Here is a 52017-nt window from a genome sequence, read left to right as displayed (position 1 = left end):
GTGTTAAGCATACCGCCAGCGTTCATCCTGAGCCAGGATCAAACTCTCCGTTTTGTTGTGTTTCGAGTTTGTGGCTCCGAAAAAAATATTTTCCGGAATCCCAGTTACAATTTTGATTATTATCTTTTTGGGAAATTCCAAAAGTAAAATCTTTTGACGAGGATTGGTTTTTTCTTAAGCTTTCAAAGTATTATATTTTTCAGGTTCAGCGGTGGTTGGCGTCTGTCGCCTTTTCACTTAACTAGAGTAACTACTCATCCCCTAGTTTGTCAAGGGGTAAATTTATTTTTTTTCTAAAAGGGCAAATTGCTTGACTGGCATTACTTTCAGGTGAACGGGTCAAGCAACAGGAGGGAGGCGAGAACGAAGTGCCTAAACCTGACTGTGTGAATAATGCACGTTGCTTGTCTCTAAATGGGATCAGAATCCAGGTTGAGCGATCAATTGATTATGGAAAAAGGCAGGAGGTAGTCTTACTGGAGGGATTTATCCTGAATCTTTATGCCTGAGCTAACTATATGAAAGAGCATCATTGTTGCGAAGCTTGTGATTTAAGACTCCCATTCGACAAGTGAAACTTGTATCTGCATTTACGCGCTCGCCACTGCTACCTTCGCGGAACGTTTGGAAGAGAAGATAGGCGTTACAGTGAGTCTAGCGCTATAAAGGGGCTTAAAAATTTATAATGAATTTTTGAGAAAAAGCTAAAAACTAGACTAGGCAATAAATACAGATGATCCGACCGCGTAAGGTCTTTGCTCAACATTGGCTTAAAAGTGAAAAGGCGCTCAACGCAATTATTCAAGCAGCAGAGTGTACAGAAAGCGATCGCTCCCCTAAAGGCGATCGCGTCCTGGAAATTGGCCCTGGAACTGGCATTCTGACTCGTCGTTTATTACCCTTAGTGCAATCTTTGGTTGCAGTAGAAATAGACCGTGATTTATGCCAGATGCTGTCAAAGCAGCTTGGTAAGACTGAAAATTTTTTACTCCTGCAAGGGGATTTTCTCACTCTAGATTTACCATCTTATCTGGCAGCCTTTCCCAATTTCCAAACGCCAAATAAGGTAGTAGCCAATATTCCCTACAATATTACAGGGCCAATCATTGAGAAACTACTGGGTACGATCGCTAACCCCAATCCCGAACCATTTGACTCAATAGTGTTGCTGGTACAAAAAGAAGTAGCAGAAAGGTTATATGCTAAATCAGGCTCAAAAGCTTTTGGGGCGTTGAGTGTGCGGGTACAGTATTTGGCTGAGTGTGAGTTAATCTGCACAGTCCCAGCGGCCGCATTCCATCCACCACCAAAAGTCGATTCAGCAGTGGTGCGATTACGCCCACGAAAAATAGAAATACCGGCGCTTAATCCTCGACAGTTAGAGAATTTCTTAAAGTTAGGGTTTGGTGCCAAGCGCAAAATGTTACGAAATAATTTGCAATCTGTTATAGAACGCGATCGCTTGAGCCACTTACTGGAACAATTAAAAATAAATCCCCAAGCTAGAGCCGAAGACCTCAGCGTTCAGCAATGGGTGATTCTAGCAAATGAATTGGGAGTAGGAAGTAGAGAATAGGGAACAAGGTAGATTTTTTCCATTCCCCTTTCTTCATTCCCCATTCCCCATTCCCCACTCCCCACTCCCAGAAAATGCGTTCTTACAGCCTAATTGCCCCTGCTAAAATCAACTTGTATCTGGAAATCATTGGCGATCGCCCTGATGGTTATCACGAGTTAGCCATGATACTTCAAAGTATCGGGCTTGCAGACCAGATTGATGTGCGTTCCATTAGCACTGATACCATTAGGGTTCATTGCAACCACCCACAAGTACCGACAGATAAAAGTAATCTGGCATACCGGGCAGCAGAATTAATGGTAAGGCAATTTCCCGAAGCCTTTGCTAAATATGGAGGTGTGGAGATTACCGTTAACAAGCAGATTCCTGTAGCTGCTGGGTTGGCTGGGGGTTCGACAAATGCAGCTGCTGTGTTGGTGGGGATAGATTTACTGTGGAAGTTGGGACTAACTCAGTCAGAATTAGAAGAGTTGGGAGGTACACTCGGTTCAGATGTACCGTTCTGTGTGGCGGGTGGAACTGCGATCGCTACAGGTAGAGGTGAGCAACTTTCTCCCCTGCCGAGTTTAGATAACATATATATAGTATTGGCGAAATACCGCAGTCTGGAAGTTTCCACCCCTTGGGCATATAAAACCTATCGACAGCAGTTTGGTCATTCTTATATTAGAGATAGCGACAACTTGGCAGCGTGTGCTAATGCAGTTCATTCAGGAAAAATAGTAAAAGCGATCCTCGATAAAAATACAAGAGAAATTGCCCAAAAACTGCACAATGATTTAGAGCGTGTCGTATTACCAGCCTATCCCCAAGTTTTACAGTTGCGAGAAGTATTTGCTAATCAGGAAGGCGTTTTAGGAACAATGATGTCTGGTTCTGGACCAACAGTTTTTGCTCTTGTTGAGTCTCAGCAGCAGGCAGAACAAGTTAAGCTGCAAGTCAGGGAAGCAATTCTTGATGAAGACTTAGAATTGTTTGTGACTCGGACAATTACACATGGTATTCAGGTGGCATCTTCAGTTTAAATAAATCTTTATTGTTAATGGAGTATGGGGAATAAGCTGATGAGCTTTTAAGTTGCATAGTTAAAATCGCCAAAAAAATGCAAAGATGCAATTTTAATAACGATTAGCTGAGAACAAGAATTGTTCTGAATGCTCCAATCTAAAATCTAAAATCGTTCAATTGAGCGCTCACAAATAAGTCTAAAGTCTAAAATATTATGAATGACCAAAATCTAACGCCGCAAACAGATTCTAAAGAATCGGTGACAGCTAGTCCGTTACGCTGTTTTACTGGGGCGGTGATTTCTGGAGGAATGGGATTTGCAGCGTATTCACTGATGATTGCGATCGCGACAAACTTTGCTAGTAAACCGATCCATTCAATCAATCCATTGGTGGTGAAGATTTCTTCTGCTGTCCGCACTCTGGTTGTTGGTGTAGTTGCTTTAGGTAGCGGGATTTTTGGTATAGTGGCAATTGGTTTATTGGCTTTGGGAGTACAATTATTAGTGCAGCAATTGACTAAGCAAAAAAGTAGTGAAAACTAGTAATTTGCTTTTAATCAGTAATCTAAAAGCACAAGTTTTTCTAAGGCAACACGACTTACCCTTACTGTGCAAGGAGTTGATTTTACTCTTGCCAAATTTATTTAGCATAAGCAGCAGGCGCAGATGCAGTACTACTGGTAGCAATTCTCTGGTTTATTGCATCCCTACTTGTTTTAGTCAAGCTTTTTGGGATTGACGTAGACACAAAGCGGCTTGTTGTCAGACATTGCTCCTTAAATAGCAGATGTTGTAATTTAGATACATAGTATAAAATTTGACTTTAACAGATTTTGGGTTGACACTTTATAAACTGGCTCAATATTCACGAATTTATGCGGAATTGATACCAGCGACACTGAAATCGATAACAACAACATAATTTATAAGCAAAATTTATGAACACAATCAAGAGATATTTTTTACCCCTTATTTTTGTGACAATGGTTGTGAGCCTCAGTAGTTGTAGTTCTAATCCCACCGCAGGTAATATTGACAGCGCAACGTCATACCCTACCACAGCACCAGCATCGACCAATAGCCTACCTTCTCAGTCTCCCAGCCAAATTCCTAGCGTAGCTCAGTTGAGAGAAAAATCTCCTAATCAAGAATCTTCTAAGGAAAATACGCCTTCCTCACCAACTTCTAAGGTTGCCACTGCCAAAACGACTAGTGTAACGCTCTACACAAGTGATACTCAGTGTCAAAAACTAATTCCAGAAAAGGTTTCAGTACCAGCTGAGGAACCAGTGACAAATGTAGTGAGTAAAATTTTAGAAAAACGAGATACAAGCGACTTTAGCTTGTCTGGGTATCGTGTCAACATTAAAAATGGCATTGCTACAGTTGATTTACGCATATCTCCTGAGTCAAAGCGGCAAATAACTTCTCTTTCTAGTTGTGAGCAGTTTGCTCTGTTTGGCAGTCTCCGCAAAACCTTAACGAGTAATGCTCAATGGAATATTAAAGAGGTTCGCTTCACGGAGCGAGGCGAGGACATTGTTCTTTAGTTAAATATGTTAGTAAGTGCCGTCATCAGCTAGCTAAAAAGATTTTCCAATCTGAAAAGCGGCATGACTCATGCATCAGTATTGACCAGAGTAGTGTATGTTCTAGGCAATTGAAAACAACTGCAAATAGTGGTATATTTGATTTGACTACTAAGTTTATGTTAGCAACTTGCGGGTGTAATTCAGTGGTAGAATGTCACCTTCCCATGGTGAACGTCGTGGGTTCGAGTCCCATCGCCCGCTTTAAAATCTGTAAATTTTAGCCAGTAGTGCGATCGCTATTTTCCTTAAATAGGAAAAACCCTGGCATAATCCTTACTATGTCAGGGTTTTAGATATTTGAAATACTGTGACAATATTTTGTTAAATTGACAAATAATTAGTTAATGTACAATTCATCCTTTATACTTCACTGGGGATTCTACTTACCCACCTAAAGTCCGCGTATAAATTATCTGACCTTGGGAATCATAAAGAAAAAGGGATAGATTGGCATTTTCACCAATTACGGCTAGGGCTTCGCGTAAGATTTGCAAGTGATTGGTAACATCAACAGCAGTATCCGAATTCTTAGAATAAGGATTAGCCAAGTTATTTTGCCTTATTTGGTCATACTCAGGGGTTAGTCGGACAATAATTTCTGCATTGTCTATGCTAAAGGTGCAAATCCGAATTCCATTAGTACAGGTCTTATCCAAGTCAGTGCGGGTTTGTTGCAAACTACTAACAACTTGTAGTTTTTCTTGTGCTTGTTTGAGCGCAGCTGAATAAGGTTCGATGAGAGACTTAGCCTGAGTGTAGTACAAGCTATCTTGGGGAACTTTTTTAGCCGTTTGCAAAGCCTGCTCCCAATATATCGCCGCTGCTTGCCATTGGTTTTGTTGTTCATAAACTTTGGCTTGCTTGGCAGTGCTAAGGGCCTGTTGGTAGGTTTTAACAGCTAATTGTTCTTTAGTAGCGCGATCGCGCACTAATACTAACTTAGGTTTATAATCTACCAACAGCTTTTGAGCTTCTTGGTATCCAACGCTATTTCGGGGAATGGTATTCAAGGCATTAATTACCACCAGCCAAGTAGACTGCGCCTTTTGCCAGTCATTCAAAGATTTAGCAGTAGCTTCCCGCTTCTCGGCTGCAACGGCTACACCTTTTGCCGCTGTTAGTTTTTTCAGCCATTTTTCCTCAGTAAATATCTGTTGATTTACAGCGTGCAAACGGACACGATAATTCAGTAATTTACCCTGCACCAGCCCATAGAGTTCACTACTGGAACTTATACTTTCTAGTGGCGCTATAGCCTGTCGCCATAAGTGTTGCCTAGTTTGTAATTCCTCTAGGCTAGATGCAGGAGTTTGAACTTTTTGTGTCGCCAAAGATGCTGTCTGCAAAGCTTTGACCACCTGATTGATTTTTTCTGCTCGCCCAGATAAACTTGCTTTTAGTTCCTCTGACAGCTGGTAACGAGGCGACCAACTAGGAATTACATTCAGAGCTGTACTGGCTGCTGCAAGTTGCTCTTGTACAGCAACTAATTCTTTTTCAGATTTGGCGCGGCGCATCAGTTGCGGAGATTTTGTTTTTAATTGCTTGGCGTTTTGTATTTCTTGACACTCAGACATCACACAAGGGCGAGTCAATAAGTAAGCACCACCGCCTAAAACTATAATTCCCACCAACGCCGCACCTAGTAGGATAGGTTTGACCTGGAATCCTGGCTTTGAAGCCGAGAAATTCGGCACATCTGCAAACGGGTCAAAGAGTTCTTCTTCTTCACTCTCATTGATTGATGGAGAATATGTCAGAGATGATGAGGGGGATATTACTTCCTTCTCTTCTTGTGCTTCCTTATCTTCCTCTGCGAGCCATCCCCCCGTCTGCTTCAGCGCCAAGAAACATTTGGTATAAGGGAGTTGTTCGCCAAAAACTCTGAGAAAACATTGCACCCGCTGCTCTTTCTGGGGTGCTAGAGACTGAAGTACCTCCTCAATAACTGCAAAAATTAGTTGAGCGTCAACTATTACATCTGACGCGTGTTGCGTTAAAATCATTAGCTCGCCTTTATTGACGACGCACTTCACCTCGAAGACTTCAGCCGTTGAGACTTCTACAAGTAATTGTTCTTGCAAAGTTTTGGCTAAAAGCTGTAAATCTTCCTGCTGGACTGCTACTTTCATAGAGCTTTCCCGCTGAATTTCTATATTGTTTTGATTATCTTTAAGGGGATGAAATGAACTTTTTAGGTTTGTTGAATGCAAATGCACAGTTTAACCAACCACAGCCTGAGAATCTGAACGACCAACTTTCTAACACAAATTCTGACTTTTCACCAAAAATAAAAAAAGTAATTATTGTTCGCGGCGCTACATTTTTACACTACTAGATACAAAATTAAATAATCTGTCTTCAGATATAAATTACAAATAAAAAATGGGAATAATAAAAAATTTGGGTATTTTCACTGCATTGCTTTGCGATAATTAAATTCACAAAAGCTACTGCTGTGCGAAATTCTAGTTGCCAATTGTTACCAAATTATCTAAAGGTTAAGAAAACGATGCTATGTCAGAGGGTTTTGACAAAAATGCTAGTTATCTTCTATGCTGGGAAACTTGCAGAGAAGATTAATTATGTGTTGTGGCTCTGCCACAAACAAGTTGACTATCGAAATTAATATGCTTCATTTGCTGAATTCGATAAAATTGATCCGTGAAAAATAAGTTTTTATAGGTGCAAAAAGGTTAATTCTGCAATAAAGGTGCTGCAAAATATTAAAACAGGACTAACCAAAATCTTGGAAAGTGTCAATACAAGGTGTATCAATGGATTTATTAGAGTACCAGGTTAAAGAATGGTTTGCGAAGATAGGCATTCCAGTATTGCCTTCCCAACGAATTGACCATCCTACAGATTTGAAACGGTTAAAAATTCGCTTTCCAATTGTACTGAAATCTCAAGTCCACGGAGCGGAACGGGCAAAAGCGGGTGGAGTTAGGTTTGCCCAAACGACTATCGATGCGATCGCAGCAGCTCAAAATATCTTTAGTTTACCAATATGGGGCGAATTGCCGGAAGTTGTACTGGCAGAATCTAAATACGACGCCAACCAAGAATTTTATCTAGCAGTGGTTTTAGATACTGCTGTCTGCCGACCGGTACTTTTAGGTTGCAAAGAAGCAGACATCGATTGGGAATCGGCTGGGGAAAGAATGCACTACGTTGTCGTGGAGCAGGAATTCTCGCCATTTTATGCGCGACGATTGGCTTTGAAAATGGGTTTGCAAGGAACGCTGATGCAGTCGGTAAGCAGCGTTGTGGAGAAGATGTACCACTTATTTGTCCAAAAAGACCTGGATTTAGTCGAAATTAATCCCTTGGCAGTCAGTACTACTAGTCAAGTTATGGCTCTTAATGGTAAAGTCAGGGTCAACGAACGGGCGATCAAGCGTCATCCCGATCTCGCTGAGATGGCAGCAAAAATTATCAGTCGTCATACCAGTACTGAAATCAACGGTATTTTGGGTGACTGGGATGGTGTGCAAATGCATGGAAAAATCGGTATTTTAGGTAATGGTACTGGTTCAGTGATGGCAACTTTAGATTTAGTTGCGAATGCTGGTGGCAATCCAGGTGTTTGTTTGAATCTACGTCATGCTTTCCTTACAGATACTACACCAACTACCTTCCGCGATCGCCTAGAAATAGGTTTGAAAATGCTGGAGGCTGATAAAAGCATTCAAGTAATACTAATTAACTTTCTGGGTAGCATTCCGCAAATTGAGGAAGTGGCTGAAGTTATAGCTAGGGTTGTGCAGCAAGACAACAGCGAACTTCAATCACAGGTTGTACGTTCTAATGGTAGTAAAGTTCGGCGAGAGCTTAATTTTCCATCCTTAGTTGTCCGTCTTGCTGGTTCTGAATTTAACACTGTGAGAAAATATTTGACAACACTAAAAACCCACACCGATGCGCTTGTCGTGGTAGAAAATTTAGATGAGGCAGTGGCAGCAGCAGTTCTCCTTGCTAAACCAACGGCTAATAAAAGATAGTGAATGTCATTTTGTTCCAATTCAAAAATCAAAAATTATTAGTTTTTACCGTCGGGTATAAATTATTGAATTTGATGCTCAAATCAAGTAAAGCTTTGCTTTCTGGAACTAAATTATATAGTGGATTCAAACTGGATATTCCTAGCTAGGGGCACGTTTTCTCACTTTTGGAACACTCAGCTTCCAGACTAATTTTTGGAATTTCAGTAAAAATTAAATCAATCCGACACTGTAAATGTGTTGTTTCTATGCCCAGTAGTTCAAAACGCTGGGTTATCAAACTTACGGTAATTTTTTATGAACCTAACGCCAGAAAGTAAAGTCTTAATTCAAGGCTTTTGTGAATTTATATCAAGCACTCATGTTGCTCAAATGAAAGCTTATGGCACGAATTTAGTAGCTGGTGTCAATCCTGGATGCGGCGGACAGGAACTGCATGGACTGCCAGTATTTGATTTAGTAGAGGAGGTAATAGAACAATTTGGGGCAATTGACACAACAATTATTTGTGTAGATCCTTACGACGTGTTAGATGCAGCTTTAGAAGCGATCGCATCTAAGATTTGCCAGATCATTATTATTACTGCTGGTGTGCCGCCTTTGGATATGGTGCAATTACTCCGCAAAGCCGAAGCTTGTGAAACTTTGGTAATCGGGCCAAATAGTCCGGGGATCATTGTACCGGGAAAAATTCTTTTAGGGACTCAACCCAGCGAATTTTATACCCCTGGAACAGTGGGGATCGTTAGTCGTAGCAGCACCCTCACCTACGAAATCGCCTACGAATTAACAAAAGCAGGTTTAGGGCAGTCGATTAGCGTCAGTATTGGTAGTGATGCGATCGTCGGTTCCTCATTTTTGCAATGGCTGCAAATTCTCGATGAGGATGAAACCACACAAGCGATCGTTTTAGTTGGTCAACCTGGTGGTGGTAGTGAAGAAGCAGCAGCGCGGTACATTGCTGAGGCAATTGATAAACCAGTAATTGCCTACATTGCAGGTAGACTTGCACCACCAGGAAAAACTTGGCGACAAACCGGGACTTTAGCAACGGTTATCGGACGCGATCCTAACTTTGGCACAGCCCAAAGTAAATTAGCCGCTTTAAAAGAAGCGGAAGTGACAGTAGCTGAACGCCCTTCTCAGATTCCAGAATTATTGAGAAAGGAAATTAACTAATTACTAATTCGTAATTCAATTCTTAACTACGAATTACGAATTACGAATTACGAATTATTTTAATTGGTCAGTCTTAAGAACGATTTTGAGGAAACAGATAGGCGATCGCAGCGTAACCCGAAAGACTGAGTAAACTAACCAAGAAAGCAGCCAGAACAAAAGTAGACATAATATTATACTCTATGCACTTCCAAAATCTGGGCATTCATCAACAAGCTAGAATTTTGGATACTTTCAAATTAGCAATTGGGTATGACACAGCCATGACTACCTTGTGTCAATCCCTCGGATTTCAAGGTAGTCATGACTCAACTCAAGCCAAAGGCAGAAAAAACCGAAACGTACTGCCAACTCCCAACTCGCTTTCTACCTGAATTTGACCGCCTTGTAATTCAATCAAACGGCGGGAAATAGTTAAACCAATACCAGTACCTCCCGAATGGCGATCGCGTGATTGGTCAGCTCGCCAGAAGCGCTCAAACACATGAGGCAAATTTTCTGGAGCGATACCAATGCCTGTATCACTAACCGCAATCCAGAGTTGAGATGCTTCAGTCCCAACAGTAATGGTAATTGAACCTTCGTTAGTGTAACGAACTGCATTACCTAGCAAATTAACTAGCACCTGTTCCGTGCGGTCAATATCTGCCAATACAGGAGGTAGCACAGATGGATATTGCAAGAGCAGAACTGGCCCATCTTCCAATAGTTGGTCGGTAAATTTTTCCACTAATGACTCTAACAACGGACGCAGATTTACCCGTTGGATATTAATTGGCAAATAACCAGCTTCTGCCTTAGATAATTCTTGTAAATCGTTCACTAACCGCTCTAAGCGTCGAGTTTCTTTCGCTAAACGTCGATAGATTTCAGGAGACGCTTCAATTTCCCCATCAGCCAGTTCTTCCAAGTAACCGCGCACTACAGTTAATGGTGTACGTAGTTCATGGGTCATATCTCCAATTACTTCTCGCCGCCGTGCTTCTACTCCTTCTAAACTGGCTGCCATTCGGTTGAAACTACTACTCAATCCACTAAGTTCTGGAATGTCAGATACAGGTAGTCGTGCATCCATCTGACCAGCAGCAAATTTTTGGGTGATTTGTTCCATCTCGGTCAATCGCTGCATAATCCGTCTCGACACCCAGTAACTCAATCCTCCGGCAGCAGTAGTGCCGACTAAGACTGACCAAAGAGTGCTTCGTTGCCAAGCAAGTTCAAATCCTGTAACCAATTCAGCACGGACATCAATTAAGTCGAACCCCTGATTTTCTAATCCTTCCAAATGCAAGACAAATAAGCGGGGGGAAGAGATTTTGCTGATGCTCACCAGACTAGCTACCCCCACGATCATTACTACTAAATGGGAGAAAAATAGGCGTCCTCTCAGCCCCATCTTCATAACATTTACGCTACCAGAGCATCTTCAAATTTATAGCCCACCCCAACAACAGTTTTTATAAAAGTAGGATTTGCCGGATCGGGTTCAATCTTTTTTCGCAACCGAGCTACATGAGTATCTACCACTCGTTCATCGCCAAAAAAATTATCTCCCCAAAGTTTATCAATTAGTTGAGTGCGGTTCCAAACTCGACCCGGATTGCTGACAAAGGTGGTTAGCAAGTTAAATTCTAAGGTAGTTAAGTCCAAAATTTCAACTTCTTGAGAATTTATCTGGCGACTGGCAGTGCGCTGGTCTACATCGACAATAAAGTGTTGGGTACGATTGACTTGATGTTGTCCCCCTTGGCGGAGGCTACGCCGTAATAGTGCCCGCACCCTAGCTACCAACTCTCTGGGGCTAAAGGGTTTGACCATATAATCATCAGCACCAGTAGATAGACCAATGACGCGATCGATTTCCTCACCCTTAGCCGTGAGCATTAGAATGTAAGGATCTTTTGCACCTGGTTTCTGGCGAATTCGGGCACAAACTTCCAACCCATCCAAACCAGGAATCATTAAATCTAAAATGATTAAATCCGGTGGTTGCTCTTGAAACATCCGCAAAGCATTCATGCCATCGCGGCTAGTGCGACAAAAAAATCCTTCTTTTTCTAAAGAGAGTTCAATTAAATGAGCAATTTCTGGTTCATCTTCAACTATTAAAATATCCATCTGAAATATAAAGTCGAGCAAAATGGGCAAAGCAGGTCACGAAGTCACGGGGAAAAGGAGACACAAAGATATCTTTCACTGCGTCCCTGTGTCTCCCACTCTCCACCTCTTGTTAATTAGAGGTTTGAATTTGACGACGTGCGATAACTATAGCCAAGATTAGAATCTTTTTGAATGTGTGTTTTAATACTATCGAGGTCAATGAAGCAGTCAGCAACATCAATCAAACTTTCACTAGTCGTTGTTTGTAGACTGACTACTTCTACCCGAACGCCCATTCTGCTGACAGCGTTCACCGCATAAGCTAAATCTCCATCGCCACTGACTAAAACCGCTGTGTCATAGTAAGGAGCTAAAGTTATCATGTCTACAGCAATTTCTACATTCAGATTTGATTTTTTGAAATTCTCTGCTGGCGCAACAAGATCCTTTGCCACTACGCGATAGCCATTACGACGCATCCACAATAGAAAACCCTGTTGCTTTTCATTACTTATATCAACTCCAGTATAAAAGAAAGCACGTAAAAGTCTGGAACCGCTGGTTAAATGACAAAGCAATTTAACGTAGTCAATTTCTATGCCGAGTTGTAAGGCTGTATGGAACAGGCTTAAGCCATCAATAAAAATAGCAACTCGACCACGATTTAAGTTATTCAAAATCAAACTATCAGGTGCAGGATCTCGCATCTTGGTATCTTTACCTTTTACAGCAGCATCGCTCAAATTTTGCCCTTGCCAATGTGGTTTAGCTTTGAGTACTTTAGATTCCTTAAATTCATTTCTTTGTTTGCTAAAATTAGTTATAATCATTGATACCTCTGATTTTAAAGCTGTAAAGAATTTTGACTAAATTTTCTATAGTATAGTCTGTACTGATTTATAACCTAGCAGGTAATGGTCTTAAGTCACTATATGCAGATAAGGTTAACTGGTGCTAAACAAGATTTAAAATAGACAGCGCAAGGTTTTCACTATTGTTGTGGTTGATTTAACGAGATATTGCTTCTGCCCACAGATATGTTAATCTTTACCCACGGAGACAGCAAGAGTTTCGATAAAATAAATCTTTTTGTCAGGGTAAGGGCTGTTTTTGTTAGGTCTGTGTTGCACTCAATCCAGAAGCACTATATCTATAAATGGGTAGGCATGAACTGTAAGACCTGTAATCGGGGCAACGCGACATAAGCAAATTCCGCACAAGAATCCCACTGTTTTTAGGGGGAATGAGCGTAGCAATATTTACTCAACTGTGTGAGCGCCAAAGAGTTAGAAGCACTAATAACGTAATATGGGATGCGATCGCACCTCAAAAGGTAACTCAAAAAGTAAGTTGTATTAATTTATATAAGAGCCAAATGAGAAGGACAGAGATGATTCGTTGCTCTCTTGTCCCCCTATTTGCTTAACGCACGCCAGCAGTTTCTAAAGACAAATCTTGAAACATGGGTGTGCTGAGATAACGTTCGCCAAAGGAAGGCTGAATCATCACAATTAAACGTCCGGCATTTTCTGGACGTTTACCGACTTGAATTGCGGCACACAAAGCTGCACCAGATGATATCCCAGATAATAAGCCTTCTTCTTTTGCCAAACGTCGCCCATAAGCGATCGCTTGTTCATCGCTGACTCTAATTACTTCATCAACCAATTCCAGACGGAGAACATCTGGGATAAATCCGGCCCCAATACCTTGAATTTTATGTGGCCCGGCTTCACCACCAGAGAGTACTGGGCTGTTGCTGGGTTCAACTGCGATCGCTTTAAAAGTCTTCTTGCGCTGTTTGAGTACTTCTGCAATCCCAGTAATCGTTCCACCAGTACCTACCCCAGCAATGACGATATCTACTTCCCCGTCTGTATCTGCCCAAATTTCTTCGGCGGTAGTTTCTTGGTGAACTTTGGGATTAGCAGGGTTGCGGAACTGTTGCAGCATAAAAGCATTAGGAGTATTAGCCACAATTTCTTCGGCTTTGCGAATTGCTCCCCGCATTCCCTCAGCGCCTGGTGTCAACTCTAAAGAAGCACCATAAGCCCTGAGCATAGCCCGTCGTTCTTGACTCATTGTTTCTGGCATAGTCAAAATCAAACGGTAGCCACGTGCTGCTGCTACCATTGCTAGAGCAATTCCGGTATTACCGGAAGTAGGCTCCACTAAAATGGTCTTTCCCGGATAAATTGAGCCAGCGGCTTCTGCTGAGAGTACCATACTTAACCCAATGCGGTCTTTCACCGAAGCCGCTGGGTTCATGCCTTCTAATTTAACAACTATTCTTGCAACTACTCCCTCAGCTTGAGGAATCTTGTTCAATTGAACTAAAGGAGTTCGTCCAATGAGTTCTGTTACGTCTTGAGCAATCCGCATTATTTTACCCCTAAAATCCTAAATCTTAAGTACAGAGTATTTACTGATAACAATAAGCTTTGATGTATTTATTTTGCAGTTCAATGCCAATGAATGCATATACTATGTATTCTAACTGAACCACAAAAGATGAAAGTTTAGAAAGAACCTTTATTAGATGTTCCCAATGATTGCCACTTCACCAGAGGGCTAGCTTACCATTCTTCTATTTTACCATTTGGAATTGCTGACTATTGCCTCTTCGGTGAAAATTCAACTTTTTTAATTCTGTATATATGAATAGCTTTTGCCATGATTTTCTATTTGTTATGAAAATAGAATTTACTTTTAAAACATTTAATTGCTTTTCCTAATTTGTTAGTCTATCTTTATCAAGAGACATTGATATTTTCTGTTGAGTGCAGATTTTACCAGTCTAAATTTGCATCTAAAACAGCCTTTAACCATTGCCTACATTGCTTTGAGATTGAGTGCAAAAACGCCAGAACCCCACCTCGAAAATACTAGAACCCCATCCGAAAAACACTAGCACCCATACCCCAATAATTTTTTAAAATTATTATCAGGTAAGGATTACAGACTTTGAGTACTATTTTAATGAATTTAATAATCTTAACAGGGCTGGGGTAAACTGTTTTGTGGAGAGTGGCTGATATAAATCGTATAGGATTTACGCAGAGATTCCCCTCTACCCCCCAACATTCCTGAGCGCAAGCTGAGTGAACTAGGGGGGACTTCTTAATCTCCCTTTTGAGAGTAGGATGAAAGCAGATTCCCGAATCAAGTGCGTTCTTTCTGACTGAATAATCCTATGTTTTGTGAAAAGGGTGGTAACTTTTTATTAGTCAGTAGTCAGTAGTGACGAGAAAAATAACTGGCAACTAATGATTGTAAAAATTACCGATTACACATATTTTAATATCAAAACTGTTTGAGAGGTAGAAATTATATAACTACTTTAGATAAACAGCAAAAGATATTTTCTTACTGGGTGCATACTACCTAGCAAGGGAGAGCCAAGATGAAAGCCAAACTTTTAAATGTTATTACAGTTTGCGTCGTTACTTTAGTAATGCTTTCACCAGGACTAGTAGTATTTGGCATAATTTGGGAGCGACATCTGGAGTTAGTAAAATCTCAGAATTTAGCTTACGAAGTTAACAACACAACTACAGATGCTCCCGCCTTGGCTCCCCAGACAGAGGGTACACATTCCCCTCAGACTAGCATTCAATCCTCCGATCGTAATGTGGTTCATCAAATGCTTGCTGTTGCTGAACAATATAAATTTGCCACTATCCTGCAATGGTTCTTCTTGTTAACCCCGATTTGTGTTGGGTTAGGGATTCTTTTTTACGACAGATATCTGGTTCATCGTGCTGCTGTTTTAAAAGAACAAGTTGAAATGTTGGAAAGACTGTGGCACCAAAGTATCGAACAGTAACTTATTCACAATTTACTAAAATCAAGAAAATTACCATGACAGACCAAGAACAACGCCAAAGCTTGTATTTTAATCTGATTGATGAGTTACTTAGATGTCCTAATGGTCAAGAACCAGAAATTTTGGAATCTAAACCCGAATTGATTGATTCCGGTTTAGTAGAAACAATGTTACAAGTAGCTACTATGTTTGCCCATGAAGGCAATCAGGATGGTGCCCAATTTTTATTTTTTGTGGCACGTGAGCTAGCTAAAGAATTAGGTTTATACCCGGAAGTTCCCAATACTGAAGTTGCAAATCCTGAAGTTGCAAATAAGGAGTAAAAATGTTGTTGACTTCAACAGATGCGGGACAAATAGCTTTAGAACTGCTCATGGCAGACTGGAATATTTCAGAAGAGAACAGAGAGTGGTTCACAATTTTTAACTCTCGTCTAATTGGCGAGAGTTGGTACACTGTGGAACTAGGTATAGAAGGATTTCCCGATAGGTGGTTTATTCAAGTATATGACAATGGAGTGTGCGATCCAAACTATACATTTATTTCACCAATCCGTGGTTATGAAGGATTTACAGACTTTGTAAATTTGCCGGATATCATCGCAGAGGTTTTAGTTTGTGAACGCAATGCTCGCTAATAATAATTAAAAATTCAAAAGTTAGAATTCAAGAATAATTTGTAATTCGTAATTAAATCAAGACCTAGAGTCAACGACTTCTACAAGTTGTAGTATTTATTATGGGTGGGGTTTAAACCCAATCTATATATAACATAATTACGTTGGCGAGCTTGCGAATATTATTACGAATTACGAATTTTGGATTTTGGATTTTGAATATAAAGATGCTTTACGCAAATCTGAGGTGATACCGAATAAGGTACGCCTATTTTTTTATGTAATATTTAATATTTTATTCAAACTTAATACACTATTTTGCCATACTTAATTGATAAAAATATGTTATATTAAATAGCGTGATGGACGCTACAGAAATATCAGTTCCAATGATTGCTGAAGATATCTTAGCCAAAGAATTCACAAGAGTCGTCAACCATTACTACCCGCAAGTTGGAGAATTGCTGGATGGGTGTTATGTGAAAGTCATCACCTGTTTTTGGGGACGACCTGCTAGACGTTTGCAATATATAGGAATTTATTGCTCTGACGAAATGATTTCCTGCGTGCAAGCTCAAAAAGAAATACTCAGAGAAGTAGCAGACAATATGGGTCTAATCCAGGTTGTTTGCATGAATGCCAAGCGATTGTTGCGCGATCCGATGTCGAAGGTCAAAGAGAACAACCCACGCCTATGGTTGGAGTTGCAGTGGGTTGCGACTTAGTGATTCATCGCATTAATTGAGAGGGGTAAATGCTTTTGTAGAGAGGACTTTATTCCTCAAATATTTAAGCACTAAAGTGCTTACTACAAACCTATCGACCACTAGAATAATCAGCACCTACGGTGAATACAAAGTATCAACGCAAGTAATGAAAACTGGAATTTTCTGCAATTACGATAATTTTCACCAAGATGCTCGTCGTGCCATCTTTGAGCAAGTTGCACTGGTAAAACAGGCAGAAAGCTTAGGTTTTGAGGAAGCGTGGGTGAGTGAACACCATTTTAGTGAATCTAATCTCAGCCCTTCCATGTTGGTGTTAATGGCACATTTGGCGGGATTAACTTCAACTATCCAATTAGGCACGGCGGCGGTGTTGCTGCCATTCCATAACCCGATTCGGGTGGCGGAAGATATTGCCACTTTGGATAACTTGTGCAATGGACGATTATTATTTGGAGTTGCTAAAGGCGGCCCCTTTCCCCAACAAAACAAGCATTTTGCGACCCTACCAAGTGAATCCCGTCCCAAGATGCTAGAGGCGATCGCACTGATTCAAAAGCTCTTATATGAAACTGATGTATCATTTAATGGGCGATATTATCAATGCGATCGCTTAACAATTTATCCAAAACCATTGCAGAGTCAAATACCAGTGTATGTTGCCACTGGCGGTGATGATGGTATCGAGTTGGCTGCTAAACATTCCTTTAGCTTGATGGGTGGACCGCCATTTTCCCTACACAGATTGAAGGATACTGTTACCAAATATCGAGCCTTAAATTCTAGTGGTGCGGAAAATTTAGTGCTGGCACGCTTCTTTTTTGTTGGCAAAACATACGATGAGGCGGTGAGTGAAGCGTTACCTTTCGTTCGCAAATTTAGCCAGAAAATGAAAGCTAATTCGGCTGAAGTATTGCAAAACAGTGCGAATTCCAACCAAAAACCATTCGATCGCACAAATATTTGTTTCGATGAAGATTATTTGATTGAGAATTCAATTATCGGTGATGTGGAGACTTGTCGAGACAAAATCAAGAAATTTCAGGACGAATTAAATTTAGGTACGCTAGCACTCAAACCCTCGTCTGCGGATTTGCAAAAAAACCTGGACAGTTTGACGCGCTACAACCAAGAGGTGCGAAATTATGTCTTCTAAACTATACTTGCTTCCTCCCGATGATTTACCTCCCACTGAGGTAACAAAAGAGGATGGAATGCTGCAAATGGAGCTAGAGCAGTCTACAGGCAGATGCTTTTATCTAGCTTGCGATCGCATTACGCGAGTCCTATTATCTAATTGTCAGTGGTATCTCACAACAAATACTAGCATTCTCACATTAATTATTGATTGCCCTGACTTAGTATCTTACTGGCATATTGTCAGCAATATTCCCCAGTTGGGTAATAGGTTAGAGCGGTTTGCTAGCAATGGCAAAATCCGCGTTTATCCGCCATTTGGCAAAGGGACGCCGTTTGAAATCAGCGTAAATGAAATATCTGCTTATCGAGATTGGCTTTGAGGTAAATAGAAACAGGGAATCATCCTTATCGCTGTCTAACACCCTGTACTTTAAAAGTGCAGGGTGTTGCAATTTTTATCAAAATCAGCTTTTATTTGAAACGCATAGGCACTTTGCCTTCCCGCAGGGTAGGTACGCAAAGGAAAGCACAGAGGGGCGCAGAGGTTTTGCTATAAGGTGGGGTTGTGTTTTTGTTAAATGGAGATAAAGTTATATAAGAGTGGGCTGGTTGATATTCTGTTTAATTAGGTTCTTGAGAAATCATTTTATAGAGATTATCTAACTGAGTTACTAGTGTTGGATATGCAAACAATAGTCGAAATGGGATAATTAATTGCTCCGTTTTGCTTCTCCTGACAATTCAGATCATCTCGAAAAGCCTAAGAATAACCTAACCCAATACTTCTCGGTTTTTGCATTTTTAACTCTGAATCGGGTTTGGGGAAAAGGTTAAAGGGTAAGGGTTAAAGTTTTTTTCTTTCCCCTTTTCCCCCGCTTTAGCATTTAGACAGTAAACTTTCAGTTACCCATTTATACCAATTATCTAATCCTACACCAGTAGTTGCAGAAACTTGAAAAATCTGAATTTGGGGATTCACCTGCACAGCATATTCTATGCACTTTTGCACATCAAAATCTACATAAGGTAGCAAATCAATTTTAGTGATAATCATTACATCACTAGCACGGAACATGTGCGGATATTTTAGCGGCTTATCTTCTCCTTCTGTAACAGAAAGAATCACGACTTTTGCCTGTTCTCCTAAATCAAATAAGGCTGGACAAACCAAATTTCCGACATTTTCAATCATCACAACTGAATTTAGTGGCGGATTCAGTTGTTGTAAACCTCTGTCTATCATCGAAGCATCTAAATGACAGCCTGTTCCGGTGTTGATTTGAATGACTTTAGAACCTGTTTCTTTAATTTTTTTGGCATCATTAGCAGTTTCTTGGTCGCCTTCAATGACACTGATAGATAATTGATGCTTTAAATCATTGATGGTTCGCGTTAAAAGAGTTGTTTTCCCAGCACCAGGAGAACTCATTAAATTTAAGGCGAGAATATTTCGACCTTTAAACCATCCCCGATTTTGGGCAGCTAGCAGGTTATTTTTTGCTAATATATCCTGTTCTAAAGATATTGTTGTGTTGTGTATTTTTGCATGAATTTGAGGCGCTTCTATATGAGTGTTATGACTGTGGGAGTGAGTGATGACAGTTCCATCTGGTAAAGTGTGAGTATGGTTATGTTCAGCTTCATCTGTTTCCAGATTTGTAATGTTTATTTCGCTATCATCAGAACAACCGCAGGTTACACACATAATTCCTCTATTTCTATTTCTTTGATTTTAAGTTCTTCACCAGTAATTAAATCTAATTGCACGCTACCGCAGTTACAGATTCCATAAGGTTTATCTAAATAAATTTCTGCACCACATTGGCGACATCGCCCTAAGCCTGGGATTTCCAAAATTTCTAACGTCGCCCCTTCTAAAACTGTTCCTTGAGTGCAAATATCAAAACAAAATCGGATAGCATCGGGCATAATGGCTGAAAGTTTGCCAATTTCTAATAAAACTCGCTGCACTTTTGCGCCTTTGGCATTTTCAGTCACAATTGCCACAATATTTTGGGTAATTCCAAATTCGTGCATACTATAAAATCTATTAAAGATTAACAAATTCGTGGCAATTGATCGCCTACTAACATATCAACAATTCTTTCAGCACCAAAAAGTGTTTTTAACAATACGATACCTGGGGGTGAAGAAAGAACCTCGCCAATAATACAAGCATCTTTCCCTGCTGGGTGGGATTTCATAGCTGATAAAACGTTGTTAGCATTTTCTTTGGGAACCACTACAACTAACTTACCTTCATTAGCTAAATACAATGGGTCTAAACCGAGAATTTCGCAAACTCCGTTGACTTCTTCCCGCACTGGAATAGATTCTTCGTACAGACGGATTCCTACATTAGAACTGAGGGCAAATTCATTTAGTACTGTGGCTAAACCACCGCGTGTTGCATCTCGCATAGCATGAACTTGTGGACATACATGGAGAATAGTTTCTACTAAACTATGCAAGGGCTGACAATCACTTTCAATATTAGTCTCTAAAGCTAATTCCCCACGGGCAATTAAAATTGCTGTCCCATGATTGCCTATTTCACCATTAATTATTACAGCATCTCCAGGTTTAATATTGTGGGCGGAAATGTTAACTCCTCGTGGGATGATACCAATACCAGCAGTATTAATAAAGAGTTTATCGGCTGCACCACGATGTACAACTTTTGTGTCACCAGTGACAATTTGAATACCCGCTTTTTCTGCGGCTATTTTCATGCTGGCTGCGACACGACGTAAGATTTCTACAGGAAATCCTTCTTCTAAAATTACGCTACAAGTTAGGTATAAAGGTTTAGCACCACTGACAGCTAAATCATTAACTGTACCGTTTACGGCTAATTCTCCTATATCACTACCGGGGAAAAATAACGGGTCTACAACATAAGAATCTGTTGTAAATGCGAGTCTGTCTCCTTGTTGGAGGAGAGGGGTTAGGTTGAAGCTGGCTTGGTCTTCTAGTTGTGAGAGAATTGGGTTATCAAAATTGCTGACAAAGATATCATCTATTAAATCGCGCATGGCTTTACCACCGCTACCATGTGCGAGAGTTATGTGAGTATCTTGTACTTTACTTTGGCGACGGCGGACTTTTTCTATTTTTTGGAATAGGGGATTTTGGATTGGGTTTGTGGGGGAAATATTCATATTAAATTTTTTTTAAACGCAAAGGGACGCAGTAGACGCTTTTGCGGCTTGCCGCAGGCTGGGAAGCGCAGAGGTACGCGGAGTATTTAGTCTGAGGAGAAGCCGCAGGCGGGGAGGGGTTCTTGAGTTATTTTTGGTTTTTGGGTGATTGTTCTTTTGGCAATTGTGGAGAGTCGTCCGTATTTGTAATAGGCTGCACAAGCGCCTTCGGAAGATACCATGCAAGTACCGATTGGTGTTTCTGGGGTGCAGGCTGTACCGAATACTTTACACTCCCAAGGTTTTAAGACTCCTTTGAGAATTTCTCCACATTTACAAGCTTTATGGTCGGCTACTTTGAGGTTAGGAATGGTAAATTTAAGTTCGGCATCAAATTGAGCATATTCAGGTTTAATTTTTAATCCTGAATACGGGATGTCACCTAAGCCGCGCCAATCAAAGCTATCTCGCACGGCGAAAACTTTGTTTATGGCTTGTAGGGCTACTGTATTTCCAGATTTTTGGACAATTCGGTTATATTGATTTTCAACTTCACAACGATTTTCTACTAGCTGTTGCAATAGCATCCAAATCGATTGGAGAATATCTAAGGGTTCAAATCCGGAAACGACTATTGGCTTATTATATTGTTGGGAAATAAATTGATATGGGTCACTGCCAATTACCATACTCACATGACCAGGGCCAACAAATCCATCTAGTTGTAAATCGGGATTATCTAATAGTGCTTTGAGGGCGGGAATCACGAGGACGTGATTGGAAAACATACTAAAGTTATGAATTTCTTCGGCTGCTGCTTGCAGAATAGTGAAGGCGGTGCTAGGGGCTGTGGTTTCAAAGCCTAATGCGAAGAAGACTACTTCTTTGTCGGGGTTATCTCTGGCAATTTGTAAGCTGTCTAGGGGAGAGTACACCATACGGATGTCTGCACCTTGTGCCCTGGCTTGCAGTAAAGTCGTTTTGGAACCGGGAACTCGCATTGCGTCGCCAAAGGTGGCAAAAATGACGTTATGATTTTGAGAGATTGCGATCGCATCATCTAATCTCCCTTTTGGCATAACGCATACTGGACAACCAGGCCCATGAATTAGTTCGATGGTTTGGGGTAATATTTCTTCGATACCGTATTTAAATATGGAATGGGTATGTCCGCCGCATACTTCCATGATTTTAATGGGTTTTTCTAGCTGGTGGCTTAATTTGGTGATTTCGCGGAGTATGGCTTCTGCTTTTTCCGGTTCGCGGAATTCGTCAACATATTTCATAAGGATTTGGGAATAGTAAGCTTTATGTCAATACGGCTGAGTTAAGTATTTCTTTTTACTCTCTGTGCCCTCCGCGCCTCTGCGGTTCGTTAAGATAAGTACTAATTTTTACTTGTGCTGCTGCTAATTCTTGAAGGAGTTGTAATGTTTCTGCTGCTTCTTGTTCGTTAATTCGATTCATGGCAAAGCCAACATGAACTAACACCCAATCGCCAATACAAGCTTCGGGGGGATGTTGTTCATCTACGATGCAGGCAATATTTACTTCACGCTTCACACCACCAATGTTAACTAGGGCTAGTTTATGGTTAACGTTGGTAATTTCTATAATTTGTCCGGGGATTCCTAAGCACATTTTTTTATTTTTTAAGATAAACTAACCGCAGAGACGCGGAGAACACAGAGAGAATTATTTGTCAGAAAAGGTTTGTCAAATATCAATACTTATGTATTAATTTTGCGGCTGCAATTACTGCTTGTCCTAGAGATAATCCGCCGTCATTAGCTGGAACTAAGCTATGAGTTAGTACTTTTATCCCCAATGTTTCTAATGGTTTGCTAACTTGCTGTAACAATATACAATTTTGAAAGACTCCTCCTGTTAAAGCTACCTGATGAATCAGATTTTCTTCACAAAGATGCTTAACCATTTCCACAATCGCATTAGCTAAACCTTTGTGAAATTTGGCAGCTATAACTGGTTGGGGAATTTGCTGTTGCAAGTCATAGAGTAAGGCTTGCCACATTGGGCGTGAGTCTATACAGTAAATACTATCTGAAAAGCTAAAACTAAAAGGGTATATTAGCGTTTCTTTATCATTATTTAAGCTACTAACATCTACTATAGCTTCCATTGCGATCGCAGCTTGTCCTTCATAGCTACATTCTTCAGGGCAAATACCGATAGCCGCCGCCACTGCATCGAACAACCGCCCCACTGAAGAAGCTGGAGGAGAGTTAATTTTTTTCTCTATAAGTTGATTTAGTAGCTTTAGTGGTTTTTTATTCAGCAATTTTACTATTTCTAAATCAGCATACTGTTGTTGGCAATCATCCCAAAGGTTAGCAGCTATTAATTGAGCGTAGGTATTACGCCAAGGCTGATAAGTTGCTTGTTCAGCACCAATCATTGCTACTGGTTTAAATGTTGCTAGTCGCTGAAATTTCCGATAATCTGCTAAAAGAAATTCTCCGCCCCAGAGTGTACTATCATCACCGTAACCTAAACCATCTAAAGCAATACCTAATACTGGAGGTGAGTTTAAAGGAATCCCATTTTCTGCCATACAAGCAGCAATATGGGCGTGATGATGTTGGATTTGATGAATTGAAATTTGATTTGTATCTGCTAGTTCTTTACCAAGTTTGCTGGAAAGATATTCAGGATGTTTATCAATAGCGATTACTTCTGGTGTATGTTCAAATAAATTTAAGTATAAGTTTAAAGTCTCTTGGTAAGCATTCAAAGCCGCAGCATTTTCTAAATCTCCCAGATGTTGAGATAGAATCGCTTCTCCTTCACGCAATAAGCAAAAAGTATTTTTTAACTCACTACCCATTGCTAAAATTTGCCGCACATTGTCAAATCCCGGCGGTAAGCTAATCGATGCTGGTGCATATCCTCTAGCACGGCGAATTATTTGGACTTTATCGCCGATAACACGCACAACCGAATCATCTACCCGATTAATAATCTCTCGATTGTGAAAGAGAAAATAATCAGCGATTGTCCCTAATTTTTCTTTTGCTTCGTCATTATCAATACATTGTGGTTCATCGGCAAGATTACCACTTGTTAAAATAATTGGGCGATTCATCCGCCGCAGAATTAAATGATGTAAGGGTGTATAAGGTAGCATGAAACCAAGGGTATTTTGCCCCGATGCAACCGATGGTGCTACAAGTTTTTTACCTGTCGCTTGTAGTAAAACAATTGGTGCGGCAGAACTTGTCAATAATTCTTTTTCTTTAGCGTTGACAGTACAATATTGTTCAATTATTTCAATATCTCGCGCCATTAAAGCAAATGGTTTGTGATAGCGCCTTTTGCGCTGACGCAGTTTTTGGACAACGGTTTCCTGAGTTGCATCGCAAGCTAAATGAATACCACTTAAGCCTTTAATTGCGACAATCTCACCCTTTTGCAACAAGGTACAAACAGCATCCACATCATCCAGCATAGAAAACATGGAAGCAGTAACCGATTTCCCATCAGCACGTTCTAACCAAGCTGTGGGGCCACAAACATGACAAGCTACAGGTTGGGCGTGAAAACGGCGGTTTTCAACATCGTCGTATTCCTTTGCACATTCGGGACATATAACAAACGCAGACATACTGGTATTGCATCTGTCATAAGGAATCGCACGAATAATACTCAGGCGAGGACCGCAATGAGTGCAATTGGTAAAGGGGTAACGAAAAAAGCGGCTAAAGGGGTCAAATATTTCTTGTTGACACTGTGGACAAGTAGCTGCATCAGGGACAATTTCTGTTTTAATGGCATTATTGACGCTACTAGAAATCACAAAATTGTTAAAGTTAAATTTACCTTCATAAGGAATTCTAGTTAGCTGATTAATTTTTGCTAATGGTGGACATTCTGTTTGCAATCTGGCAACAAACTCTGTTAATGCTTCCTCACTACCAGATACCCGAATTAATACACCTTGCCCATCATTACAAACATCTCCATACAAACCACAGGCTTTAGCAAGACGATATACAGTAGGGCGAAATCCTACTCCCTGAACAGTACCGCGAACTCTAATTTCTTCAGTCGGCATAGGGACTTCCAAATAAAAAAATACTTAAAAAACTCTCTTCTCCTCATTCCTCTGTGTTCTCTGTGTCTCTGTGGTAGCCTGCGGCAAGCCGCTTCTCTACGAGACGCTCCGCGAATGCGTCTACGTTTATTTAAATAATTTCTTTCTTAGAAGTCCCATAATTAAACTGCCACAGCAATATTCGGTTATTTCCAGAATCAGCTATTACCGCCGTATTACCACAAATTTTTATCCCATAACACCAATTTAAACTATCTCGTTTAGGCAATCCGAAATTACGATTTTCACCTTTACTTTGAAAATTTATTTGTCCTGCCAACCCATCTGCCATTACACCTTGCAGTGATAAAATTGATTCTGGCTTTCTCCATCCTAACAAACGAGAATTAGCCGTATCTGCAACTACTAACCAATCGCCAGCCACCGCCACACCATAAGGCATACTCAAACTACTAGCGCTAGGCAAATAAACTCCTTGATTCATTTCCACAAAATCAAAGCTTTTTTGCCCTAAAACCACAGCACAAGGAGTATTATTTTCTGTTGGCATTCCCTGCCAAATCATCACTCGGTGATTACCTGCATCGCTGACAACCAAATTTTCTCCCCAAAAAGCGATGTCGTGACACCAACGCATACTCGCTGCGGTTGGAGAATCACCACCGTTTTCATTGCGAGATATCATATCCGGTTGTCCCAAAACTAAATCAGCAGGTTGACCATTTTCTGTTGGTAACTGATGCCAAATTAATAGTCTTCGATTACCAGTGTCAGCAATAAATAGCCGTCCTTGATGATAGTAAACACCATAAGGCCAGTGCATTGTACTAGCAGATGCTTGCTGATTGCCTCGATTTGGTTCATTATCAGTAAAATTAACTTGCCCTAACACCAAATCTGCTGGAACATTATTATCTTCTGGTAAGTTTTTCCAAATTAAAACTCGATGATTCCAAGCATCTGCGACAGCTAACCCTTCGCCGCAAGCACAAATCCCTGTTGGTACACTTAAGGTTGCACTTCCCGGTGTAGTTTTAGCATTTTGTCCTTCATGATAAAAGTCAGGTTGTCCAATTACCCAATCAGCCGATTGACTATCTCTCGTGGGTAAATTTTGCCATCCTAATAATCGATGATGTCCTGTATCTGATACCCATAATGGGCCGGTTTCTGATAACAAACAAGCACTACGAGGCCCAAACATTGTTGTGGCATTGGGTGCTACAGGTATAACTAATTGTTCGGGTTCAATAATGTTGCCTAAAATTACCTCCGCACCTTGAGGTGATAGAGGTAAATCTTGAGGATTGTCTATTGCTTTTAGCGGTAATTGTGATATGGGATTAATTATGATTGGGATATCCATGAACCGCAAATAGACGCTGATAATTATTTAAAAACATTAATCTTGATTAGCATGTAACAACAGTAACGGTTTTGCATTATGCTTTTTTCAAATTCAGTTAAAACCTTTAATCAACTTCAATATTAATCAATTTTATGACTTACGCATGAGTTAGGGAATAACGTAGACGCTTCGGCTTGCCGCAGGCTACCACAGAGGCGCAGGAGACACAGAGAAATGAGAGTTTGAGAGATATTTTGCGTAAGCCCTAAATTTTAAAAAATCTATCTAACCTTTAGTAATTTTTACTACATAGCGAATCTTTGGTATGAGTGCGCGATTTACTGAAATGAGAAAGCAAACTGGGGTTTGAGAAAGTAAAAGCTTATTTTACTTGCGGAAAACACTAAAATGAGTAAGTCAAATGACCTTTTGCTTGCGGAAAACACCAAAATGAGTAAGCAAACTGGAGTTTGAATAAGTCAGAGCTACTTTTGCTTGCGGAAAACACTAAAATGAATAAGCAAACTGGGGTTTGAATAAGTCAAATGACCTTTTGAGAAAGTAATATGCCTTTTTACTTTCTCAAAACACTAAAATCAATACCTGAATTACACAAATGAGAATGAATTTAGGGATATTGAGAAAGCACTCAGGCATTTTGCTTGTACAAAACACTAGAATAAATGCGCGAACTACTGAAATGAAAAAGCAAATTAGCTGTGATTTGACTAATCGCCAAGTAGATTTGCTGAAATCTTACCTTCGCGTTATCATTTTTGTAGTTTCACAAAAACCTTATCTTCTTTAACCTTGACTGGATACGACTGAAGCGAAACATCAGGCACGGTTAAGCATTTACCTGTCTCTAATTTGTACTGGAATCCGTGGGCAGGACAGGTAATAATACCATTTTCAACTTTACCCTTTTCTAAGGGAGATCCTAGATGGGTACAAGCATTACGGTAACATTTAACTGTAACGCCTTGGCGATGTAAAATTAGTGAAGTACCAGCAAGTTGTACTGCGACTACACTAAATTCAGGAACTTCATCAAGGGTAGCTACTTTCATCCAAGTACAAGTTATTTTTGAAGAGAATGGACTGATTAAATTAGAATTAGCGTTGTTAACAGCAGGGCTATTATTGACTGCAACAACTTTAGTAATTTCAGGACAATGGTTTTTTATTGCCTGTTCTACTCCCTGAGATAAAGTTAAAGTAGAAGCCGGACAACTGCTGCAAGTTCCGATTAATCTAACTTCTACTGTATCTGGTGACTTAATTGCCACTAATTCTACATCCCCATTATGGCTTTTTAAACCTGGGCGAACTTCTTCAAGGGCTGTTTCAATTCGCTGTGCTAATGGTGGTTTTGGTGGTTTGACTAACTCGTGATACAGTAGCACTGCATATACTAATTCATCCGCAACAGCATGACGCAAAGCTGGCATTGATTCTTGTTTGAGGCTTTTAATCAAATTAGTCAATGCAGCTTTATGCAAAGCTTCAATTGCTCTTTTTAGACCTACTGCTACACACCGTTGGCTTTCATCCCACTCGGATATAATTGCCTCAAAACGATTAATTTCCTGAATTAATTCTTCAAGATTTGTCATTTGTCATTTGTCATTAGGCATGGGGCATTGGGCATGGGGCATGGGGCATTGGGCATTGGGTATTGCTTGTTTATCAATGACAATTCACTTCGTTTTAAAATCCTTGAAGAGAAACGGCATAATCATGCCCGTCACTAAGCTAGATAATATGATTGGTAAGTAGAAGGGAATGGGGGCTTGTGCAAGTAACACTAGCAGTAAAAAACCTACAGCAATACCAATAGTAGTTTGCTTGAGAAAAAATATTGGATTGCGTATTAGCTTTCCTTTAAAAAATAACTTGGCAGATAACCATCCTAGCTCTAACATATTTTCTCCTAATAATTTGTCAAGAAATTTAAAGCAACAAGCCCTAATAAGATGGCAGGAATTACACCCGCAGGAGCAAATAATGCACCAAGCATTGCTGAAAGTTCATATCCTATATCTTTACCAGCTAATAGCATTCCACCAATTGCACCGCCAACCATAGCTAAGGCTGTTGCTATAATTAGCCACACCAATTCTGTTGCTATATTAAGATCGCCATCTGCTAAACTTGTGAGAAAGTTTATCAGATTTGGCGTTGTTAAAATGTCTCTCATGCTGTTTTTCCTCATTATTTAAGTTTTTGAGACGCGATAAATCGCCGTCTCTACAAGGGTTTTGGTCTTATCTGAACTGTATTGAACCCATAACTCCTAACCCTTCATTTCTGCTTCTACATCTTGTAATGCTTGGACTACTACCTCTGCTTGTGCAACTTGTTGATATTCCGTAAATATTTCTAAAGCAGTTTGATAGTAGATACGGGCTTGCAAAAGATTTTGAGGATTACCAGCTTCTGGTTTTTCGGGGTCGTCTGGTAAGTTGAATAGAGCGTTGGCTTTGTTGGAAATTGTGTTAGCGTACTCTAAAGGTGTATCTTTGGGATTACGCACTTTTAGCGCTTCGTCATAAGCTGCGATCGCACGTAAGTTATTCTCGACAGGATGGGAACTTACTAAATATTGCAAAGCGTTACCTAAATTGTTTTGCAACATCGCATATTCTCTAGGATGATCGATCAAATTAATGTGCTTTAGCGCCACCTCAAATGATTGCACAGCTAACCCTTGACGCAAGTATTCCCGTTCTGATGCTAAGGGCATAGAAAGGTAAGCGATCGCAATATTGTTATACAAAATCGCGTATTCTTGGGGGTAATCTTCCCAAGTAAACACCCGCAACGCCTCATGATAAGCCTGGATGCTGTCAGTTATCCGCGCCAAATTGAACGGTACAAGCGACTGCAACACCAGCCCAAAATTCATCTGCGTTTCTGCCACTTCCTCTGGCAAAGCTAATTGTTGTAAAATCGGTAATGCCTCTTCATAACCGACTTTAGCTTGCATCAACAGTTGGTAATCAGCATCCGGTATTGCCTGTAACGTCCCTGCCATGCCCACTTTGGCCCTGGCTTTCAACAAGGGATACTCCTCACCACACATCTCGTAGGCCCGGTAATATAAGCCAACTGCATTCCGCAAGTCTTGGGCTGTTTTGGGCTTTTTTTGAAAACCCTGTGCGATCTCAATCAGCATTTGGATTTTTTCCTCTGCTGAAGCTGACTCCGATGCAACAGCTGCGATCGCAGCCTTCACTGCTGAATCTGTAATGCTGGGGGTCATAACTCTGCCGTACTCTAGCCAATTGGGAATTGAGTCCAACACCCATGAATGATCGAAACACGCGATCGCATTTCATCACGGGCCATACTGATTTACGCAGGCTTCGAGTCCTTTAGGCGGAATTCCCCTTTTTTGTCTGAGACTAGGGCTAATGATTAAGGACTAGGGAAAGAGTTGATCCCATGTCCAATTATCCAATACCCCATGCCCAATCAATTTTTTTACTATAAAACACCCTATTTCTAAAATTCTAGGGGGAAATTGCTAATATTAATGTCAGCTTTAAACACCTAATATTTTTAAAATACTTTTTGTATCATCACTCGACACAATCCAAATATTCTTTCTTGAATTGTTGACATACATATATGCACTATCTTACCAGCTAATTTTTGTATACTCCAAAGATTCGCCACGGGATCGTCGAAGTGTAAAATATATTCATCAACTGTAAAACAAGCTCCCTTGAAAACAGACAGCATTTTCTATCGGATCTTTCAGAGTATCCCCACTACTTTCTTTGAACTGATTAATCAATCGCCCCAACTAGCTAGTGTTTACCAATTTTCTTCAGTAGAAGTCAAACAACTAGCCTTTAGAATCGATGGTGTTTTCCTCCCAAATGCAGCAGAACTACCTATTTATTTTGCCGAAGTGCAATTTCAACCAGATAAAAAGTTCTACTCGCGTTTATTTACCGAAATTTTTAATTATCTCGACAAAACCGAATTAACTAATAATTGGCGTGGTGTTGTCATCTACCCCAACCGTAGCGTTGATACTGGAGATACCGAAAGATATACAGAACTACTCAATTCACAACGAGTGACTCGCGTAAAATCTGAGTGCCTAAAATACTCATCCTTTCGCACGAATTAACAGCTAGCAGTAATGAATTCAGTACACTAGGTTATTTAACGTCAATAAGTAAAAAATAATAATTTTGTTTTTACTGTTTTTTATTTATTAAATCTGTTACGAGTATAACAAACATCATAATTGAAAATCATCTTGTAAAACTGTTAGCTATTTTTAATGATTAATTCTTTTTTAATGAAAGAGAATTAAATCAAAAAATATCTTAGTATTGAAAAATAAATATTGATAAGCAGGTGAGACTTTACAAGCATTATCACCTATATCATGCATGGTAAACAATAGAAAAATGCATAGCCGATGACTAACGTACTATGGCTACAAGGTGGTGCTTGTTCAGGCAACACCATGTCATTTCTCAACGCCGAAGAACCGACAGTCTGCGATTTAATTGCCGACTTTGGTATCAATATACTTTGGCATCCTTCCTTGGGGCTGGAACTAGGCAACGATTTGCAAACACTGCTACGAAATTGTATTTCTGGCACAATTCCTTTAGATATCTTGGTATTTGAAGGCAGCGTTGTTAATGCTCCCAACGGTACTGGCGAATGGAATCGGTTTGCCGATCGCGCCATGAAAGATTGGTTATTAGACCTCGCCAAAGTTGCTAAATTTATCGTCGCTGTGGGAGATTGTGCCACATGGGGAGGAATTCCCGCCATGTCACCTAATCCCAGCGAATCGGAAGGTTTGCAATTTCTCAAGCGTCAAGAAGGCGGCTTTTTAGGTAAAGACTTCGTGTCTCAAGCCGGATTACCTGTAATCAATATACCTGGATGTCCCGCACATCCCGACTGGATTACGCAGATATTAGTTGCGATCGCTACTGGACGCATAGCAGACATTGCTTTTGATGAACTAAATCGTCCCCAAACTTTCTTCAACACCTACACACAAACAGGTTGTACCCGCAACATCCACTTTGCCTACAAAGCATCAACCGCCGAATTTGGTCAGCGCAAAGGCTGCTTATTTTATGACTTGGGTTGTCGCGGCCCCATGACTCATTCTTCCTGCAACCGCATCCTATGGAACCGCGTATCTTCCAAAACTCGTGCTGGAATGCCTTGTTTAGGTTGTACCGAACCAGAATTTCCCTTCTTTGACCTTAAACCAGGAACCGTATTCAAAACCCAAACAGTAATGGGAGTTCCTAAAGAATTACCGCCAGGGGTGAACAAAAAAGACTACGCCTTACTGACAATGGTCGCCAAAGATGCAGCACCACCTTGGGCAGAAGAAGACTTTTTTACAGTTTAGTCATTGGGCATGGGGCATGGGGCATTGGGAATTGGTTAGTTATTCTTTCTCCCTCATTTCCCTCATCCCCTTAACAATTATTGGAGAAGATAATGGGAATTCAATCATTAGATATATCGCCCGTCGGTAGAGTTGAAGGCGATTTAGATGTCCGAGTTGATATTGAACATGGAAGAGTAGTCAACGCCTGGACACACGCTGAATTATTTCGCGGATTTGAAGTTATCCTCCGCGGTAAAGACCCCCAAGCCGGATTAATTGTCACACCTCGCATTTGCGGCATTTGCGGCGGTTCTCACCTGACTTCTGCATCTTGGGCATTAGATACAGCTTGGGAAACAGAAGTTCCCCGCAATGCAATTTTGGCGAGAAATCTCGGTCAAATTGTCGAGACCATTCAAAGCATTCCCCGCTACTTTTATGGTTTGTTTGCCATTGATTTAACCAATAAAAAATACCGCCATAGTCGCTATTATGACGAAGCTGTGAGACGCTTTGCCGCCTTCACAGGCAAATCTTATGAACTCGGCATAACAATTTCCGCTAAACCCGTAGAAATTTATGCACTATTGGGCGGACAATGGCCCCATTCCAGCTACATGGTTCCCGGTGGCGTGATGTGCGCCCCCACTTTAACAGACATCACCCGCGCTTGGGCAATTCTCGAATACTTTCGCACCAATTGGTTAGAACCAGTGTGGTTGGGTTGTTCTTTAGAACGCTACGAACAAATCCAAACTTATGATGACTTTAGAGATTGGTTAGATGAAGACCGAAATCATCGAGATTCCGACTTAGGTTTTTATTGGCGCATGGGTTTAGACATCGGTTTAGATAGATATGGCGCTGGTGTTGGTAAATATGTCACTTGGGGATATTTAGCCCATGAAGATAAATACCAAAAGCCGACTATCGAAGGACGAAATGCGGCGATGATCATGAAAAGTGGAGTGTACGACAGCTTCACACACACTCACACCTTAATGGATCAGTCATTTACCCGCGAGAATACAACTCACTCTTGGTACGATGAAGGGACAGCAGATATTCACCCTAGCGATCGCACCACTAAACCTACTGCAATCAATACCAAAGACTTCGATAACGCCTACTCTTGGTCGAGTGCAGTTCTTCACAAAGACTTCGGACGCTTGGAAACTGGCCCCTTAGCGCGTCAATTAGTAGCTGGTGGTAAACATGGCGAATCTTGGCAACACTACGACGGCTTGATTCTAGATGTATTTAAGGAAATGGGTGGTGCTAGTATTCATGTGCGCCAGTTGGCACGAGTTCACGAACTTGTCAAGTTATATCGGCAAGCTGAACACTGTTTGCGCGAATTCAAATTAAACGACCCCTGGTATATCAAACCCACAGAAAAAGATGGCAAGGGTTGGGGTGCAACAGAAGCAGCACGCGGTTCTTTATCTCACTGGGTGGAAATAGAGGGCGGTAAGATTAAAAACTACCAAGTGATTGCCCCAGGTACTTGGAATATTGGCCCTCGTGATGGCGATGGAATCCGCGGCCCCATTGAAGAAGCGTTAATTGGCACACCCATTTACGATTCTAGCGATCCAGTGGAAGTTGGTCATGTGGCGCGATCGTTTGATTCATGTTTGGTGTGTACTGTTCACGCCCATGATGCGAAAACTGGTGAGGAGTTGGCGCGTTTTCGGACTGCTTAATTCTCAAAATTCTTCTGGCTTTCTATCACCGTTTCTTCAATCCATCAGTTCTTGTAGCTGTTCAAGACTCATTTAGTCGTCGTTAATGGCACTGCAAAACTTGAACAGCAGTCAACTTTAGATCAGCAAATACTAGCGAAGCGATCGCACTATCTCCTAGATACACCTTCTCCTCATAAAAACCCTCTACCCATTCCAGAACTGTCACTCGCTGTTGTATTGGATCAACAATCCAATACTCAGCAATACCCCGTGCGGCATACTCAGATCGCTTATAGCGATAATCACGACTACTCTGATTTGGACTCACCACTTCAACCACTAATAACGGCGGTGGCATCTCTGGCATTACCGTAGATCGTTTAGCCCCCTCCATTGCCGTCGCCAACTCCTCAGAAAACACCACTAAATCAGGAACGCGCACCCGTGAGCCAGTAGTTATAATTTCCGTTTTCATCGACAGCCGATAAGCAGGAATACCCAGTTGCACAAAGCAGACAAGGATAAACATGGCAATTCGTCGATTTATCTCACTTTCGGCCGTCATCAGAAGCAATTCTCCATCTTCAAACTCATACATTGCATCTGTACCATCGTCATAATTAAAGAACTCCTCAAGAGTCATATTCCCAGATGCAGCTTTATCTAATGTGATTGCCATAATCACCTTACCTTCTGGTAAAAACATCATTAGCTTACTATTATCACAATATCTCTAGGACTTACGCGCTTAATTTAATTATCAGGTGGGTTAGTCATAGGGTAAGGCATCGAAATTTTTGTAATTTATAGTTTCCTAAGCAGCTATTGTGAGTCTACTTACTCCATTCATACAACATAAGACATGTTATTTCGGCGATCGCATTTGCTACTTTGGTGATCGCATTTGCTACTTTGGTGATCGCATTTGTTACTTTGGCGATTACATTGGACAAGACTTACTTACAGCTTACTGGATTGGTCATCTACCTGAGCGTAGGCGTAGGCCGTCATAGACATTGCTCTTGCATTACTGTGCCAAAAAATTAAACTTAGTTTACAGTTTTAACATTTGATTTCTGGTTAAGTGTTAAACCTCATCGCCACTCCAGCATTTCTTCAATCGTCAAACCAATATCACTCGCAATCTGCCGTAGCAACCTTGGTGAAATGTCACGCCCTTTGTGGAATGGGACTGTTGTTCCTCGTCCATCTTCGTGTCGAAACTGTTTGTGTGAGCCTTTCTGACGCACCTCCACAAACCCAAGCTTCTCCAATATTCGTACAACTTCTTGGGGTTTCAGAATAGGAATATTACTCATGGTCTACTGAACCACAATCTGTTGTATACCTACAAACTCTGTCTCGAATACCAGATCCTCGTCCTCTAGAAGCATCTCAATAACTTCACGCAAATTTTCCTGCAATTCATCCAAGGTTTCACCTTGAGAATGCGCCCCAGGAAAGCCAGGGACATAGCCAACATAGAACTTAGTATCAGGATCTCTTTCAACGATCGCAGTAAAAGTTTTCATATCACAATCATCGACAACGGTCACTTACAGCTTACTGGATTGGACATCAATCTGAGCGTAGGCGTAGCCCGTCGTAGACATCGCTCTTAATTTAGTCAGACCTAATCTTCCTGTTTCAAGGCTTGCATGAGAATTTCACCTGCATCAAACGAATTGTACGGTGTAGGCAAATCATAGGTCTTAAATGGTTCGAGAGGTGAAATATCTTTGTTGGTATCCAATTCTTCCGCCAAAATGCGGATTAGCTTAATTTTTTCTGATACAGAGAGTTTCCTGACAGCAGGAAGTAGCTCAGTGAGTGTCATGTTTCGCGCTCCATTTCTCCAACTAGGGTTACTTATAGCTTGCTGGATTAACCATCTAACTAAGCGATTGCCCAAAAGATAAATTTGGGGAAAATGAGGGATAAATAACCTATTCCTAATGTCCTATTCCCAATGCCTTATATTCAAAACTCGTAGCGTACCACACTAAAACTTATAGAAACAGTGGGTTAGGCTTGCGTTAATGCATTTGCATAAAACAGCAATTTACACGGTAAGCTTGTGTCTGATTTAGCGCTACATAATTATCTCCCTCGCGTTCCCGATGCAGCATTGCAAGAATACATAGAATGGTGTGTTTTAGAGCAAGCTCAAGCCGCAGAATGTAACTTTACTCCTGATAGAAGTAAGTTAAATAATTTGCCACCAGAAGACTACGTTCCTAAACTTGTCGAGCAGTTCATGAAAGTTAAACCAGACCCAATTAAGGCCGGTTTGGTAGCTGCGATCGCTGGCAAAGAAGCTGACAAACACGCTTTATCCGGTTTAGCGATCGCTGCCGATTTTGTATCTCTTTATGTCAAGTATTTAATTCCTAAAGAGGGAAGTACTAAAGAACAGGCTGAAGAGATATTAACTCAAGCATCACAACATCAGTATGAAAAACTGACTGAAGTTGCCAAGAAACATGGTGTAGCTTTATAGTTTCTTACTGATAATTTATTCTCAGAGGCTTTGTCTGTCCCATCAGTCAGAGCCTCGTATTTTGCAGATTATGGCACAAACTCGAAATAATCACAATCAGCAGAAGCTTGATAATGAGTTGTTCTTAATCTTATACCTTTACTATGACCTTAAGCTTTAAAGTAAGTTTCACTGCATTTATAGATACAGTACGGCTTCTTATTTTATAATTTAAGAAACATATTATTAGTTTATAGTTAAATGGACAGAATCGTAGTTAACTCTCACATTCATTTCGGTAAACCCTGCATCGCAGGAACACGCATCACTGTGCAGAGTATTCTTGAACTACTTAATGACGGACTTTCATTTGAAGAAATTATCCGAGACTACTATCCAGACCTAAAAATCGAAGACATTCGTGCCTGCTTAGGATATGCGATCGCTCTAGTGGCAGCTGAAGACATTCGCCTAGTATCTATTTGAGCATGAGATTCTTACTGGATCAAGATGTATATGCTGTAACAGCAAGATTTCTAGTTGATAGCGGACATGATGTAGTTCTTGTTGCTCAGATTGGTCTTTCGCAAGCAAGTGATGAAGAAATACTTAGAACAGCACAGGAACAGAACCGTATTCTTATCACGCGAGATAGAGACTATGGAAATCTTGTTTTTGTGAGAGCAATGGGATCTGGAGTCATTTATCTCCGAATCCTACCTACAACTGTAAATAAAGTTCATAACGAGCTGGTACGAGTTATAGAAACTTACTCTGAAGTCGAATTAGTAGGGGCATTTGTAGTTGTACAACCAGATGGGCACAGGTTTAGAAAAGTATCTTTATAAAAGTTTAAAGTGCATTATTTTAATGATTGTAGATGTCGAAAGTGAGGTTAGAAATCTCATCCCATGCTAACTATTATCGGTTGCGGCAATCTCAATCGCAATGACGACGCAGTAGGTGTAATCATTGCCCAACGCTTACAAAAATATCTAGCTGAAAATCCTCATCCTCATGTGCGTGTTTATGACTGCGGCACCGCAGGGATGGAAGTAATGTTTCAAGCTAGAGGTAGTAAACAATTAGTAATTATTGATGCAAGTTCAACTGGTTCTGAACCGGGTGCTGTATTTAAAGTTCCAGGAAAAGAACTGGAAGCTTTACCAGAACCTAGTTATAACTTGCACGATTTTCGTTGGGATAATGCTTTAGCCGCCGGACGGAAAATCTTTCAAAATGACTTTCCCGAAGATGTCATAGTTTATTTAATTGAAGCGGCAAATCTTGGTTTGGGACTAGAGTTAAGTCCTGTTGTTAAACATTCTGCTGATTTGGTTTTTGAAGAGGTAGCTGCACTTATCAGCCAGAATATTAACTTTTAATTAACAATCCAAAATCGAATCACGCCCAATCCCGATAAACAGAAAGTTCATCTACCCTCATTTCAAAAGGTATACCTTGACTTTCTGGGGGACAAACACGGATTTTAGCACTGTTAACAATTCCATATAGCAATGTCCCCATTGGCACAATTTTTTGTAAAACACGCCAATTAATAACTTGATCGGGACATTCAATTACCAATGTCAGAGCATTGGCGTGGGTTGTGACATACCACCGACAATCAGACAGCAGATTTTGAATGGTGCGATCGCACGCATCATAAAAGTATCTGCTAATAGAATCCTCTAGCTGTTGCCGCAGTATAATATCCGCAGATGTCGGTTGCATCGGATGTGAGTCATCACCATTGAAGTAATACATCTTTCTAGCCATCTTTCTTCAGCTTCCTGCTTATATTCCAATCACCATTCCATAAAGTACATCTTTATTTGTTTCTAATAATTCTTGGGTTTCGTCATCATAATACGCACCAATTCCACTACACTGAATTCCCAAATAATTACTAGTTAAATAAAGTCTCTGTCCCAGAAAACCAGCTATTTGCATAGCAGTTTGATAATTTAAATAATCTGACACAAAAAATAAAGTTACAGCGCCATCTCTAGCAATAGCTTGATTAATACATAAGTAACCTGTCTTTTCACTAAAGTTACCCGCTTTAATCAGATACGTACCTTTATATAATCCAGGTGTCATTCCTTTTACTCGATGCACCACTGAGTAAATTTCTATTTCCTCATAGTTTTCTGTCGGTATTGACTGCTGAAGTTGTTGCACTACATATAAATAATCTTCTTGAGAAATAGCCTCTTTCCGGAAACGTCTAATAGAACGTCTATCCCAAACAGTTTGATAAAATTTATCCCGATCAAAATCAAATTGAGGATACTCTAATTTCTGCTGGCGACTCTTTTGTAGAGTAGTTGCTTGATAAGCATCTTCAATAAATTGATTCGATTCAAAATAATCAGTACCAGAGACAAAAGGAACTTTCAGCCTTAAGCGTCTGATTTTCTTGTCTTGTATTTCTCCTGACACCGCACAAGCAGTAATAAACTCTTTATTCTCAAATCCCAAATCTGAATTGAGAGCAAGTTTATCAAAGTCGAAAATTAGTTGTATATCTCGGTTGTAGAGATAAGCTGAAGCTGCGATCGCACCTAAATGGTGTCCGCTATCTAAGAAGCAATATCTCATGCTTCTGTTTTGATATTTCCAGCTAGACCTATAATAAACACAACTAATTAAAAAGATGAATCCGTTGATACTTTTACCCGGTATAATATAATTCTCTAACCCATCATCAATTAATTCATAGATGAGAGTTAGACAATTATTCTCAACTTCTAAATGGTATATACCATTTATCATTCCCTCAATACCGCGAACCTGTACGTAAACTTCTGTAGGATACAGAGCGCCTGCTGATGGATTCACCCGCAATTTATAAGGGCCATCTTTATATACTTTTTCTAGGGTTATCGCACTGGTTAACGAGATAAAAGAGTGAACAGGATTATTGAGATTTAATTTCACTCTCCGATAAAACTTGGGATAAACTTTAAATGAAGATGGCTGTGTTGAAGCATCTACATAATTTGGGTCAAGTTGTACCGATAAGTAAGAATGCTTGGTAGCGTCATGATAGGCTTTACCCGATATCTGACTTGATGGCATTTTTAATTATCCTTAAGACTTCTACATTACTAGCAAAATCTATCGCTTTATAATCGTCTAAGTTTTTTAAATATAAATTAGGATGATGTTGTAAAAGTGACTTGACAACTTCTGTCTTTCCGGCTGATGCTGCGTACATTAAAACAGTTGCACCGTTATCATTTTGGTTATTAATGTCAATGTTATGAGCCAACAGTAAATTAATTAAATCGTAGTGATTACCAAAACAAGCAAACCACAAAGCATTGTTGCGATCGCTATTTCGAGCATTAATATCCGCACCAGCTTCAATTAGTTCTTTGACGACTGTATAAACTCCTTCTCTTGTCGCTTTCATTAAAGCTGTATCGCCATTTTCACCCGGCTGATTTAAATCACCAGAATTATAGCCTTTTGCTATTAGCCATTGGGTTGTTACTTCACTCAATTTTTGACTGTTGTTTTGATTCATCAGTATTCCTTAGTTAACTTAATTTCTGACAATTTACTAATATAAATTTGTTTAGCAAACAGAATGGTGAGCATTACTCACCATTTTTGAAAAATGTTATCCAAATTCTTTTAACCTACATATATGCTATCAACTTCATAAGTTTAAATTATGAATCATTTATAAAGATAGCCAGATATTTGTCTTAAAAGAGCTTGTAAAAGTATGGAAAAGCAATAATTCTTACAGTTTTATTTCATAATATAGACTAACAGCAGATATGTCATAAAGGTGAATTTAAATACCCAACTTCTTAAAGAAGTCAGGTATTTAAGCAGTAAGTATGTATATTTTCAACTTGACTGACAATGATAAGAATATAAAATATTATCTACATCTTCGATAGTAAGACTTTGGTTATCAGCTAAAGTTTTCAATCTATGGGTAATATCTTTAAGCTGGGATAAATTAAAGGAAAGTCCTAATTCATTAGCTCGGTGATTAACCGCTTGTTTCCCAGCCAATTTATGATTGATTAAAATTGAGCGCGTTACACCAAAACTCCGGGGATTAATAGCTTCATAAGTCTCCGAATTATTAAGCATAGCTTTAGTATGAATGCCAGCTTTATGACTAAAAGCACTTTCCCCAAAAATACAGTGGTTAAAAGGAATAGAAACTCCAACTTTTCTCGCAACTAATTCATGCAAGTAACCAAGTTCTTCCAAGCGATATTTAGACTTAATCTGCTCTGGATTTGTAGAATACAACCTAGCGATGAATGCAGCTAGTGAGGTAATACCATTGCGTTCACCAATACCCAGAACACAAGTATCAATATGAGTTGCTCCTGCTTCCAGTGCTGTATAACTGTTAGCATTTGCACATTCTGTATCATTATGACCGTGAAACTCAATATCTAAATTAGTGAACTGGCGCAAAGTCTTCACTAATTCAAATATTTGCATTGGCGTAATAATTCCTACTGTATCGGCAATTCCTATGCGTTTGACAACTCCTAACTTTTCAATCTCCGAATAAATTGTAATTAAATCTTCTATGGAAGTGCGTGACGAATCCTCAGCCGAAAACCGTAACTCAATATCGGGGGCTTGTTGATGAATAAAAGTTAAAACTTCAGATGCTAAATCAATAATTTGATTAATATTTTTACCATGACTGAACTGACGCATCAAAGAAGAACTACCAATAGTTAAATTAATCCCAGCGACGCCTGTCGCTAAAGCGACTTTAGCATCTTCTAAGTGACAGCGAATGTGAGTTAATATTTTGGATGGCAAGCCTAACCTAGCTAATCGTTCACAGTCTTGTCTAGACTGAGGTGAAGCAATTGGTGACGTTAACTCTATATATTCCACTCCAAATGCAGCAAGGGCTTCAGCAATTTCGACTTTATCATCTGAAGAAAAATTGGCTTTGACGAATTGTTCACCTTCACGGAGAGTACTTTCTACAATTGCAAATTCAGATAGCGACATTGAGCAATCCTTGTGCTACTTCTTACTAAGAATATTTACTTATTAGTTTTTATATTAGCAGATTTGCATAATCGAGAAATAATTGCTTTGGCTGATTCTTGGGGACTATCTATAGTATCAATTATAAGAGAGCGATCGCTTGTATCCATCGCTTCTAAAACCTGTTTCGTAGGAACCGAATCATAGTTCTGACTCTCTTCGACAAATATTTTTAGTTTCTCCCGCAATTCTACACCTGTAACAACTTGTTTTTTTACAAGTTCTAAGATTTCTTGTTCTTCTTTAGCAGTAAAATAAGCAGAAGCCTCTGGTACGCCCAAGCTAGCAAAGTTTGTCAGTGCTTCTGGGAGAGTTTGCCTATTATCATCTAACTCTTGACTAGCAATCCAATCAAAAGAATCATGACGTTTCAAAAGTCTCTCTAAACGCACTGTATTTGGTGCAGTCAACATTACAAATTTAGCATTTTTTAAAGCTCTAGCTGCATAGCGAACCTCATTTTCACCACGCAAACTATCGAAAACTAACATAGAGTTGACTTCTTGTGGATTAAGGTGTAGCGAAGCTAAAATATGACCCATTCCACCAGGAAAGTATTCTCGATAAAGGCGAGTATAAGTTAGGCGTTTAATCCGACAATGAGGTTGCACGAGTTTCTCTTGTATTTTTAACATTGGCGCAATTATTATGCGTTCGGTTAAAATACGACGATTAGGTAAAAGTGTGAAATCCAAGCCTTCTTCAACCAACGCTTTTGTGATTGTGCTTTTTCCCACGCCAGTCATACCTACTATAATTAGCAAGGGAAAACTTGTTATTGGCAACCAGTCTTTAGGAACAGGAAATCCTACACCTACAACGGGACTTAATTGTTCAAAAAATAGATTTGGCCTTGTTGTATTAACTCGATCGTACACAATATGAACCTCTTTTATTTTAGTTATTATAAATACGTAAATACGTTATAACCTCAGTATTTACACATAAGTGAATAGCTTATTAAATATTAAATTGATGATAATATCCATCAATAGTTAGTTGTCTTATATTGTTTTATATTACTTTTTGCAGAAAATGACCGCCCCACCCATTTTTGTAATGCTCTTAAAGCAGATGTAACACTGTTAAGTAAATGAGGATTATTTCACAATTATTAAGATATCTTAAAAAAAGGTGTTTTTAAAATCAAAAGTTGCTAACTTACTAAAGTATAAATAGTTCAAATTAGCGAAGTAAAAACATGGAAATTAGCGCTCGTAATTCTCTTAAAGGTACTGTCAAAAAAGTTGTACATGGTTCAGTTAATACTGAAATAACTTTAGAACTAGCGCCAGGAGTAGAGCTAGTGTCAATCATCACAAAATCATCAGCAGAAAAGCTATCACTTGCAGAAGGTAAGCAGGCTTATGCTGTGATTAAATCATCAGATGTGATAGTTGCTATTGATTAAAAAATAGAGTTGGCTTCTTTTGCAAGCCACTCTATTGTTCATATTAAATTGCAATTATAGAATTTAGTGACTAACTCCTATAAGTAGTTATAAAAAGAGTGCAGTAGCTTAATGCAGCGTAATTAGAGCAATCATATTAGATTTTTACAAATTGAAAATCATAGATACCCGACTTATTTAAAAATTCGGATATTTTATTTTTCAGAAATAATTAGGTAAGGCTATACATCAAGGTTAATTAATGGAACTATCAGTAATGCGAACATAAATAGTTCGGGCGCTTTCTAAGTCTAGGAAAAAATCTATGTTTTCAATATTGATAATTATAGAGGGAACGCGTTGTTTTAAAGTGATATGAGTTCCTGTTACTATTCCCATTGATATAAGCTTTTCCAAAATGATTTTATCCTGGCTTTTACAGAAAACTACGATTCCTCGCTCTCCCGTTCTCAATAATTCTAATGAACAGCCAGTAACACTAAAATTTGTAAACATTTTAATTATAAATTAGAAATTGTGAAAGGAAGAAGGAAGTATATTTTCATCCTTCATCCTTCATTTTTTCTTTGGTTACTTAAGGCAGCAACCAAAGTCTAGTTTAGACTAGATATGCTTCTTGATGTGTCTTAATTGTGCAATTAGAACGAGGATAAGTTACACAAAGTAGAGCATATCCTTTAGAAACCTGATCATCATCCAGGAAGTTTTGATCTTCTTGATTAACTTCACCTTCAACAACCTTACCTACACAGCTAGAGCAAGATCCTGCATGACATGAAAAGGGCAACTCAATCCCATTTTCTTCTGCTGCTTCTAAGATGGTGGTATCTTCTTCAACTTCAATTGTGGTATCGAGGTCTTCTTTTTTGTTGATTAATCTAACTTGGTAGGAAGCCATTTTCCGATTCTCCTCAAACGTTATACAGTTGGTGTAATTTCTGAAGTTTTTGAGCAACCTATCCTACTTTTTGCTTCCCTTCTTCTTGCAGAGATGCTAAGTTTAGTCAGCTTCTCTATAGGGTTAAGGGATGCAAAGCGAACTAGAAGCTACCTCAAGAGCATTGAAACTCTGCGGAGTGTGTCTATGGGAAATCTCTACAATTGACTTAGCACTAACGAAATGATGTTAGCTTTAGCTACAAGGTACACCAGTAGGCGTACCGTCGTCTGTTTTAAAGGACTTTCCACAACCGCAGGTATCAGTTGCATTGGGGTTGATAAATTTAAAACCGCTTTCCATCACACCTTCAACGAAGTCAACGATAACTCCGTCTAATAACGGCGCACTTTTGGCATCAACGTAAACCAGTACTTTGCCTTGCTGACTTACTAAATCATCTGGTTGGGGTTTGCTGGTGATATCGATCGCATATTCATAGCCACTGCAACCACCATCTTTTACCGAGATGCGGACACCTTTAGTTGCGCCATTAGCATCGGGTGCGGAACCTTTGAGGAATGCCCGCAGATGAAATTCTGCTTTTTCTGATAAAATAACAGCCATTAAGTCTCCTGATTTGTAGCGATTAGTTGTTCTGATTTCAGGTGGGGTTGTCATTTGTCCTTTGTCATTTGTCAGTTGTTTTTTGTTATTCACTAATGACCAATGACTAATGACCAATGACAAAATTAAGTATTTTGTGCAATACCTGTGGGTTCCATCGAATTGGATTGCGCGTGTCTCCAAGGCGCACTATTGCCGCATACTGGACAAGAGCGATCGCGGTGAGAACGGCGTTTAGCAAATTCCATCCGATTCAAGTCAATTGTCAGCAATTGCGACAATAGAGGCTGACTAAACCCGGTGATCAGCTTGATCGCTTCCAACGCCGTTAGACAAGCTAGTGTCCCAGAAACAGCGCCTATAACTGAAAAGCCGCGCTGATCCCAATCAGGCTTTTCTGGAAACAGACAGGATAAACAAGGAGTCACACCAGGAATAATCGTCGTCAGGTAAGCCTCCATCCCATTCATTGCGGCTTCCACCATTGGCTTACGCGATCGCACACAGGCTTCATTTAACAAATTGCGCTCTGTAAAGTTGTGGGCGCAATCAAGAGCCATATCAGCCGACTGCACTAACGAATCTACATTTTCCGGGGTGATGTAATCATGAACAGCTTCCACTTGGACATCAGGATTAATCGCATCCAGAGTTTCTTTAGCTTTGAATACCCTTGGCTTACCTACCCAATCATCAGTCATGAGAACCTGACGATTCATATCATCTTGCCGCAAATCACCACCCCGGACTAAGATTAGCCGCCCAACGCCTGCTACTGCTAAGTAAAGCGCCGCCGTACCGCCTAATCCCCCCACACCTGTAACCAAAACTGTTGCTGACTTCAGGCGTTTCTGTGCTGTTTCGCCAAAATTTGGAAGCATCATTTGGCGACGATAGCGTTCTAATTCGGTAGGCGTCAGGTTAACCAATTTATACCTCCTAATCAGAAGTGATTTCTGTCAGTGTGACTACATTTTTCGGCTTGTCGTTAAACACTTTGAACAGCTTTTGTTCGTAAGCTGTCGATTCGGTAAATAACTGATAAGCTTTTTGCAAAGCCAAAGAATATTGATTTAATTTCTCTTCTTGACTCAAGTCAGGAGAATTATCATCAATTTCCTGCATATGTTGAGAAAACTTTTTCAGAATATGTAGACGATGCACATTCACAACTTCTAAGTCGTAGGACATATTAAAGAATTGAAAAAATTCTTCTGCATCTACGAGCTTCTTGAATTCATCAATAGTTCCAGTCATTTAGCATTCTCCAATTGTTTCAGATGTTGCTTAAGTTCATCTAACTGGCGATAGATTTCATAAGTTGCAGCGGCAACATCCATAAGTTGTGTATAATCTGTTGGCAGACCTTCAGCTAAATCATGCAGATCCATTTTCATTTGACCTGCTTTGCTGTTGAGGCGTCTGATTTGTCCCTGTAGTTCCTCAATTGTCATTTGTCCTTCGTCCTTCGTCCTTCACCTTTTGTCATTAGTCATGTGTCTTTTACTAATGACCAATGACCAATGACTAATGACTAATTAAATTTTGCCAACTTCAGGAAAGCGTTTCGCCAAATCAAGACCTTTTTTGACGTAGTTTTCTCCCTCTTCTGCTAATTTCTCTAGCGAGTCAAAGCCAAAGCGATGAGCATCTCGCAAGGTTTTCACAGCTAGCAAAAGACGACCAGAAAAAACTAGCGCCCAGCCAAATCCTTCATGACTCAAATCAACTACAACCTGGGATATCAAACCTGTTTCTTGTTCAATCCCAGCCGCTACAGCCCGAAAAAATGCCATAATCCGGGCTTGAGTCACCGCATCAACTTCGCCCTCAACGGAGATTTCCCGTTTCTTTTGTTTGGTGACAATAAAGGGTTTGAGAATCAACTCATCCGACCAAGTACGATAAACTCCATAGCTGTCTTGACCACGGATTTGTTTGATTAATACCTTAAGAAAAGGCGAGTTCAAGACTTCAGTTGTAGCGGTTCCGTTAACACTATTATTTGCGGTCATACTGTTGCTTCGTCTTCAATTTCATCAGCAAAGTTTGTGGTTTTTGGCTGCAAAGCTTTACGCAACCAAGGTGGAGGATTACCTTTGAGGGTTTTTACTAGCTTATTTAGCACTTCACTAATTTCTTCTTCTTCCGATCGCGCCTTCACTGGGGTGACACCTTTCTTGATTAACCGAGCGGCGGCGCTACCACCAATTGCTGTTACGTAAACAATCGTACAGTCGCCTATTGCTTCAAGTTTTGGGTTGATTTTATCTTCATTACCATCTTCCTTGAGTTCACCTTCAAAATTGAGGGTTTCTACGAAGTGATATCCCTCATCGGTAATTTCGTAAACATCAATCATTTTTGCCCATCCGAAGTGAGCATTAATATGAACTCGGTCACTCGTCGTGAAGGCTATTTTCATTGTAATTCTCCTCTCTAAAGTTTTGAATTTTGAATTGGGAAGAAGGAATTCAGGAGTCAGGAGGAGGTAGTGCGGTCTTGGGGTCTCCCCAAGTAGAGCAACTACCGTTCAGAATTCAGGAGTAAGAACTAAATCTGCATATTTAGTGGTTTTCCCTACGGAAACGCCAAAGGGAAACCATCAGTGGCAGGTTTTACTCTTTCTGAAAAGCATTCTGAATTCTGAATTCTGACTTCTGAATTCTTGAAGAAGAATTCAAAACTCAGCGCTCACAATTCCGAACTCTTGGAACTGTTTAACTCTCGCTTCTTCTGCCTCTAAAAACAGGTTGCCTATGCCAAACAAAAGTTCCATCGTGCCTCGATAGCCAACTTTGGTAAATTGACCATTACCTAAACGGTCATAAATGGGCAATCCTAGACGATAAAGAGGAATCGAGAGGCGTTTTGCGATCGCACCCACATTCGAGTTACCAATCAGCAAATCTGAACCACCCGCTAGACTCTCAAAGTCTTCTAAGTCGCCGATGGTAATGCTTTTAACTGGGAGTTTTTCTAAGAGGTGCGATCGCGTGGTTGTCACCGCCGCATGAATTTGCGCCCCCATCGATTGCAGGAAATGCACTGTTGACCACAACAAATCTGGTTCCAGTGCTAAGGAAACTCGTTTTGCACCGAAGTAAAAGTGGGTGTCCAGCATCGCATCTTGCAACTGACGACGTTGGCGGCGGTATTTTTCGGGTACGCTATTACCGCTCAGAATCGCCAATGCTTGGATAAACTCATCTACTGGTTCTAATCCTGTCAGTTCGCCAAACACCTCATAAGGTGTGCCAAAGCGTTCTTCCAGAATCTTGGCAGCCCCCCGCATACTTTCACCCAATGCCAGGGTAAAGGCAGAACTACCTACTTCTCGTAGCTGTTTTAAGGTAGTTCCACTGACTGTAACCGCACTATAATTATCCTCTAAATGTCCATCTAGAGAAGCGCCAAGGTCAGGTACAAAGATCGGCACTAATCCAAAGGACGTGACTATCTCTTTGATTTCCTGTACATCCCCAGGTGTGAAAGCAGAACCCGCCAAAACGGTGACTTGTTCAGTTCTGAGTCCACCCGCGCGAGGAATTTCCTTAACTATGCTTTCCACAGCAACGGCAAAACCATCTTGCAACGCACCTTTAAAATCTGGGGTAGGTGCAAAAACGATCGCTAAATCATTCAATTCGGGATGGCGATCGCGGATTTCCTTAAGAAATCCTTCAATGTCATCGCCTCTAGTTTCCGTTAACCCAGTACTACATAAACCAATAATTTCTGGGTTAGCTTTTTCTACCAGAGTCAGAATTGCTTGCTCCACATTCTCTTCACCACCCAAAATAGTTGTGACTTCCGTCATCGCTGTGGTAGCTAAAGGAATCGCTTCCCGGAAATGCCGCACAAGGACAACTTTAGCAAAAGCAGTACAACCTTGAGAACCGTGGAATAAGGGCATTGTCCCTTTCAATCCCAAAAAGGCTAAGGTTGCGCCCAAAGCTTGACTTTGCTTGAGGGGATTGACTGTCAGTGATTTATTGGAAACAGTAACGATCGCCATTAAACTACCTCCTCACTTGGAAGCTCTTTACTCTGCGTTCTCTGCGCCTCTGCGGTTGAAAAATGATTTTTTTGAACCACAGAGTACGCAGAGTACACAGAGAGAAAAAGATGAGAATTTGGTGTTGTCACCAAGGAATCTAGGAATGTTGCGATCGCCATTAAACTTCCTCCTCTTCTTCCCAAGGAGCGGGTTTGCGTATTTGTTCCCAAATCGGGCTATACAGAGCTTCGTACAGTTCCCGCGCCATCTCAATCATTCCCACATAACCTGCATAAGGATGGTGGCGTTCTTGGTTGATGTCAAGGAAAGGAATTCGAGCTTTCAAAGCCGTGTATTGGTTACGTCCACCAGCAATCAGCATATCTGCGCGAGTGTCTTTAACCAGTTGTAGCAATTCTTGAGCGTTGCCTTTCTCTAGCATGATGCCATCATTGCCAATCAACTTCTTGATTTTGGCTTTATCTTCTTCAGTACTTTTCCGAGTACTGGTAGCAACAACTTCAATGCCTAAGTCTCTAGCAGCCGAGATAATCGACCAACTCTTAACACCACCTGTATACAAAACAACCCGCTTACCTTTGAGTCGAGCGCGATAGGGAGCCAATGCCAAATCTAAAGCAGCCGTTTCTTCTGCAATGAGCTTTTCTGTCCGCTCCTGTAAATCAGGATCGCCTAATTTAGCGGCGATGTTTCGCAGACAGCGATTCATATCATCGATGCCGTAGAAAGACTCTTCAATGTAAGGGATGTTGTAACGCTCCTCCATCTTTCTCGCCATATTCAGCAACGCTCGTGAGCAGATCATGACGTTGAGCTTGGCACGGTGGGCGTAGCGAATTTCATCGTAGCGAGCATCGCCCGTAATTTTAGACAAAATACGGATGCCTAACTTTTCTAACAGTGGTGTTACTCCCCACATTTCACCGGCGATGTTGTATTCACCGATTAAGTTAATATCATAAGGCGTTGTATGTTCCGGTTCTGCTGTTCCGACAACATATTCTAATAAAGCTTCACCGCCAAAACGGTTGCCGAGATTTTTACTGCCAATGAATCCTGGAGCAATGACGGGAACAACAGGAATACCAATTTTCTCAGCCGCCGCTTTGCAGACAGCATCCATATCATCGCCAATTAAGGCTGTAACGCAAGTGGCGTAAACAAATACTGCTGCTGGTTGGTAGCGCTCTTTGAGTTCCAGAATCGCTTTGTAGAGTTTCTTTTCGCCACCGAAGATGACATCATTTTCACCCAAGTCAGTCGTAAAGCCCATTTTGTAGAGTTGCGGGCCAGACGACAGACTACCACGACTGCCCCAGGAATTACCAGCACAGGCGATCGGCCCGTGGACTAGATGCGCTGCATCTGCGATCGGCACTAAAGAAATCATTGCACCATCAAAAGCGCAGCCCCCTTGAGCCGCGCCAGGTTGTGCCTGTTGAGCGCAAGACTTGTTTTTCTTCTCGGATTGTTTGTGCTGATTATGTTCGCATCCTGTCTCAGTCAGCAGCTCGTTGATTTTGCCTTGGGTGCTTTTCATCTCTCTTCTCTTAATTGTTAATTGTCCTTTGTCATTTGTCATTTGAATTGACTATTGTAGAGACGCGTAGACGCTCGAAGAGCGGCTTCTCGCAGAGTATAATCGCGTCTCTACCAATGACTAATGACCAATGCCCCATGCCCAATGACCAATGCCCAATAATTAGCAAATGTATCTTGTGACATCCTCTCCACATACATCAGCGAGGTAAGATAGAGCGCGGAAACGCAATCCTACAAATTCGTCATATAAAGGATTGAGTTTACATAGTGGTGGAATATCAATAGACTTCCCAAATAATTTAATTTGTCGCTCAAAGGGACAACAACAAGGAATTGTTTGGCAAATTAGATGAGCGAAGCGATTATTTTTAATCTGAATTCCATCCACTACACGGCGCAACGGATTAAGAAGATTGTGGAACCACCCTCGTTTTTTCTGGTTAGGTGGATGGTAATTAGGATGAGGATGAGTGTGAGTGTGTTCGTGAGTGTGATTGATGGTTTCCATTTATCAATTCCTTGGGTAAATGCTATCAAGAAAAAGGGGAGTTGGGGATGGGAATTTGGGATTGGGCATGGGGCATTGGGCATGGGGCATTGGGTGTTTTCCCAGTCCCTAATCTCCAGTCCCTAATCTCCAGTCCCTATTCCCTACTCCCCTTCTTTACCCTTTAATTAACACGTTGTGTTTCTACGCAATTTCTAACGAATCAAGTCGTAGGAAATATCTGTCTTAGAAGGAATGTTGGTGTTGCGATCGATTTCTTCAAACAGGGTGTTTACAGTCCAGTTGAGGAGGTTGATTATACCTTGATAACCAATGGTGGCGTAGCGGTGTAAGTGGTGGCGATCCATGATGGGGTAGCCGATTCTCACGAGGGGAATCTTGGTGTCGCGCCACAGGTACTTACCGTAGGTGTTACCAACTAAGAAGTCTACTGGTTCGGTGAACAACAATGAACGCATGTGCCACAAGTCTTTACCAGGCCAAACAGTTGCATGTTGACCAAAGGGGCTAGAAGCAAGCAATTCTTTGATTTCTGCTTCAAATACTTCGTTGCTGTTGTGAACCAAGACATGCACAGGTTCAGCACCCATTTCTAGCATAAAGCCAACTACGCTGTATACTAAATCTGGTTCGCCGTAGATAGCGAAGCGCTTGCCGTGAATCCATGAGTGAGAGTCAGTCATGGCATCAACTGCACGACCGCGTTCGATTTCCAATTCTTGAGGAATGGGGATACCACTCAATTCGCTGAGTTTCATCAAGAACTCATCAGTACCCTTAATGCCCCAAGGACGGGAAACTGAGGTTGGTTGCTTCCACTCTTTTTCAATATACTCGCGGGTTTTGAGGGTAGAGTGTGCTTGCAGAGCGATCGTAGCTTTCGCATTGATTGAATCTTCTGCATCTTCTAGCTTTGTACCACCTGGGTACATATCGAACTCACCTGTGTTGGGTGAATCGAGGTAGTCGCTGTTGTCGGCTAGAATTGTGTAGTCAAAGCCGAACAAAGAAGCAATCCGCTTGATTTCGCGGTTGTTGCCTACGTAGGTGTCAAAACCTGGGATGAAGTTGATTTTACCATTGCTGGTTTCTTTCTTATGACCTGCGGTCAAGTTAGAAAGAATTCCCTTCATCATGTTGTCGTAACCAGTGATGTGGGAACCGACAAAGCTAGGGGTGTGAGCGTAAGGTACTGGGAAATCTTGAGGAACTGAACCAGCTTCCTTGGCGTTGTTGATGAAAGACTGCAAGTCATCACCAATTACTTCTGCCATACAGGTGGTGCAGACAGCGATCATCTTGGGCTTGTAGAGTTGGTAAGAGTTCGCCAAGCCGTCAATCATGTTTTGCAGACCACCAAACACGGCTGCATCTTCAGTCATTGAAGAAGATACACCAGAGAATGGCTCTTTGTAGTGACGGGTTAAGTGGGTGCGGAAATAAGCAACGCAACCTTGAGAACCTTGAACGAAAGGTAGAGTACCTTCAAAACCAACAGCAGCAAAAATTGCTCCTAGTGGTTGACAACCTTTAGCAGGGTTAACGGTTAAAGCTTCACGAGCGAAGTTCTTTTCACGATAATCCCAACCCTTTGTCCACTCTGCAACCCGTGTTACTTCTTCGGGTTCGTGACCATTTTCAAACTGCTTTTTGTTTTCAAATAGCTGTTGGTACTCAGGCTGGTGGAATAACTCAACGTGATCTTGAATTTTTTCTGGATTCTGAGGCATTTCTGGATCTCCAAGCTTACTGAATTCTTTTACTGATTGAGAAATAAGGATTTGAGGCGGGGATGGGAGATGGAAATATGATTCAAAATTCAAAATGCAAAAATCAAAAGAAATTTTTAATTTTTCAGTTTTGAATTTTGGATTCCCAACTCCCCCCTGGGGTTTTAGCCCCAGGTTATCCTTACTTATCGCTCTCTCCCATTTCCCTAGACGGCAGCCTTAGCCTTAGCTTCAGCCTTCTTAGCCTGAGCTTTTTCATTCCAAGGAGCGCCAATTAATGACCAGGTTGGGCTATTGAGTGCCAAGTCCATATCACGAGCGAAGATGGCGAAGCCGTCATAACCGTGATAAGGGCCGGAGTAATCC

At 40.6% G+C, this 52017-nt stretch carries 56 protein-coding genes, 1 tRNA gene and 1 pseudogene; 21 read left to right on the top strand and 37 right to left on the bottom strand.

What is annotated here, in order from left to right; genetic code table 11:
* Positions 1-733 precede the first annotated feature (733 nt).
* The 5 genes from rsmA (at position 734) to HWQ42_RS32655 (ending at position 4381) form a co-directional block, all read left to right on the top strand.
* Positions 734-1576, top strand: a complete 843-nt coding sequence (gene rsmA, locus HWQ42_RS32675; RefSeq protein ID WP_292819537.1) for a 16S rRNA (adenine(1518)-N(6)/adenine(1519)-N(6))-dimethyltransferase RsmA — start codon at positions 734-736, stop codon at positions 1574-1576.
* Between the two features lie 74 nt (positions 1577-1650).
* Positions 1651-2604, top strand: a complete 954-nt coding sequence (gene ispE, locus HWQ42_RS32670; protein ID WP_292819534.1) for a 4-(cytidine 5'-diphospho)-2-C-methyl-D-erythritol kinase — start codon at positions 1651-1653, stop codon at positions 2602-2604.
* A 197-nt stretch (positions 2605-2801) separates the two neighbouring features.
* Positions 2802-3131, top strand: coding sequence for a DUF3082 domain-containing protein (locus HWQ42_RS32665; protein ID WP_292819530.1), 330 nt, complete (start codon positions 2802-2804; stop codon positions 3129-3131).
* A 395-nt stretch (positions 3132-3526) separates the two neighbouring features.
* Positions 3527-4138 (top strand): GerMN domain-containing protein, encoded by a 612-nt coding sequence (locus HWQ42_RS32660; RefSeq protein WP_292819527.1) that lies wholly within the window; start codon positions 3527-3529, stop codon positions 4136-4138.
* Between the two features lie 171 nt (positions 4139-4309).
* Positions 4310-4381: transfer RNA gene (locus tag HWQ42_RS32655), tRNA-Gly, on the top strand.
* Between the two features lie 182 nt (positions 4382-4563).
* Here HWQ42_RS32655 and HWQ42_RS32650 read toward each other — a convergent pair.
* A complete protein-coding gene (locus tag HWQ42_RS32650) occupies positions 4564-6312 on the bottom strand; it encodes a hypothetical protein (RefSeq protein ID WP_292819524.1) in 1749 nt (582 codons plus the stop codon).
* A gap of 645 nt (positions 6313-6957) precedes the next feature.
* Here HWQ42_RS32650 and HWQ42_RS32645 point away from each other — a divergent pair.
* Together HWQ42_RS32645 and HWQ42_RS32640 are read left to right on the top strand one after the other, a co-directional pair.
* Positions 6958-8184, top strand: coding sequence for a succinate--CoA ligase subunit beta (locus HWQ42_RS32645; RefSeq protein WP_292739831.1), 1227 nt, complete (start codon positions 6958-6960; stop codon positions 8182-8184).
* Between the two features lie 297 nt (positions 8185-8481).
* Positions 8482-9363 (top strand): CoA-binding protein, encoded by an 882-nt coding sequence (locus tag HWQ42_RS32640; protein WP_292819521.1) that lies wholly within the window; start codon positions 8482-8484, stop codon positions 9361-9363.
* Positions 9364-9676: 313 nt separating this feature from the next.
* Here HWQ42_RS32640 and HWQ42_RS32635 read toward each other — a convergent pair whose 3' ends face one another.
* From HWQ42_RS32635 to cysK, 4 genes are all read right to left on the bottom strand, one after another.
* Positions 9677-10765, bottom strand: a complete 1089-nt coding sequence (locus tag HWQ42_RS32635) for a HAMP domain-containing sensor histidine kinase (protein ID WP_292739827.1) — start codon at positions 10763-10765, stop codon at positions 9677-9679.
* A 5-nt stretch (positions 10766-10770) separates the two neighbouring features.
* Positions 10771-11481 carry a response regulator transcription factor gene (locus HWQ42_RS32630; RefSeq protein WP_292819518.1) on the bottom strand — a complete coding sequence of 237 codons (711 nt, stop codon included), beginning with the start codon at positions 11479-11481 and terminating at the stop codon, positions 10771-10773.
* A gap of 116 nt (positions 11482-11597) precedes the next feature.
* Positions 11598-12293, bottom strand: a complete 696-nt coding sequence (locus tag HWQ42_RS32625) for an NYN domain-containing protein (protein WP_292739825.1) — start codon at positions 12291-12293, stop codon at positions 11598-11600.
* A 592-nt stretch (positions 12294-12885) separates the two neighbouring features.
* Entirely contained in the window at positions 12886-13845 is a 960-nt protein-coding gene (gene cysK / locus HWQ42_RS32620; protein ID WP_292739823.1) for a cysteine synthase A, read from the bottom strand.
* A gap of 1021 nt (positions 13846-14866) precedes the next feature.
* On the opposite strand from cysK, the gene HWQ42_RS32615 reads away from it, so the two are divergent.
* The 6 genes from HWQ42_RS32615 to HWQ42_RS32590 all read left to right on the top strand — a co-directional run bounded on the left by HWQ42_RS32615 (position 14867) and on the right by HWQ42_RS32590 (position 18150).
* Entirely contained in the window at positions 14867-15289 is a 423-nt protein-coding gene (locus HWQ42_RS32615) for a hypothetical protein (RefSeq protein WP_292819515.1), read from the top strand.
* Between the two features lie 35 nt (positions 15290-15324).
* Entirely contained in the window at positions 15325-15612 is a 288-nt protein-coding gene (locus HWQ42_RS32610; RefSeq protein ID WP_292739819.1) for a hypothetical protein, read from the top strand.
* A gap of 2 nt (positions 15613-15614) precedes the next feature.
* Positions 15615-15926: a hypothetical protein gene (locus HWQ42_RS32605; RefSeq protein ID WP_292819512.1), complete on the top strand. Its 312-nt coding sequence runs from the start codon at positions 15615-15617 to the stop codon at positions 15924-15926.
* Positions 15927-16267: 341 nt separating this feature from the next.
* A complete protein-coding gene (locus tag HWQ42_RS32600) occupies positions 16268-16630 on the top strand; it encodes a hypothetical protein (RefSeq protein WP_069068421.1) in 363 nt (120 codons plus the stop codon).
* Between the two features lie 148 nt (positions 16631-16778).
* Positions 16779-17786 (top strand): LLM class flavin-dependent oxidoreductase, encoded by a 1008-nt coding sequence (locus HWQ42_RS32595; protein ID WP_292819509.1) that lies wholly within the window; start codon positions 16779-16781, stop codon positions 17784-17786.
* Entirely contained in the window at positions 17776-18150 is a 375-nt protein-coding gene (locus HWQ42_RS32590) for a hypothetical protein (protein WP_292819506.1), read from the top strand. Before HWQ42_RS32595 ends, HWQ42_RS32590 begins: the two co-directional genes overlap by 11 nt.
* A 497-nt stretch (positions 18151-18647) precedes the next feature.
* Here HWQ42_RS32590 and hypB read toward each other — a convergent pair whose 3' ends face one another.
* The 11 genes from hypB to HWQ42_RS32535 all read right to left on the bottom strand — a co-directional run bounded on the left by hypB (position 18648) and on the right by HWQ42_RS32535 (position 29595).
* Positions 18648-19475: a hydrogenase nickel incorporation protein HypB gene (hypB, locus tag HWQ42_RS32585; RefSeq protein WP_292819503.1), complete on the bottom strand. Its 828-nt coding sequence runs from the start codon at positions 19473-19475 to the stop codon at positions 18648-18650.
* On the bottom strand, positions 19466-19807 hold the full coding sequence (hypA, locus tag HWQ42_RS32580) for a hydrogenase maturation nickel metallochaperone HypA (RefSeq protein WP_292819500.1): 342 nt from the start codon (positions 19805-19807) through the stop codon (positions 19466-19468). Before hypA ends, hypB begins: the two co-directional genes overlap by 10 nt.
* A 20-nt stretch (positions 19808-19827) precedes the next feature.
* The gene (gene hypE, locus HWQ42_RS32575) at positions 19828-20931 is read right to left on the bottom strand and encodes a hydrogenase expression/formation protein HypE (RefSeq protein WP_292819496.1); all 1104 of its coding nucleotides are present in this window, start codon (positions 20929-20931) and stop codon (positions 19828-19830) included.
* Positions 20932-21017: 86 nt separating this feature from the next.
* A complete protein-coding gene (gene hypD, locus HWQ42_RS32570; protein ID WP_292819494.1) occupies positions 21018-22196 on the bottom strand; it encodes a hydrogenase formation protein HypD in 1179 nt (392 codons plus the stop codon).
* A gap of 55 nt (positions 22197-22251) precedes the next feature.
* Complete coding sequence (locus HWQ42_RS32565) at positions 22252-22551, bottom strand: HypC/HybG/HupF family hydrogenase formation chaperone (RefSeq protein WP_292819491.1); 300 nt, start codon at positions 22549-22551, stop codon at positions 22252-22254.
* An 82-nt stretch (positions 22552-22633) separates the two neighbouring features.
* The gene (gene hypF / locus HWQ42_RS32560; RefSeq protein ID WP_292819488.1) at positions 22634-24982 is read right to left on the bottom strand and encodes a carbamoyltransferase HypF; all 2349 of its coding nucleotides are present in this window, start codon (positions 24980-24982) and stop codon (positions 22634-22636) included.
* A 130-nt stretch (positions 24983-25112) separates the two neighbouring features.
* Positions 25113-26348 (bottom strand): hypothetical protein, encoded by a 1236-nt coding sequence (locus tag HWQ42_RS32555; RefSeq protein ID WP_292819485.1) that lies wholly within the window; start codon positions 26346-26348, stop codon positions 25113-25115.
* Positions 26349-27100: 752 nt separating this feature from the next.
* Complete coding sequence (locus HWQ42_RS32550; protein ID WP_292819482.1) at positions 27101-27946, bottom strand: NifU family protein; 846 nt, start codon at positions 27944-27946, stop codon at positions 27101-27103.
* Between the two features lie 84 nt (positions 27947-28030).
* Positions 28031-28255 (bottom strand): hypothetical protein, encoded by a 225-nt coding sequence (locus HWQ42_RS32545; RefSeq protein WP_292739798.1) that lies wholly within the window; start codon positions 28253-28255, stop codon positions 28031-28033.
* An 8-nt stretch (positions 28256-28263) separates the two neighbouring features.
* Positions 28264-28530 (bottom strand): hypothetical protein, encoded by a 267-nt coding sequence (locus tag HWQ42_RS32540; RefSeq protein ID WP_292819479.1) that lies wholly within the window; start codon positions 28528-28530, stop codon positions 28264-28266.
* A 96-nt stretch (positions 28531-28626) separates the two neighbouring features.
* A complete protein-coding gene (locus HWQ42_RS32535) occupies positions 28627-29595 on the bottom strand; it encodes a hypothetical protein (RefSeq protein WP_292739794.1) in 969 nt (322 codons plus the stop codon).
* A 465-nt stretch (positions 29596-30060) separates the two neighbouring features.
* On the opposite strand from HWQ42_RS32535, the pseudogene HWQ42_RS32530 reads away from it, so the two are divergent.
* The 3 genes and pseudogenes from HWQ42_RS32530 to HWQ42_RS32520 all read left to right on the top strand — a co-directional run.
* A pseudogene (locus HWQ42_RS32530) lies at positions 30061-30459 on the top strand (Rpn family recombination-promoting nuclease/putative transposase); the annotation flags it as partial.
* 312 nt (positions 30460-30771) lie between these two features.
* The gene (locus HWQ42_RS32525; protein ID WP_292819476.1) at positions 30772-31734 is read left to right on the top strand and encodes a hydrogenase small subunit; all 963 of its coding nucleotides are present in this window, start codon (positions 30772-30774) and stop codon (positions 31732-31734) included.
* 92 nt (positions 31735-31826) lie between these two features.
* The gene (locus HWQ42_RS32520) at positions 31827-33422 is read left to right on the top strand and encodes a nickel-dependent hydrogenase large subunit (protein WP_292819473.1); all 1596 of its coding nucleotides are present in this window, start codon (positions 31827-31829) and stop codon (positions 33420-33422) included.
* An 82-nt stretch (positions 33423-33504) separates the two neighbouring features.
* On the opposite strand, the gene HWQ42_RS32515 is transcribed toward HWQ42_RS32520, so the two are convergent.
* From HWQ42_RS32515 to HWQ42_RS32500, 4 genes are all read right to left on the bottom strand, one after another.
* Complete coding sequence (locus HWQ42_RS32515) at positions 33505-34047, bottom strand: Uma2 family endonuclease (RefSeq protein WP_292819540.1); 543 nt, start codon at positions 34045-34047, stop codon at positions 33505-33507.
* Positions 34048-34498: 451 nt separating this feature from the next.
* Positions 34499-34723 (bottom strand): type II toxin-antitoxin system HicA family toxin, encoded by a 225-nt coding sequence (locus HWQ42_RS32510; protein WP_292819470.1) that lies wholly within the window; start codon positions 34721-34723, stop codon positions 34499-34501.
* A 3-nt stretch (positions 34724-34726) separates the two neighbouring features.
* Positions 34727-34936: a type II toxin-antitoxin system HicB family antitoxin gene (locus HWQ42_RS32505; RefSeq protein WP_190730943.1), complete on the bottom strand. Its 210-nt coding sequence runs from the start codon at positions 34934-34936 to the stop codon at positions 34727-34729.
* Positions 34937-35037: 101 nt separating this feature from the next.
* Entirely contained in the window at positions 35038-35241 is a 204-nt protein-coding gene (locus HWQ42_RS32500) for a hypothetical protein (RefSeq protein ID WP_292819467.1), read from the bottom strand.
* A 240-nt stretch (positions 35242-35481) separates the two neighbouring features.
* Between HWQ42_RS32500 and HWQ42_RS32495 the strand changes: the two genes are divergently transcribed.
* From HWQ42_RS32495 to HWQ42_RS32480, 4 genes are all read left to right on the top strand, one after another.
* The gene (locus HWQ42_RS32495) at positions 35482-35904 is read left to right on the top strand and encodes a hypothetical protein (RefSeq protein WP_292819464.1); all 423 of its coding nucleotides are present in this window, start codon (positions 35482-35484) and stop codon (positions 35902-35904) included.
* A gap of 240 nt (positions 35905-36144) precedes the next feature.
* Positions 36145-36369, top strand: coding sequence for a DUF433 domain-containing protein (locus HWQ42_RS32490; protein WP_292739778.1), 225 nt, complete (start codon positions 36145-36147; stop codon positions 36367-36369).
* A 2-nt stretch (positions 36370-36371) separates the two neighbouring features.
* Complete coding sequence (locus HWQ42_RS32485) at positions 36372-36731, top strand: DUF5615 family PIN-like protein (protein ID WP_292819461.1); 360 nt, start codon at positions 36372-36374, stop codon at positions 36729-36731.
* A 63-nt stretch (positions 36732-36794) separates the two neighbouring features.
* The gene (locus HWQ42_RS32480) at positions 36795-37268 is read left to right on the top strand and encodes a hydrogenase maturation protease (protein ID WP_292819458.1); all 474 of its coding nucleotides are present in this window, start codon (positions 36795-36797) and stop codon (positions 37266-37268) included.
* A 19-nt stretch (positions 37269-37287) separates the two neighbouring features.
* Here HWQ42_RS32480 and HWQ42_RS32475 read toward each other — a convergent pair whose 3' ends face one another.
* The 5 genes from HWQ42_RS32475 to HWQ42_RS32455 all read right to left on the bottom strand — a co-directional run bounded on the left by HWQ42_RS32475 (position 37288) and on the right by HWQ42_RS32455 (position 41813).
* On the bottom strand, positions 37288-37662 hold the full coding sequence (locus HWQ42_RS32475) for a hypothetical protein (protein ID WP_292819455.1): 375 nt from the start codon (positions 37660-37662) through the stop codon (positions 37288-37290).
* 18 nt (positions 37663-37680) lie between these two features.
* The gene (locus tag HWQ42_RS32470) at positions 37681-38967 is read right to left on the bottom strand and encodes a nitroreductase family protein (RefSeq protein WP_292819452.1); all 1287 of its coding nucleotides are present in this window, start codon (positions 38965-38967) and stop codon (positions 37681-37683) included.
* On the bottom strand, positions 38942-39418 hold the full coding sequence (locus HWQ42_RS32465) for an ankyrin repeat domain-containing protein (RefSeq protein WP_292819449.1): 477 nt from the start codon (positions 39416-39418) through the stop codon (positions 38942-38944). Before HWQ42_RS32465 ends, HWQ42_RS32470 begins: the two co-directional genes overlap by 26 nt.
* Positions 39419-39750: 332 nt before the next feature.
* Complete coding sequence (lysS, locus tag HWQ42_RS32460; RefSeq protein WP_292819446.1) at positions 39751-40896, bottom strand: homocitrate synthase; 1146 nt, start codon at positions 40894-40896, stop codon at positions 39751-39753.
* A gap of 35 nt (positions 40897-40931) precedes the next feature.
* Positions 40932-41813 carry an AAA family ATPase gene (locus tag HWQ42_RS32455; RefSeq protein ID WP_292819443.1) on the bottom strand — a complete coding sequence of 294 codons (882 nt, stop codon included), beginning with the start codon at positions 41811-41813 and terminating at the stop codon, positions 40932-40934.
* A gap of 323 nt (positions 41814-42136) precedes the next feature.
* On the opposite strand from HWQ42_RS32455, the gene HWQ42_RS32450 reads away from it, so the two are divergent.
* Entirely contained in the window at positions 42137-42346 is a 210-nt protein-coding gene (locus tag HWQ42_RS32450; RefSeq protein WP_292739764.1) for a molybdopterin-binding protein, read from the top strand.
* 234 nt (positions 42347-42580) lie between these two features.
* Here HWQ42_RS32450 and HWQ42_RS32445 read toward each other — a convergent pair whose 3' ends face one another.
* From HWQ42_RS32445 to nifK, 12 genes are all read right to left on the bottom strand, one after another.
* Positions 42581-42841, bottom strand: coding sequence for a FeoA family protein (locus HWQ42_RS32445; protein ID WP_292819440.1), 261 nt, complete (start codon positions 42839-42841; stop codon positions 42581-42583).
* Between the two features lie 103 nt (positions 42842-42944).
* Positions 42945-43244, bottom strand: coding sequence for a 2Fe-2S iron-sulfur cluster-binding protein (locus HWQ42_RS32440; protein ID WP_185580871.1), 300 nt, complete (start codon positions 43242-43244; stop codon positions 42945-42947).
* A gap of 234 nt (positions 43245-43478) precedes the next feature.
* Entirely contained in the window at positions 43479-43850 is a 372-nt protein-coding gene (locus HWQ42_RS32435) for an iron-sulfur cluster assembly accessory protein (protein ID WP_094327427.1), read from the bottom strand.
* A gap of 125 nt (positions 43851-43975) precedes the next feature.
* The gene (locus HWQ42_RS32430) at positions 43976-44779 is read right to left on the bottom strand and encodes a HesA/MoeB/ThiF family protein (RefSeq protein ID WP_292819436.1); all 804 of its coding nucleotides are present in this window, start codon (positions 44777-44779) and stop codon (positions 43976-43978) included.
* Positions 44780-44789: 10 nt separating this feature from the next.
* Positions 44790-45107, bottom strand: coding sequence for a nitrogenase-stabilizing/protective protein NifW (gene nifW / locus HWQ42_RS32425; RefSeq protein ID WP_193947837.1), 318 nt, complete (start codon positions 45105-45107; stop codon positions 44790-44792).
* The gene (locus HWQ42_RS32420) at positions 45104-45304 is read right to left on the bottom strand and encodes a CCE_0567 family metalloprotein (protein ID WP_185580868.1); all 201 of its coding nucleotides are present in this window, start codon (positions 45302-45304) and stop codon (positions 45104-45106) included. The genes nifW and HWQ42_RS32420 overlap by 4 nt, the downstream gene beginning before the upstream one ends.
* Positions 45305-45388: 84 nt before the next feature.
* Positions 45389-45865, bottom strand: a complete 477-nt coding sequence (locus HWQ42_RS32415) for a NifX-associated nitrogen fixation protein (protein ID WP_118163723.1) — start codon at positions 45863-45865, stop codon at positions 45389-45391.
* Complete coding sequence (nifX, locus tag HWQ42_RS32410; protein ID WP_292819426.1) at positions 45862-46275, bottom strand: nitrogen fixation protein NifX; 414 nt, start codon at positions 46273-46275, stop codon at positions 45862-45864. The genes HWQ42_RS32415 and nifX overlap by 4 nt, the downstream gene beginning before the upstream one ends.
* Positions 46276-46530: 255 nt before the next feature.
* Complete coding sequence (gene nifN / locus HWQ42_RS32405; protein ID WP_292819423.1) at positions 46531-47868, bottom strand: nitrogenase iron-molybdenum cofactor biosynthesis protein NifN; 1338 nt, start codon at positions 47866-47868, stop codon at positions 46531-46533.
* A gap of 160 nt (positions 47869-48028) precedes the next feature.
* Positions 48029-49411, bottom strand: a complete 1383-nt coding sequence (gene nifE, locus HWQ42_RS32400; RefSeq protein ID WP_292819421.1) for a nitrogenase iron-molybdenum cofactor biosynthesis protein NifE — start codon at positions 49409-49411, stop codon at positions 48029-48031.
* A gap of 162 nt (positions 49412-49573) precedes the next feature.
* Positions 49574-49921 (bottom strand): Mo-dependent nitrogenase C-terminal domain-containing protein, encoded by a 348-nt coding sequence (locus tag HWQ42_RS32395; protein WP_292819418.1) that lies wholly within the window; start codon positions 49919-49921, stop codon positions 49574-49576.
* A 194-nt stretch (positions 49922-50115) separates the two neighbouring features.
* Entirely contained in the window at positions 50116-51651 is a 1536-nt protein-coding gene (nifK, locus tag HWQ42_RS32390; RefSeq protein ID WP_292819415.1) for a nitrogenase molybdenum-iron protein subunit beta, read from the bottom strand.
* Positions 51652-52017: the final 366 nt, after the last annotated feature.

It is taken from the genome of Nostoc sp. JL23, from assembly GCF_017115065.1.
GTDB classification, from domain to species: Bacteria; Cyanobacteriota; Cyanobacteriia; order Cyanobacteriales; family Nostocaceae; genus Nostoc; species Nostoc punctiforme_A.
This window is presented reverse-complemented; position numbering and strand designations above follow the sequence as displayed.

Bases quoted from the DNA above. Each gene is read 5' to 3' on its own strand.
- rsmA (WP_292819537.1), top strand. From the start codon at position 734: ATGATCCGACCGCGTAAGGTCTTTGCTCAACATTGGCTTAAAAGTGAA.
- ispE (WP_292819534.1), top strand. From the start codon at position 1,651: ATGCGTTCTTACAGCCTAATTGCCCCTGCTAAAATCAACTTGTATCTG.
- HWQ42_RS32665 (WP_292819530.1), top strand. From the start codon at position 2,802: ATGAATGACCAAAATCTAACGCCGCAAACAGATTCTAAAGAATCGGTG.
- HWQ42_RS32660 (WP_292819527.1), top strand. From the start codon at position 3,527: ATGAACACAATCAAGAGATATTTTTTACCCCTTATTTTTGTGACAATG.
- HWQ42_RS32650 (WP_292819524.1), bottom strand. From the start codon at position 6,312: ATGAAAGTAGCAGTCCAGCAGGAAGATTTACAGCTTTTAGCCAAAACT.
- HWQ42_RS32645 (WP_292739831.1), top strand. From the start codon at position 6,958: ATGGATTTATTAGAGTACCAGGTTAAAGAATGGTTTGCGAAGATAGGC.
- HWQ42_RS32640 (WP_292819521.1), top strand. From the start codon at position 8,482: ATGAACCTAACGCCAGAAAGTAAAGTCTTAATTCAAGGCTTTTGTGAA.
- HWQ42_RS32635 (WP_292739827.1), bottom strand. From the start codon at position 10,765: ATGAAGATGGGGCTGAGAGGACGCCTATTTTTCTCCCATTTAGTAGTA.
- HWQ42_RS32630 (WP_292819518.1), bottom strand. From the start codon at position 11,481: ATGGATATTTTAATAGTTGAAGATGAACCAGAAATTGCTCATTTAATT.
- HWQ42_RS32625 (WP_292739825.1), bottom strand. From the start codon at position 12,293: ATGATTATAACTAATTTTAGCAAACAAAGAAATGAATTTAAGGAATCT.
- cysK (WP_292739823.1), bottom strand. From the start codon at position 13,845: ATGCGGATTGCTCAAGACGTAACAGAACTCATTGGACGAACTCCTTTA.
- HWQ42_RS32615 (WP_292819515.1), top strand. From the start codon at position 14,867: ATGAAAGCCAAACTTTTAAATGTTATTACAGTTTGCGTCGTTACTTTA.
- HWQ42_RS32610 (WP_292739819.1), top strand. From the start codon at position 15,325: ATGACAGACCAAGAACAACGCCAAAGCTTGTATTTTAATCTGATTGAT.
- HWQ42_RS32605 (WP_292819512.1), top strand. From the start codon at position 15,615: ATGTTGTTGACTTCAACAGATGCGGGACAAATAGCTTTAGAACTGCTC.
- HWQ42_RS32600 (WP_069068421.1), top strand. From the start codon at position 16,268: ATGGACGCTACAGAAATATCAGTTCCAATGATTGCTGAAGATATCTTA.
- HWQ42_RS32595 (WP_292819509.1), top strand. From the start codon at position 16,779: ATGAAAACTGGAATTTTCTGCAATTACGATAATTTTCACCAAGATGCT.
- HWQ42_RS32590 (WP_292819506.1), top strand. From the start codon at position 17,776: ATGTCTTCTAAACTATACTTGCTTCCTCCCGATGATTTACCTCCCACT.
- hypB (WP_292819503.1), bottom strand. From the start codon at position 19,475: ATGTGTGTAACCTGCGGTTGTTCTGATGATAGCGAAATAAACATTACA.
- hypA (WP_292819500.1), bottom strand. From the start codon at position 19,807: ATGCACGAATTTGGAATTACCCAAAATATTGTGGCAATTGTGACTGAA.
- hypE (WP_292819496.1), bottom strand. From the start codon at position 20,931: ATGAATATTTCCCCCACAAACCCAATCCAAAATCCCCTATTCCAAAAA.
- hypD (WP_292819494.1), bottom strand. From the start codon at position 22,196: ATGAAATATGTTGACGAATTCCGCGAACCGGAAAAAGCAGAAGCCATA.
- HWQ42_RS32565 (WP_292819491.1), bottom strand. From the start codon at position 22,551: ATGTGCTTAGGAATCCCCGGACAAATTATAGAAATTACCAACGTTAAC.
- hypF (WP_292819488.1), bottom strand. From the start codon at position 24,982: ATGCCGACTGAAGAAATTAGAGTTCGCGGTACTGTTCAGGGAGTAGGA.
- HWQ42_RS32555 (WP_292819485.1), bottom strand. From the start codon at position 26,348: ATGGATATCCCAATCATAATTAATCCCATATCACAATTACCGCTAAAA.
- HWQ42_RS32550 (WP_292819482.1), bottom strand. From the start codon at position 27,946: ATGACAAATCTTGAAGAATTAATTCAGGAAATTAATCGTTTTGAGGCA.
- HWQ42_RS32545 (WP_292739798.1), bottom strand. From the start codon at position 28,255: ATGTTAGAGCTAGGATGGTTATCTGCCAAGTTATTTTTTAAAGGAAAG.
- HWQ42_RS32540 (WP_292819479.1), bottom strand. From the start codon at position 28,530: ATGAGAGACATTTTAACAACGCCAAATCTGATAAACTTTCTCACAAGT.
- HWQ42_RS32535 (WP_292739794.1), bottom strand. From the start codon at position 29,595: ATGACCCCCAGCATTACAGATTCAGCAGTGAAGGCTGCGATCGCAGCT.
- HWQ42_RS32525 (WP_292819476.1), top strand. From the start codon at position 30,772: ATGACTAACGTACTATGGCTACAAGGTGGTGCTTGTTCAGGCAACACC.
- HWQ42_RS32520 (WP_292819473.1), top strand. From the start codon at position 31,827: ATGGGAATTCAATCATTAGATATATCGCCCGTCGGTAGAGTTGAAGGC.
- HWQ42_RS32515 (WP_292819540.1), bottom strand. From the start codon at position 34,047: ATGACTCTTGAGGAGTTCTTTAATTATGACGATGGTACAGATGCAATG.
- HWQ42_RS32510 (WP_292819470.1), bottom strand. From the start codon at position 34,723: ATGAGTAATATTCCTATTCTGAAACCCCAAGAAGTTGTACGAATATTG.
- HWQ42_RS32505 (WP_190730943.1), bottom strand. From the start codon at position 34,936: ATGAAAACTTTTACTGCGATCGTTGAAAGAGATCCTGATACTAAGTTC.
- HWQ42_RS32500 (WP_292819467.1), bottom strand. From the start codon at position 35,241: ATGACACTCACTGAGCTACTTCCTGCTGTCAGGAAACTCTCTGTATCA.
- HWQ42_RS32490 (WP_292739778.1), top strand. From the start codon at position 36,145: ATGGACAGAATCGTAGTTAACTCTCACATTCATTTCGGTAAACCCTGC.
- HWQ42_RS32485 (WP_292819461.1), top strand. From the start codon at position 36,372: ATGAGATTCTTACTGGATCAAGATGTATATGCTGTAACAGCAAGATTT.
- HWQ42_RS32480 (WP_292819458.1), top strand. From the start codon at position 36,795: ATGCTAACTATTATCGGTTGCGGCAATCTCAATCGCAATGACGACGCA.
- HWQ42_RS32475 (WP_292819455.1), bottom strand. From the start codon at position 37,662: ATGGCTAGAAAGATGTATTACTTCAATGGTGATGACTCACATCCGATG.
- HWQ42_RS32470 (WP_292819452.1), bottom strand. From the start codon at position 38,967: ATGCCATCAAGTCAGATATCGGGTAAAGCCTATCATGACGCTACCAAG.
- HWQ42_RS32465 (WP_292819449.1), bottom strand. From the start codon at position 39,418: ATGAATCAAAACAACAGTCAAAAATTGAGTGAAGTAACAACCCAATGG.
- lysS (WP_292819446.1), bottom strand. From the start codon at position 40,896: ATGTCGCTATCTGAATTTGCAATTGTAGAAAGTACTCTCCGTGAAGGT.
- HWQ42_RS32450 (WP_292739764.1), top strand. From the start codon at position 42,137: ATGGAAATTAGCGCTCGTAATTCTCTTAAAGGTACTGTCAAAAAAGTT.
- HWQ42_RS32445 (WP_292819440.1), bottom strand. From the start codon at position 42,841: ATGTTTACAAATTTTAGTGTTACTGGCTGTTCATTAGAATTATTGAGA.
- HWQ42_RS32440 (WP_185580871.1), bottom strand. From the start codon at position 43,244: ATGGCTTCCTACCAAGTTAGATTAATCAACAAAAAAGAAGACCTCGAT.
- HWQ42_RS32435 (WP_094327427.1), bottom strand. From the start codon at position 43,850: ATGGCTGTTATTTTATCAGAAAAAGCAGAATTTCATCTGCGGGCATTC.
- nifW (WP_193947837.1), bottom strand. From the start codon at position 45,107: ATGACTGGAACTATTGATGAATTCAAGAAGCTCGTAGATGCAGAAGAA.
- HWQ42_RS32420 (WP_185580868.1), bottom strand. From the start codon at position 45,304: ATGACAATTGAGGAACTACAGGGACAAATCAGACGCCTCAACAGCAAA.
- HWQ42_RS32415 (WP_118163723.1), bottom strand. From the start codon at position 45,865: ATGACCGCAAATAATAGTGTTAACGGAACCGCTACAACTGAAGTCTTG.
- nifX (WP_292819426.1), bottom strand. From the start codon at position 46,275: ATGAAAATAGCCTTCACGACGAGTGACCGAGTTCATATTAATGCTCAC.
- nifN (WP_292819423.1), bottom strand. From the start codon at position 47,868: ATGGCGATCGTTACTGTTTCCAATAAATCACTGACAGTCAATCCCCTC.
- nifE (WP_292819421.1), bottom strand. From the start codon at position 49,411: ATGAAAAGCACCCAAGGCAAAATCAACGAGCTGCTGACTGAGACAGGA.
- HWQ42_RS32395 (WP_292819418.1), bottom strand. From the start codon at position 49,921: ATGGAAACCATCAATCACACTCACGAACACACTCACACTCATCCTCAT.
- nifK (WP_292819415.1), bottom strand. From the start codon at position 51,651: ATGCCTCAGAATCCAGAAAAAATTCAAGATCACGTTGAGTTATTCCAC.